The following is a 56,574-nucleotide window of genomic DNA, read 5'->3' as shown; positions in this document are numbered from 1 at the left end:
CCCTCGACGTCGAGGCCGTCAGCCGTGACCCGAAGGTCGTCGCCGACTACCGGGCCGACCCGCTGAACCACAACGGCAAGATCGTCGCCCGGACCGGGGCGGAGATCCTCGCCGCCGCGACCGCGATGCCCGCCCGGCTGCGCGGCCTGACCCTCCCGCTCCTGCTCGTCCACGGCGGCGACGACCGTCTCATGCCGGTCGCCGCCACCGACCTGGTCCGCACCCACGCGGCCTCGCCGGACATCACCGTCCGCGTCTGGGACGGCCTCTACCACGAGCCGCACAACGAGCCGGAGAAGGCCGAGGTCCTGAGCGAGATCGTCGCCTGGCTCGACGCCCACCGCGTGACGGACGCGCCGTCACGGCAGGGGTGACGCGTTCGTGGTGACGTGGTCGGTGCCGGTCCAGCCGTTGCGGCCGTAGGCGTAGATCCGGTCGCTGCCCGGCAGGGTGATCACGCGGTAGTCGGCGTCGGGGAGCGACACGGGGTTCCAGCTGAGGCCGCTCGGGTCGAGACGCACGACGCGGCCCTTGTGCTCGGCCGTGTGGCCGCCGCCGTTCGGTATGAGGCGGGTGTGGCGCTCCACGGCCCACACCCGGTCGGCCCCGTCGACGATGACCTGCTTGAGCGGGTAGGGCGTGGTGTTGTAGTACGTCCATGCGCCGTCCCTCCAGCGCAGCAGGGGTTCGGCGCCGTTCCGCACGGTGGCGACCCACAGTCCGCCGGACTCGGAGACCGCCGAGGCCGCCGAGACGTCTCCGAACGGCTCAGGGTAGGGAGTCGTCTGCCAGGACGCGCCGTCCCAGGTGTGCAGGCCGCCGGTGTCGGCGTACCAGGCGCTGTCCGGGCCGGTGATCCGGGCGGCGGCGGGCCACTGGCCGGGTACCTTCGACCAGTTTGTACCGTCCCACCGCCATAGGCCGGAGTCGGTCCTGGCCAGCGCGCTGTCCGGTCCGAAGGTGTGCAGCTCGCGGGTCAGGCCGTCGAGCGTGCCGGTGTGCGTCCAGGCGTCGCCGTCCCTGCGGAAGACGCGGTCGCGCTCGGCGAACCATGTGCCGCCCGCGTTCGCCGACAGGATGCCCAGCGACCCGTTCGGCGTCGGCGCGGGAACGCGCGTCCACTTCACGCCGTCCCAGCGGGCCAGGTACCTGACGCTTATGTCGGGGTTGATCCCGGTCAGGTAGTAGCCGTAGACCCACGCCTCGTTCGGGCCGACGGCGTCGACGTCGGTGAGCTGGGTCAGCAGGACGGAGTTCAGGCCGGGCAGCGCGAAGTTCTGCCATGTCGCGCCGCCCGTCCAGCGGGACACCGACGGCCACAGCGCCAGCCTTCCCTGGACGATGTGCCACACCTCGTGCGACCCGGCCGCCTCGAAGTCGCCGAACGTGGACTGCGGCAGGAAGTACACGTGCCGCCACGAGTCCTCCGGGCCCGCGTGCGCCGCCGTCGGTACCGTCACGATCGCCGCCACCGCCGCGGCGAGGCTCATGCTGCGCATTCTCATGCGCCCCACACTCCCGGCGGCGGACGCCCCGATCATCGGCCCGTCCCACGAACCTCGGCCGCTCGGCTCGTGCTTTCGTCCCGACAGTCCGCCCGGCTCTGTACAGCCGCTAGGACGGGCGCGCGCTGACCAGCCAGCAGGCGGCGGTGTACCTGACCTCGGCGCCGTGGATGAATGGGTCGAAAGCCGGACGGACCGCCGCCACGACACGGGCGCGCGTCGCCTCGTCCCTTTCGCGCAGGAGGATGCCTACCGGGCCGAACGTGGTGAAGTATCCGATCAGTTCGCTCTCGGGCAGCGCGCACACCGCGTCGAGGGGGCTGACGTCGATGCCGGTCCAGCCTGAGTCCGTCAGGAGGCGGCGGACGCGGTCGGGGTCGGCGAGGCCGAACTGGCCGGGTTCGTCAGGGCGTCGGACGGGCAGGCCGGGCAGCAGCGGCGCGGCGGCGCGCTCGGCGGTCGTCATGAACGGGTTCTCCTCGACGCCGCGCCAGACGACGAAGCTGAGCCGCGCGTCGTCGGTCGCGGCGCGGCGCAGGTTCGCGAACGCGCGCACCGCGTCGTCGAAGAACATGACGCCGAAGCGGGAGACGACCGTGTCGAACGCGGCGGGCTCGAACGTGTGCTCCTGGGCGTCGGCGAGGACGAACTCGGCGGTCGAGCCCTCCCGCCGGGCGCGCTCGCGGGCCGCGTCGATCATCTGCGCCGACACGTCGACGCCCACACAGCGGCCCGTGGCCTTCCGCGCGAGCGCGACCGTCGTGCCCCCGGTGCCGCACCCGACGTCCAGCACGTTCCGTCCGCCCGCCGCCGCCGCGACGAGGACGTCCTCAAGGGGCCGGAACATGGCGTCCAGCAACCCCTGCGCCTCGACCCACGCGTTCCCCGGCGCGCCGCTCCACCTGGCCTTCTGATCGTTCACTTCCGTCTCCTGTTTGCTCTCGTCCACCGAAGATGCCACTGTGCTACTTCAAGCCGACTTGAAGTCAAGGACCATGACCGATCTTGACATCGGGGAGGTCGCCCGCCGCGCGGGCGTACCCCCTTCCACCCTGCGCTACTACGAGGACCGGGGGCTGATCACCCCCACCGGCCGACGCGGCCTGCGCCGTCAGTACGACCCCGCCGTCCTCGACCGTCTCGCGCTCGTCTCCCTGGCCCGCACCGCGGGGTTCTCCCTCACCGAGATCGCCACGATGCTCCCGCCCGACGCCGCCCCGCGCGTCGACCGGGCCCTGCTCACCGCCAAGGCCGACGAGCTCGACGCGACGATCCGCCGCCTCGCCGCGCTGCGCGACTCCCTGCACCACGCCGCGGCCTGCCCGGCCCCGACCCACATGCAGTGCGCCACCTTCCGCCGTCTTCTGCGCTCGACCCACCGAACCGAACCTTAGGAGCACCCATGCGCGTCATCGTTTTCGGAGCGTCCGGCATGGTCGGCCACGGCGCGCTGCGCGCGTGCCTCGCCGACGACGCCGTCACCGAGGTCCTGGCCGTCGTGCGCACGCCGCTGGCCCTTGACGATCCCAAGGTGCGGCAGATCGTGCACACGGACTTCACGGACTACAGCGACATCCAGCACGAGTTCGCCGGGCTCGACGCCTGCCTGTACTGCCTCGGGGTCTCCGCGGCCGGGCTCAAAGAGGCCGAGTACACCCGCGTCACCTACGACTACGCGCTCGCCGCGGCCCGCGCGCTGCACGCCGCGAGCCCCGACCTGACGTTCGTGTACGTGTCCGGCCAGGGCACCGACGAGACGGGCACAAGCCGTCAGATGTGGGCGAGGGTCAAGGGCCGCACCGAGAACGACCTCCTCGCGATGCCGATGCGCGCGCACATGTTCCGTCCCGGATACATCCAGCCGGTGGGCGGGGCGGTCTCCAAGACGCCGCTTTACCGCGTCATCTATCGGGGCACCGGGTTCCTGTTCCCCCTGCTGCGCCGGGCCCTTCCCCGTCACGTGACCACGAGCGACGCCGTCGGCCGGGCGATGCTCACCGCCGTCCAGCGCGCCGACGACGTCCCCGCGATCCTCCGCAACCCGGACATCAACCGCCTCGCGGTGACCCCGACCCCGTGACGTCCCCGCCCGCGGCGGTTCGAGGTTGGGCGTCCGATTCGCGAAGATCCGCACTCTCCGTGGCTTTCTCGGCCCGGTGTGTCATCGGATTCTCCCCACGGGCCGGGCGGGGTTTGGGGAAGATGGCGGTATGGGATTTCCGCTGATGGGTGGATATAACAAGATCAATCTTGTCGCCGACCTCGATCCCGCGATGGCGGTGCGGGATCAGGAGCTCGGCGAGCGGATGCGGGTCCATCCGAAGATGTTCCCCGCGGGGCCGCCGGATTTCGGGTGGGCCGTGCAGGTCGGGCGGGAGTGGCGGATCGGGGGCGCGGGCGGGACATGTCCGGACGCGGCGCGGCGCGGGCTCGCCGCGCATCTGCGCAGGACCGCCGACCAGCTCCCCGGCAGCCAGGAGAAGAGGGTGCGCGAGATGTTCGCGGTCGCGGGCAAGCTCGACCCCGAGGAGGGCGAGCAGCTCGCCAAGGACGAGTGGGAGATCGGCGACAAGCGCTTCCGGATCATCCGCGTCGAGAAGTACACCCTGATCGGCAACGGGGTGCTCGAGCCGCCCCGGCACACCGACACCGACCCGCCCGAGGCGGCACTGCCGCTCAAGGGCCACCCGATCGACCCGCTCGTGCCCGCCGGGTATTGGGAGGCGCAGCTGCGGATGAACCTCTGCTCCTACGAGCCGATCCCCGGCACCGTCCCCGAGCAGATCCAGGTCGAGGCGAGGCACGCCGTCCGCACCCATCCGTCGGTCATCACGCTGCCGCCCGAGTTCACCGTCGTGGAGATCGAGGACGGCCGTTCGAACCCCATCACCGGCGGCAACGGCCCGGAGCAGGCGCGTCGCTCCCTGGCCAACTACTTCGGCGACCTCCTGCCGCGCGTGCGCGAGTTCAAGGGCGACCCCGCGAGCCCTGCCGAACTGGCCAGGTGGAGACGCGTCGCCGCATGGATCGAGCAGAACCCCGGCCCCCAGTGGGACGTCATGGGCCGCCGGTTCCGCACGGTCCGCGTCTCCCGCTTCCTGCGCCTCGGCCGCGACGGCCCGGAAAGCCCACGGCCCTCCGACGCGGTCTACTTCACCTGAGCCTCCCCCGTCAGGCCGGGGCCTGGGCGGCGCTGGTCCGGGTGATGAGGAAGCCGAAGGCGGTGGCGAGCAGGTACATGAGGATCGAGTAGACGGCCGACGGGACCGCGACCTCGGTGCTGTCCAGGATGCTCAACGCGATCGTCAGCGCGACAGTCGTGTTGTGGACGCCGATCTCCATGGAACTGGCGATCGCCTGCGCCTCGTTCAGCCGCATGACGCGCGCGCCCACATACCCGATGGTCAGGCTCAGCAGACAGAACAGCCCGGTGACGGCGCCGACGTCACGCACGTACTCGCCGAGGTTCTCGCGCTCCCCGAGCAGCGCGCCCACCGCGACCGACGCGAGCACCACGATCGAGAACACGCGCACCGGCCGGTCCGCCCGGTCGGCGAACCCCGCGAACCGCGACCGAACTGCCATACCCACCACCACCGGCACAAGCACGATCGCGATGACCTGGACGACCTTGCCGAACTGAAGCCCCAGCTCGCCCTCGGCCCCGAAGTGCCCGATCGCGAAGTTGGTGATGAGCGGGATCGTCGCCGCCGCGAGCACCGAGTTGACCGCGGTGAGCGTGATGTTCAACGCCACGTCCCCCCGGAACAGATGGCTGAACAGGCTCGCGGTCGTCCCGCCCGGCGACGCCGCCAGCAGCATCACCCCCACCGCCAGCAACGGATCGAGGTCGAACGCCTTCACCAGCCCGAACGCGATCACCGGCAGCACGAGAACCTGCAGCACAAGCGCCACCACCACCGCCCGCGGCGCCCGCACCACCCCCCGAAAGTCCCCCACCGTCAACGAAAGCCCGAGCCCGAACATCACAATCGCCAACGCGATCGGCAACCCCACAGTAACCAACCCAGAACTCTCCACAACACCCCTCACCTCTCCAACAAACACCAACGACCCAAGAACCCTACGCCGCCCCCCTCACCCAAAAAACCCACCAAAAACCCTCCGAACATTCCCCCCAAGAACCCCCCGGATCTCCGCCTCGCCCATCCCCCGCGCGACAAGCTCCTCAGTGAGCAACGGCAGCCCCGCCGGCCCGGCAAGCCCCGGAAGCGTCGCCATCACATCAAAGCCAACCCCACCCGCACGATCCTCACAGCAAGGCGGCGCCAGATCCGTGTAGACCTCATGCACAAAATCCGGCCCAAGCCCAACATGCCCAACTCCCGCCACCCCCACCACATGCTCAACATGCAGCACCAGTGCGATCCTGCCGTCGGCGAGGGCCGCGTTGATCTGGCGGTCGTTGAGGCAGAGGCGGACGGCGTCGGCGTTCCCCTCGGCGATTGTGTGTGCGCACTCGATCATCCGGAGCGTCTCGCGGAGCGCGCCCTCGGGCCTGAACGCGTCGTCGATGAAGACCGGGAGCACCTGGATGTCGACGCCGCCCGCGCGCAACTGCGGCAGCCACTGTTTCCTGAAGAAGGACGCCCAGCGCGCGGGTGGGCGGGCTACTACGGCCATGAGGAGGTCGTTGTGGGCGTCGGCTACTACTGCGCGGGCGTGGAGGTCGCGGGGCATGGGCGGCACTGTAGTTGGTGGGGGTTAGGGGGTGGTGGTGGGTTTGTGGGTTAGGGGGAAGAGACTGGGCGGGCTGCGTAGCAGGGGGTGTGGTGGTCGGGGAATGGGTGGCGGGGGTGGTGGTTGGGGATCCCCGGGCTGTGGAGAGCTCGGGGATCCCTGGTGTGGTGGTGTCAGGGTGAGGCGAACTGGCAGATTGTGGAGACGGTGACGGTGATCGGGGTCGTCTGGGAGAAGTTGAGGACGCCCCACTGCCAGGTGGCGCCGACGGCTGTGCTGGCCAGGTAGTAGGGCGCGCCGCCGCCGGTGTAGGTCACCGTGCCGTTGATCGGGTAGTAGTCGGCGGGGCAGCCGCCGCCCGCCACCGCGGCGATGCCGCCGGGCGCGATGTCCGTCGCCATTCCGGCGATGTACTGGGGCGGCAGCGTCGGGCCTGCGGGACCCGTCTCGCCCTGTTCGCCCTGTTCGCCCTGTTCGCCCTGTTCTCCTTGCTCGCCCTGTTCGCCGGGTACGCCCTGCACACCCTGGGGTCCTGGGGGACCCGCAGGGCCGGCCGGGCCCGCGGGGCCGCGCGGGCCGCGGGGACCGCGCGGGCCCACGCAGTTCCGCCGCAGGTCGTCATCGTCGTCGTCGGCCCAGTAGTAACGGTGGCACGGGGTGCCCTCCTGGGCCCGCGCCTCGGTGGCCGCGGCCATCGGCGCGGCAAGCGCGAGCACGCCCAACGACGCGCCCGCCAACCTGAGAGTGATCATGGTCTGAACATGGCCAAGATCATGTCCGCTCAATCACGTATCGCCATCGCTGCGACGTTCCCTGTCAATCTTTGACGCTCCACCACATCCCCGCAGCCTTCCCCCCGTCCCCCCGAACCGGGATCAACCAACACGCAGCGGTAGATACTCAAAGGTCACCGCGCCGAAGGTCGTGTCGATGCGCGGCGGCCCGACGAGTTCCACGCGCGGCCACGCGCGCGTCAGCACCTCGAGCGCCGCGCCGAGCTGCATCCTGGCCAGCGCCGCGCCGACGCACATGTGCGCGCCGCTGCCGAAGTTGAGGTTGTGCGCGACGGGTGCGCCGCGCGTGGGGTCGAACCGCAACGGATCGGGAAAGGCGGCGGGATCCCGTAGCGCGCTCGGCACCGACACATGGACGTCGGTGCCCGCGGGCAGCCGCAGGCCGCGCCACTCGACGTCGACCAGCGCGGTGCGCGGAATGTGCACGATGCGCGGCCACATCCGTCCCGTCTCCTCGACGTACGCGGGGATGCCGCCCGGGTCGTCCCGGAGCGCGCGCCAGCTCTCCGGGTGCAGCGCCGCCGCGTACAGCAGCGCCGACAGCGAGGTCGACGTGCTGTCCGCGCTCGCCTTCAGCGCCTCGACCACGACCGCGCGCAGCTCGTCCGACGTCAGCCGGTCGCCGGACTCCTCGGCCGCGAGCAGCGCGGAGATCATGTCGTCGCCGCCCGGATTCGCGCGGCGCGCGGCGATGAACTGATCGACGTACTCGGCGAGCGCCCGCTCGGCCGCCTCGATCTGCGGCGCGCGCGCCGGGTCCCGCGCGAAGATCTGCATGATCGTCGCCGACCAGCGGCCGATCTGGTCGGCGTCCTCCTCCGGCGCGCCGATCATGCGGGCGAAGACGAGCGGCGGTATCCGCGCCGCGAAGCCCCCGACGGCGTCGACGGTCCCGGCCTCGGCGAGCTCGTCCGCGAGCCGCTCGATCAGTGCGACAACGTAAGCGCGCAGATAAGTCACCACCTTGCGCGAGAAGTACGGGGCGACGAGTCTGCGCAGCCTGTCGTGCACGTGGGTCGGCGATCCCAGCAGCGCCGACACCCACAGGCTTCTGATCTGCGGGTCGGTGATGCCCGCGCCGTCGAGGACCGTCGTCACGTCGATCTCGAAGCGGCGGTCGCGCAGGATCTCCACCGCCGCGTCGAACCCGAGCACATGGACGCCGAACGGGCTCTGCGCGATCCACCCTTTCTCCCGTTCCTCAGCGAGCGCGGCCCAGGGTTCGGGCGCGGTGAAGATCCTGCCGAGATCAAGCGCGAAGGGAATCGTCATACAAATACCGTAAAACGCCTCCATTTCCCCAGAATTAACTCCCGGCAGACCAGAGAAATCAGGCGTCCGGAATGCCGGTTCCGCCAAGCTGTGGCACTGTCTGTTCCTTATGGGCGAGTGAGCGGGTGGCCGTCCGGAACTGGGCGAGTTTGTCGATGATGGTCTGCCCGACGGGCCTGTGCCCCCAGACGCTGATGCCCTGATGCGTGGACGGCTCCCAGGTCGACTCGTCAACGACGATCGGGTTCCACCCGACCTCCCACTCGAAGCCCGACGGCGTCCGCGCGTAGTACGACAGCTCCCTGTCGTTGGTGTGCTGCCCGACCGACAGCGCCATCGAGAAGCCGAGTTCGTGGACGCGCTGGTAGCTGCGCGCGACGTCGTCGAGCTCGGCGACCTGGATGTTGAGGTGCTGCACGCGGGTGCGGATCGGGTCGACCGGCGCGCCCCGCACGGCGGCGACGGCGATCGAGTGATGCCGCTCGTTGACCCGCAGGAACCTGATCTTGAGCTTCGCGCCGCTGACGGTCTCGTCGATGTAGTCGGTGAGCCGCGCGTCGAAGACATGCGTGAAGTACCCGCGCGTCTCGGCGGGCCGCGTCGTGGTGAGCGCGACGTGCCCCATGCCCGACTCCCCCGTGACGAAGCCGCCCGCGAGCATCGTCATCGGCTCGGCGGCGGTCCTCGGGGCCGTCGCGATCTCCTGGGTGATGCCCTTGGGCCCGGGGAAGCGCAGCAGCCGTTCGACGCCCCGGGCCGCCGCCTCCTGCTCGGTCCCCCGCCGGTACGGGACGCCGCTCGCGCGCACCCGTGCCTCGACCTGCTCGAACGCGGCGTGGTCGGCGAGGTGCCAGCCCATGGCGACGACGTCCTCGGCCGGTCCGCGCACGAGCAGGAACCGGCATTCCTTGTCGTCAAGGCGGAACCGCATCCGGTCGGCGTCGAGCGCGTCGTGGTGCATGCCGATCGCGTCGGCGCCGAAGCGCCGCCAGTCGGCGAACCGCTCGGTCTCGATGACGAGGTAGCCGAGGTGGACCGCGCCGAAGACCGACGGCGTGTCGGGGGTCATCGCGTGCCTCCCAGGAACTCGGCGCACAGCCGGTTGAACAGTTCGGGCCGCTCGAACTGGACCCAGTGACCGGTGTTGGCGACGACGTACAGGTCGCAGTCCGGCATCCGCTCGGCGAGCGCCTGACCGCCGCTGGGCCGGTTCACCTTGTCCTGCGCGCCCCACAGCACGAGGGTCGGGACGGCGAGACGGGCAAGGCGCGCGTCGCGGGTGAAGTCCATCCGCCGCAGCACGCGCAGCGCGTTCGGCCCCGACGGACGGTGCAGCGGCGGCGCGGCGACCACGTCGGGGTCGATGCTCGCCGCATAACGCTCATCGATGACGGAGTCGGGAATCTGCGCGGCGTTGAAGACCAGGTATTCGCGGATGAACTTCTCAAGCTTCACCCGCGACGGCCCCTCCCCGCCGTAGTACGACAGCAGCGACTGAAGCCCCGGGGTGGGCAGCGCGCGCGTGGTGCCGACGCCGCCCGGCCCCATGAGCACCATCCGATCCACCCGGCCGGGCGTGTCGAGGGCGAGGCGCAGCGCGCACGCGCCGCCGTAGGAGTTGCCGACGAGGTGGGCGTGCTCGATCCCGAGCGCGTCGAGGAGGCCGCGGATGCCGTCGGCGAGGAAGCCGAAGGGGTCGTCGGCGTCGACGCCCTTGGTGCTGCGTCCATACCCGGGCAGATCCGGCACGATCACCCGGAAGCGTTCGGCGAGGGCGGCGATGTTGCGGCGGTAGTTGGAGACGCCGGACGCTCCCGGCCCGCCGCCGTGCAGGAGCAGGACGGGCGGGCCGTCCCCGGTCTCGGCGACGAAGATCTTCTTGTCCCCGGCGTCGACCAGGGACTCTCGCATTTCGGGCAGTTCTTGTGCGGTCATCTCATTTCCTCTCACTGTCCGGCGGGCCTGAACCCGGCCGGGGGTGCGGGAAGCGGCGCGCCCTTCGCGGCCGCCGCGTAGACGTATCCGTCGGGGCGCAGGACCGCCGACGCCGTCCCGCGCCGGTCGAGCCAGGCGAGCAGGACGCCGGTCTCGTCCACGACGGCGTTCTCCGCCGCCGCCGACCCGCTCGGCAGCACGGTGACCGACCGGACGCCGAGCCGGGTCCACGCGTCCTGCGGCGTCGCGGTCCTGGCGTGCAGGACGAGCCAGCCGGAGCCGAGCGCGTCATCGAGCCGCTTCTTCGCGCCTGACCCGTCGAGCACGACGGGCTGCGGGAGCATCCACCCGGTCGCGCCGGTCCTGCGGCCCGCCAGGAAACCCGCCGGGTAGTGCGCGGCGGGGATCCACAGCGCGCCCTGCGTCAGCCGGGTGAGCGCGGGGAAGCGCGAGATGGCGCGTCCGAGCGGATCACGCACCCGCGTGACGGCGGTGCGGCGCTCGGTGATCGTCCTGCCGACCAGCACCGCGCGCCGGGTGACGCCCTTGACGTGCGGTTTGCGCTCGGTCTCGTAGGAGTCGAGCACGCTCTCCGGCAGTTCGCCGCGCAGGACCGCGCTGAGCTTCCAGCACAGGTTCGCCGCGTCCCGCACGCCAGCCGCCATGCCCTGGCCGATCCACGGCGGCATCGCGTGCGCGGCGTCCCCGGCGAGGAACACCCGGCCGACCCGGAACCGCGCGGCGAACCGGACATGGTGGCTGTAGACGGTCGCCCGGAGGATCTTCACGTTCTTCTCGGTGATCCCGTAACGGGACAGCAGCCGCGCGATCGCCGCGTCGCTGACGAGCTCCGTCTCGTCCTCGCCGGGCAGGATCGGGAACTCCCAGCGGTGGTGGCCGAGCGGCGTCGGGCAGTCGACCGCCGGACGCGCCGGGTCGCAGTGGAACCTGAGCCTGTCGTGGCCCGGCCACGGCTCGATCATCTCGGTGTCGATGACGACCCAGCGGTCCTCGAAGGTGCGGCCCTCGTAGCCGATGTTCAGCTGCGCCCGGGTCAGGCTCGACCCGCCGTCGGCGGCGATGACGTACCTGGCCCGCAGCCGCTCGACGGTGTCGTCGCCAGTCTTCACGGTCGTGAGCTCGACGCCGTCGGCGTCCTGGACGACCCGCAGGCACTCGCGTTCCAGCAGCAGCTCGACGTTCGGGTACCGCGCGACGCCGTCGCGCAGGACCTGTTCGAGCGCGGGCTGGTAGATGAACATCTGCGACGGGTGGCCGTGCCCCCTGGACACCGGGTGGGCGCTCAGGAACGGCTCGCCCTTGGCGTCGACGAACTCGATCGGCAGGTCGCCGAGCATGTCGCGCTTGAGCAGTTCGGCGAGGCCGATCCGCTGCCAGACCCGCAGCACCTCCTCGTCGGTGGAGATCGCCCGCGCGCGGCCGAAGATCTCCGTGTCCCGCTCGATCACCGCGACCCGCAGGCCGAGCGCGCCGAGCAGGTTCGCCGCGGTGACCCCCGTCGGCCCGTATCCGATCACCGCGACGTCGTAGGCGGCTTCCGCACTCACCACGGCACTCCTCTCTTGAGCTTGCCCCGTCAAAATACTGGATCGATTGGTCCAGTAAGGACTGCTAAGTACGGAAGTATGCGCGAGAGCGCGGCGCGGGACAACCGGCGCCCGGCTCGAACCGGGCATACGGCCTGGGACAATCGGTCCGAGGAGGGCCGATGGGACCGAAGACCGACCGGCGGCAGCAGCACGGCGAGGAGTCGCGTCAGCGCATCCTCGACGCGGCCGTGGAGATCGCCGCCGAGCGCGGCTACGAGGGCACCAGCATGTCGCTGGTGCGGCAGCGCTCAGGCATGCCCAACAGCAGCATCTACTGGCACTTCCGCGACAAGGACCACCTTTTCGCCGCCGTCATCGACCGCAGCTACCACCTGTGGCGCGACAGGCTCCTCGACCTCATCTCGGCGCGCGACAGGAGCGTCCCGCGCCTGCGGCAGTTCCAGGACATCGCCACCGCCGTCGCCGACAGCCTGCTGGAGCGGCCCGAGTTCCTCAGCCTCGGGCTGATGCTCACCCTCGAGCGGCGTCCCGTCGAGGCCAAGGCGCGTGAGCGGTTCGTCGAGATCCGCACCGAGGTGCACGACTTCGCCCGCGACGAGTTCGCCGACATCCTCCACGGCCTGCCAGAAGACCGCCGCGCCGACCTCGCCCTCCGGCTCGCCGAGTTCACCATCGCCACCGCCGACGGCGTCTTCCTCGCCTACCAGCTCAACCCCGACGCCTACGACCTGCACGGGGCCTTCGCCACGCTCGGCACCGCGGCCGACGCCCTGCTCGAGCGCTGGCTCAGCGAGTCCTGAACCCGGCCTCCGACGTGGCCCCTTGTGTTTCCGCGACGTTTCTCGCATACTCCCCGTATCAATCGGTCCGGAGTGTACCGACCGATCCATTAACGATCTCCGGGGAGTTGACGGCCGTGCGCACTGCCGAGACCGCTCGTCGGCGGGCTGAAGGAGGGTCACGATGACCGTCTCCCGTATCGACGTGCACCAGCACATGGTCCCGCCCGCGTACGCCGCCTGGCTGCGCGGCCACGGCGTCCACGCGCCCGGCGGCAGGGCGCTGCCCGACTGGAGCCCCGAGCTGGCACTCGACTTCATGGACCGGAACGGCGTCGCGACCGGCATCCTGTCCCTCACCACTCCCGGCGTCCACCTCGGGGACCACGCCGAGGCGCGCCTCGTCGCGCGCGAGGCCAACGACTACGGGGCCGAGCTCGTCGCCGACCATCCGGACCGCTTCGGGTACTGGGCGGCGCTCCCGCTCCCGGACGTCGTCGGCGCGGTCGCCGAAGCGTCCCGCGCGTTGGACACCGCCGAGGGCGTCATGCTGCTGGCCAACAGCCGCGGCCTGTACCTCGGCGACCCGGTGCTCGACCCGCTGATGGCGGCGTTGAACGAGCGGTCCGCGACGGTGTTCGTGCATCCGGCCGAGCTGCCGGGACCGTCGGTCGAGGGCATCCCGGCGTTCGCGGCCGACTTCCTGCTCGACACGACCCGGGCGGCGTTCAACCTCGTCAAGCACGACGTTCCGCGCCGCTTTCCGAACCTCAAGTTCATCCTGTCGCATGCGGGCGGGTTCGTCCCCTATGCTTCGCACCGCCTGGCGGTGACGGTGTTCGCCGAGACCGGACGCGACCCCATGGCCGTCCTCGACGACCTCGCCGGCTTCTACTTCGACACCGCCCTGTCCTCGAGCCCGGCCGCGCTGCCCACCCTGCGCGCGTTCGCCAAGCCGGGCCACATCCTCTACGGCAGCGACTGGCCGTTCGCCCCGGAACTCGCCGTCTCCTACTTCGCCGAGCCGATCGCCGACGACGACGCCGTCAACGGGACCAACGCGCTCCCCCTGCTGCGCCGCTCACTCCCCCAGTAGTCCCCACCACCCCCCACCCCAAGGACGAGCCCGTGACCCCCTCGCTCGACCGGCGTCGGCTCCTCGCCACCGCCGCCGCCACCGCAGGACTCCTCCCCCTGGCCGCCTCCAAGGCCGCGGCCGCCCCGACGGGGCCGTACCGGATCGACATGCACGCGCACTACCTGCCGCCCGACTACCGCAAGGCCCTCCTCAAGGCCGGATACCTGACCATCGGCGGCTACCCCACGCCGACCTGGTCGCCCGAGGCCGCGCTCGCGTTCATGGACAGGTACCGGATCCAGACGCAGGTCCTGTCGGTCTCCGACCCTGCCGTCACGTTCGTCAAGGGCGCGACGGCCCGCAACCTAGCGCGCTACTGCAACGACTACGCCGCCGCGCTCGTCAAGAAGCACCCGAAGCGGTTCGGCGCGCTCGCCGTCCTGCCGATGCCCGACGTCCTCGCCTCGCTCGCGGAGATCAGGCACGCGCTCGACGTCCTGAAGCTCGACGGCGTCGGCCTCATCTCCTCCTACAACGGCGTCTACCTGGGCGATCCCCGGTTCGAGCCGGTCATGGCCGAGCTGAACCGGCGCGGCGCTTATGTCTTCGTCCATCCGGCCGCGCCGCCGCCCGCGAACAAGCCCGAACTGCTCATCCCGGACTTCCTTTACGAGTTCACCTTCGACACCACGCGCGCCGCGACCGCGATGATCTACAGCGGGACGATCAAGCGGTATCCGAAGATCAGGTTCCAGCTCGCGCACGCGGGCGGCACGGTTCCGTTCCTCGCGAACCGGCTTGCGCTGCTGGAGAACGTCGGGCTGCCCGACGTCGTCAAGCCGGTCCTGCCCGACGTCTCGGGGAACATCCGCTCGTTCTACTACGACACGGCCCTCAGCTCGGCCCCGTCGGCGATGAAGAGCGTCCTTGAGGTCACCTCGCGCGACCACATCGTGTTCGGCAGCGACTGGCCGTTCAGCGCGCTGACCCTCCAGGGCTCGGGCGACCCTCAGCCGAAGCTTTCGGAGACGTTCACCGATCCGCAGCGGCTCAAGATCGAACGGGCCAACGCGCTCAGGCAGCTGCCCAGGCTCGCCGCGCTCCTCACCCCCTGACGCGCCGGGCCCCGCCGCGTCACGCCTGACGTCGCGGCGGGGTCTCCGACTCGCGCCGGGTGAGCACGAGGGGGGCGTCGTCGGTGATGGCCACGGTGTGCTCGGTGTGCGCGGTGCGCGAGCCGTCGGCGGAGCGGATGGTCCAGCCGTCGGGGTCGTAGACGATCCGGTCGGTCGTGCGGGCCAGCCAGGGCTCGAGCGCGAGGGTCAGACCCGGCCTGAGCTTCAGGCCGCGGCCCGCCTTCCCCCTGTTGGAGACGTGCGGGTCGCCGTGCATGGTGCGGCCGATGCCGTGGCCGCCGAACTCGTCATTGACGGGGTAGCCGTAGTCGCTGGCCACCGCCCAGATGGCCGCGGAGATGTCGCCGAGCCGGTTGCCGGGCCGGGCGACCTCGATCGCGGCCTCGAGCGCCTCCTCGGTCGCGCGGATGATCCGCAGATCCTCCTCGGCCGGGGTGCCGACGATGACCGTCCGCGCCGAATCGGCCGCCCAGCCGTCGATGGTCACCGCGATGTCCGCGCTGAGGACGTCGCCGTCGCGCAGGGTGTAGTCGTGCGGCAGGCCGTGCAGCACCGCGTCGTTGACCGACAGGCAGATGACGTTGCGGAACGGCCCGCGCCCGAATGACGGCGAGTAGTCCCAGTAGCAGGACTCCGCCCCGCGCCGCTTGATCATCCCCCGCACGTGGTGCTCGATGTCCATCAGATTGACGCCCACGTCAGCGAGCGCGCCGACCTCGGTGAGCACCTCGGCCACGAACCGCCCCGCCACATGCATGCGCTCGATCTCAGCGGGCGTCTTCAGCTCGATCACGAATACTCCACGTAAGAAGTCGTTGGTATAACTATACCGACCCTATCCCCGGGCCCCCTATCCTTGGGCCATGGTCCGCCAACCCCTGACCCAAGAGCAGATCGAAGCCGGCCGCCGCCTCGGCGCCCTCCTGCGCGCCGCCCGCGCCCACCGCGACCTCACCGAGATCGCCCGCACCGCCGGCATCTCCCCAGAAACCCTCCGCAAAATCGAAACCGGCCGCCTCCCCTCCCCCAGCTTCGGCACCATCGTCCGCCTCTCCCAAGCCCTCAACCTCCCCCTCCACCACCTAGCCACCCCCTACCAGAACACCCCCGCCAAATCCGTCGGCTAGGCGGGGTGGGTCTTACAGGGTGGGGTGGGTGGGGGGTAGGGACTTGGGGGGGAGGTGGGGGGTGGCTCGGGAGGGGGATTCGGGGGTGGGAGGGGGGTCCCTAACGTCGGGGGGGATGGATCGACGGAGGGGGAGAGAAGTTGACCGAGACTCTTGTGGCGGCGCGTAGTGGGAGTGACTTCACGCCGTTGGCCAGGCAAGTTCGGGCCAGTGGGCTGATGGAGAGGCGGACGGGGTACTACGCGCGGTCGATCGTGTTCACGACCGTGGCGACCGTGGCGGTGTGGGCGGCGGCAGGGGTCGTCGGGGGGTGGTGGGCGCTGCCGCTCGCGGTGCCGGCGGCGCTGCTGTCGGCGCGGATGGGGTTCCTCGGGCATGACGCCGGTCACAAGCAGATCGCCGCGACGGGCCGGGCCAACCGGCGGCTCGGGCTGTTCCTCGGCAACTTCATGCTGGGGCTCAGCCACGGGTGGTGGAACCACAAGCACAACGCGCACCACGCGCACCCGAACCACATCGGCAAGGACCCCGACATCGGCGCGGGCGCGCTCGTCTTCACCAAGGACGACGCCGTCGGCCGGACCACCGGCGTCATCGGGTGGCTGACCCGCAACCAGGCTGTGCTGTTCTTCCCGCTGACGCTGCTCGAAGGCATCGCCCTCCAGGTGAACAGCGTCGTGACGCTGCGGGAGCGGCCCGCCGCCGAGCGCCGCACCGAGGCGCTGCTGCTCGCGGCGCACCACGTCATTTACTTCGGCGCGGCCTTCCTGCTGCTTCCCGTGCCCGTCGCGCTCGCCTTCATCGCGCTGCACCAGGGGCTGTTCGGCCTGCACCTGGGGGCCGCGTTCGCGCCCAACCACAAGGGCATGCCGATGCCCGGCCCCGGCGACGACTGGGACCACCTGCGCAAGCAGGTCCTCACCTCACGCAACGTGCGCGGCGGCGTCGTCACCGACTGGATGCTCGGCGGGCTGAACTACCAGATCGAGCACCACCTGTTCCCGGCGCTGCCCCGTCCGGCGCTGCGCAAGGCGCAGCCGCTGGTCCGGGCGCACTGCGAGTCCCTCGGCATCCCCTACACCGAGACCTCGCTGATCACGTCCTACACGATGGCCCTGCGCCACCTGGACTCCGTCGCCTGACGGCACCCGACGGCGACGAATAAGGGACGACAGGGAGCGCCGACCATCACTACCCTCTTGGCCATGAGCGTGCACCATGCGCTGGGCCGCCCCCTGGACGCCGTCGTCACGGTGCTGCGCGCCCCGTCCGAGCCTGACCGCTACACCTGCTGGCCCGACCGGGCGCGGCTCAGGCTCGTCATCCTGGTGTCGGTCCTGCCCGTCGCGATCGGGCTGACCGGCGGCTCGATCGCGATCTACGTCGGCCTGCACGGCGTGTCGGCCGACATCGCCTGGCCGCTCGGCGTACTACAGTGCCTGCCCGTGCTCGTCGCGCCGCGCTGGCCGGTCCCCGCGTGGCGGGTCGTCATGATCGGGCTGCTGTTCGGCGCGCTGGTGGGCGGCGGCGACGCGTTCATGCCCTGGCCCGTGACGTCGCTGCTCGCCCTCGTCGGCGTGCTGTTCGCGGTCGGGGCGAGCTCCGACCAGCCCAAGCCGCTCGGCGCTGGCCTGGTCACCGTTTCGGTGATCGTGCTCCTGCCGCTCGGGCTCGGCAGGCTCGAGTCGTGGTTCGGGCTGATCCTCGCCGGGCTCGTCATCCTGGCGCTGGTGTTCGGCGACGCCGTCGGCGGCAGGTACCTCGCGGAGATGCGGCTCGCGCTCCAGGCCGAACGGCACAGGCACGACCAGGCGCTGAACGCCGTCCTCGAGGAGCGGTCGCGGATCGCGCGTGAGCTGCACGACGTCGTCGCGCACCACATGTCGGTGATCGCGCTCCAGGCCGAGGCCGCGCCGTACAAGATCCACGACCTGCCCGAGCCCGCCCGCGAGACGTTCGCGCTGCTGCGCGACGAGGCGCGCAGCGCGCTCACCGAGACACGGCGCGTGGTCGGCCTGCTGCGCGCGGGCTCCGAGGCCGCCGAACGCGCCCCGCAGCCAGGCGCGGACCGCATCCCCGAACTCCTCGACGCGCACGAGGGCCTGCGCGTGACGCTGTCGGTCACCGGGACCCACCGGGCGCTGCCCGACGCCGTCGATCTGTCGGCGTACCGGATCGTCCAGGAGGCGCTGAGCAACGCCGCGCGGTACGCGCCAGGGTCGTCGGTCGAGGTCGAGGTTCACTACGGCGAGCACGAACTGCTGCTGAAGGTGCGCGACGACGGCGCGAAGGACAAGCCGCAGCCCGGCAACGGCGGCCACGGCCTGCTGGGGATGCGCGAGCGTGTCGCGATGCTCGGCGGCTCGCTGGAGACCGGGCCCAGGCCGGAGGGAGGTTGGGCGGTGTCGGCCGGACTTCCCTATGATGGCCGACATGATCCGGGTGGTGATCGCTGACGACCAGGTGATGATCAGGGACGGACTCGCCACACTTCTGGACTCCGACCCCGACATCGAGATCGTCGGCCAGGCTGGCGACGGCCAGGAGGCCGTCGAACTCGCGGGCGAGCTGACGCCCGACGTGATCGTCATGGACATCCGGATGCCCCGCATGGACGGGCTCGCCGCCACCGCCCAGATCGCCTCCGAGACCGGCCCGCGCGTCCTCATCCTCACCACGTTCGACCTCGACGAGTACGTCTACGAGGCGCTGGGCGCGGGCGCGTCGGGCTTCCTGCTGAAGGACGCCCCCGCGCACGACCTCATCCACGCGGTGAAGGTCGTCGCGTCCGGCGACGCGCTGCTCGCCCCGTCGGTGACCCGCCGGCTGATCCGCGACTTCGCCAAGCGCCGCCGCCACGAGCGCCCGCGCACCGGCGCGGCCGACGGCCTCACCCCGCGCGAACTCGACGTCCTGCGCCTCATCGCCCGCGGCCTGTCCAACGCCGAGATCGCCGGCGAACTCTTCCTCGCCGAACAGACCGTGAAGACCCACGTCGGCCACGTCCTCACCAAGCTCGCCCTCCGCGACCGCACCCAGGCCGTCGTCTTCGCCTACGAAAACGGCATCACAGCCTGACCCCACCCCCTACGACGGGCGGGACGGCGTACACGGCCTCCAGGGGAAGGCGCGGCTCAAGGCGCAGGAGGGTGAAGGCGGAGAGGGTGACGGTGGCGGCGAGGGTGAGCCAGAGGGCGGGGACCGACCACGCGAGCAGGCTGGTCAGGACGAACGGGGACAGCGCCGTCGGCAGCGCCCAGGACAGCTGGTAGACCGCGAGATGACGGCCCCGGGTCGCCTCGGGCGCGGCCGAGGCGACGAGGGCGGAGGCCGTCGCCCCGTGCAGCAGCTCCCCCACGGTGAACACCAGCGTGGCCGCGAAGACGCCGACGACCAGGACAGCGCCGGAGGCGAACACGTCGAGAAGGCAGAACGCCACAAAAGCGGCGGCGAAGGTCAGCGCGCCCGCGGCGGCCGCGCGCGTGCGCCGGTGCCGGACGACGGCCCGGGTCGCCGGAATCTGGAGCAGCGCGATGCCCGCGGTGTTGACGGCGAACAGCACCCCGACGTAGGAGTCGGCGAGGCCGAGGTGGCGTGTGGCGTAGACCGGGAGCGCCACGGAAAGGACCATGTACCCGAACGCGATCGGCAGGTTGAGCAGCGTCAACGTGCGGAAGGGCCGGTCGCGCAGGACGAGCCGGTAGCCGCGCGCGACGCGTCCGGCGTGGGCGGCGCGGCCGGGCACGGGGATCGTCCGGAAGATCAGCGCGGCGGTGAGGTGGGCGGCGGCGGTCGTCGCGACGATCCCCTGGTAGGCGGCGTCGGAGCCGAGCGCGAGCGCCGCGCCCGCGATCAGGCCGCCCGCGCCGAGCCCCGCGTTGCGGATGCCGCGCTGCGCCGCGAGCAGCCCGTCACGTGCCGCGCCCCGCGCGATCTCGGCGACGAACGCCTGGACGGACGGCGGGTACGCCCCGTCGCCGAGCGCCACGAGCGCCGTCGCGAGCAGCATCGACGCGGCCGAGTCCACGAACGGGTAGGCGGCGAACCCGGCCGCGCGGACCGTGTAGCAGCCGACGACGACGGCCCGCGCCCCGAACCTGTCGACGAGGACGCCGGCGAACGGGTTGGCGGCGAGGCTGAGCAGCGCCGCCCCGGTGAGGAGCGCGCCGACGGCGGTCAGCGGCAGCCCGACCACATGGTGGAAGTACAGCAGCGACAGCGGCAGGTACATGCCGCTGCCGGTGGCGTCCACGACCATCCCGGCGAGGTACTTGAGGCGGGCCGACGGGTTCACGCCGCCGCCCCGCCGATCCGCACCGCCGCCTCGAAGCGCGCGCCGAGGGTGCGGAGCCGCCGCTCGCAGACCGCGCGGTCGGGCCCCGTGCCGACGGCGGCGAGCAGGAAGTCCGACGACCCCGCCGCGGGCGGCACCGTCTCGCCGGGCCGCCCGTAGAGCCAGAACCGCTCGACCCAGTCCTCCCCCGGGGCCTCGGGCACCGCGCTGATGCGCCCCGGCCGCTTCATCATCAGCACCTGCCCCGCCATCCGCGACGGCACGGGCAGCGGCCCCGTCCCGTCGAGCAAAGGCAGCGGGAGCCCGAGCTGGGCCCGCACGGCATAGGCGGCGTGGTCGATCCCGAAGATCGCCTGGAAGACCTCACGGATCTTCGCCCCTGCGGGACGGCAGGCGATCTCGCAGAGCACGAGCCGGTCGTCCGGCGTGTGGAAGATCTCGGCGTGGAAGGCGTGGTCGGTGAGCCGGGAGCCCGCGGGCCGCAGGGCGGCGAGGGCGCGTTCGGTGAAGTCGAGGAGCCTCGGCGTGAGCGGGTCGGCCGGGTCGAGCGTGAGGTCGACGCGCGCGCCGGGGTCGCTGCCGAAGGAGGCGAGGTCGTACTGGTACTGCGACGGCCACGCCAGCACCGTCGCGCCGCCCGCGACGAGCCCGTCGACATGGCACATCCGGCCGGGGACGAACGCCTCGATGAGGAGGTCGTCGCGCGGTCCCGCGCCGAACGCGGCGGCGAGCGCCGCGTCGAGGGCGGGGCCGTCGCGCACGATCCGCAGGCCGATCGAGCTGAACCCCGCCCGGTCCTTGAGGACCACCGGGAAGCCGTGGACCTCGGCGAACTCCCGCGCCGCGACGGCGTCGCGCGGGATCGCGTGCGGCGCGACGGCCAGGCCCGCCGCCGACGCCCACCGCTTCATCAGCGCCTTGTCGCGGAACGGCACGACGTCGGCGGGCAGCGCGCCGGGCAGCCCGTACTGGGCGCGGAGCCGCGCCGCGCGGAGCTGGTCGGCCTCGTGCAGGGTGACGACGTGCCGGACGGCGTGCTCCTCGATGAGGCGGCGCGCGGTCCGCTCGAGCAGCGCGGTGTCGTCAAGGGTGTCGATGACCTCAAGCCGGGTGCAGCCGAGCGGCCCGTCGGGGACGCGTTCGCCCGCGCCCTCGATCCTGTCGCGCCCGGCGACCACGAGGAGGTCGCCGGGGTGGTCGGCGAGCCACTCGGCATACGGGAACGGCTCAAGGGGGAAGCGGTGCAGGATGAGGGTGCTCACACCGGCGCTCCCGCCCTGCCGACGGGCGCGGCCTGCGCCCGCACGGTGTCGCCGGACGGCGTCGTCACCCGGACGTCGAGGACCTCGGCGACGATCCGTTCCCCGGCGCGGATCGCCGCGTCGGTGTCGTGCCCGGTGACGGCGACGAGGCCGAGCCTGTCCCAGTTGTCGCGCAGCGGACGCGTCGGCGCGCCGGGCGTCGCGGTGAGCCGCAGGTCGAGCACTTCGGGCAGCGCCCGCGTCGCGGCGGCCCCGGAGATCGACGCGACCGTCCCGTGCCCGGCGACGATGGCGCGCACCGCCGCGCCCGCGCGCGGCTCAGGCCGGTCGGGCAGCTCGGGCACGAGCCCGAACGGCCATCCGAACGCGTAGGTCGTCAGGTCGATCCCGTACGCGCCCCTGACGAGTTCGGCGATCGCGTCCCCGGCGATCCTGTCGTGGCTCTCGATGACGACGGGACCGCGCGCGGACAGCCGCAGCTCGGTGTGGGTGACGCCGTCGGCGAACCCGACGTGGTCGAGGAACCGGGCGACGGCGGCGCGGATCGCGGCGTCGTCGGCGGGGCCGATCCTGGCGGGGAGCGCGTGCCCGATCTCCGCGAAGCACCCGTCGGCGACGAACTTCTCGGTGACCGCGACGACGACGTGCCGGCCGGCGAAGCTGAACGTCTCGACGGAGAATTCGGGGCCGTCGACGTACTCCTCGATGAGGAAGTCGGTGAGGGTGTACATGTCGGACACGCGGTCGGTGCGGGTGCCGCGCAGCGCCGCGACCTCGGCCCACACCCGGTCGGCGTCGGCCGGGGAGTCGACCCGGTGGACGGCGATGCTGGCCGTCGCGTCGACGGGCTTCACGATGAACGGGTGGCCGTGCCGCTCGCCGAACGCGGCGAGGTCGGCGCGGCTGTTCAGGGGCGCGGCGGCGACCGCGTCGGGGTCGCGGGCGAGCAGGTGGCGGCGCATCGCGAGCTTGTCCCGCAGCAGCCGGGTGACCGCGTGCGGGGTGCCGCCGAGCCCGTACCGGTCGTTGACGCGCGCGGCGTTCTCCAGGCCCGGCTCGGTCAGCGAGTGCGCGACGGTGAAGCCGGGCGCGGCGTGCAGCGCGGCGACGACCGGGGCGGTCTCCTCCCACGAGGTGTAGTCGACGATCCGCACGACGTCGGCGAGGGCCTCCTGGACGTCGGTCAGCTTCCCCGGGTACTGCAGCAGCAGCACGGTGAGGCCGAGGTCCTTGGCCTTCACCACCGCGTCGTCGTTCGCGCCGACCAGCAGCAGCGTGTTCACGTCACGTCTCCTTCCGGCCAGACGCTGAGGTACCGTTCGCCGGTGTCGGGCAGGATCGTCACGATCGTCAGCCCCTCGCTCGACGGCCGCCGCGCCACGACCGAGGCGGCGTGCGCCGCGCAGCCCGAGGAGATCCCGGCGAGGACGCCGAGCCGCCGCGCAAGCCACCGGGTCCCGGCCTCGGCGTCGGCGTCGGACACGGTGAGGATCTCGTCTATCAGCGCGGTGTCGGTGGTGTCGGCGACGAAGCCGCCGTTCAGGCCGGGGATGCCGTGCGGCCCCGACCAGCCGTGCGACAGCACGGGCGAGCGCTCGGGCTCGACCGCGATCCCGCGCAGCAGCGGGTTGCGCTCCTTGAGATGGCCCGCCGTGCCGCTGAAGGTGCCGCCGGTGCCGATCCCGCACACCAGCACGTCGACCCGGCCGCCGGTGTCGGCCCAGATCTCCGGGCCCGTGCTCTCGCGGTGCGCGCGCGGATTGTCGGGATTCTGGTGCTGCCGCGAGAACCACGCGCCCGGCGTCTCGGCGAGCAGCTCCTCGGCCTTGTCGAGGGTGCCCTGGAGGCGCAGTTCGCCGGGGGTCAGGACGACCTCCGCGCCGAGCGCGCGCAGCAGCCCGATCCGCTCGCCGGTGGCGGTGTCGGGCAGCACGATGACGCAGCGGTAGCCGCGCGCGGCGCACAGCGCGGCGAGGCCGATGCCGGTGTTGCCGCTGCTCGCCTCGATGACCGTGCCGCCCGGCACGAGCCGTCCCGACTCCTCCGCGCCGTTGAGCATCCAGAGCGCGGCGCGGTCCTTGATCGAGGACAGCGGGTTCGCCGATTCGAGTTTCGCGAGGACCGCGCAGCCGGGGGCCGCCCCGGCGACGGGCAGCCGCAGCAGGGGCGTGCCGCCGACGAGGTCGTCGATGCCTGACGCGATCCGGGGTGTGCTGATGACGGGGTTCACCGGGGTTCTCCGCTCAGTAGTCGGGGGTCTTGCGCAGCAGGTGGTCGCGGCGCAGGATCTCCGGGACGTACACCCGGCTGTGCCACTCCTCGGACGGGATCTCCTCGGTCGCGATCGACACGACCTCGGCCGAGCAGCCGAACGCCGCCCGGATCGCCTCGGTGACGGCCGCGACGAGGTCGGCCTCCTGCGCGTCAGTCAGCGACGCGGGAAAGTGCTTGATGGTGACGTGGGGCATGGTCCTCTCCCTGGGACGAGGCCCGCCTGATCGCCCGCGCCAGAGCGGCGACGCCGGGCGGGCGGAGCAGGCCGTAGTGGTCGGCGGACATCGGGACGGTCCTGAGGTCGAGCCCGTCGGCGTCGGACAGGAACGGGTCGCCGTCGCCCGCCGCCGGGAACACCGTGACGGGTGCGCGGAGCCGCCGTTCCCGCAGCTCGGTGGGTGTGTAGGCGAACCCGCAGGTGCGCCGGACGACCGCGCTGATCCGGCGGACCAGGTCGAGGTCGAGATCGGGGTGGTGGCGGCCGACGAACGCGGCGAAGTCGTCGGCGGCGAGGCACTCGGCGAGGCCGACGCCGTCGGAGCGGCGCAGGAACACCTGGTAGAGCAGGGCCCGGACGGCGAGCTCACCGGTGGGTTCCGGGGCGTCGGCGGGGCCGAGCCGGGGACTTCCCGGCGCGATCAGCATCAGCTCGGCGACCCGCTCCCCCGCGCTCTCCAGCTGCCAGGCCGTCTCGAACGCGAGCCGTGCGCCGAAGGAGTACCCCCACAGGGTGTAGGGGCCCTCCGGTTGGACGGTCCGGAGCGCGGCGACGTCGGCTGCGGCCATCGCCGCGAGCGTCGGGTACGGCTCCTCGCCCTCGTTGACGCCGTGGGCCTGGACCCCGTAGAACGTCGTGCCGGACAGTTCCGCGAGCCCGCGCAGGCTCATCGGGTAGCCGCCCAGGCCCGGCCAGCAGAACACCGGCCCGGTGCGCGGGCGGCCCGACGAAGTCGGGCCCTTGAAAGCCCGCGCTCCGGGCCCAGACGAGTACGGCCCGGACGCGGCGCGCTCCCCGCGCCAGAGGCGGAGCATCCGTGACGCGGCGGGCGGGGCGGGTTCGGCGGCCGCGACGACCCTGGCGAGGTCGGCGACCGTCGACGCCTCGATGAGCGTCTGGAGCGGCAGCGCCGTGCCGAACTCCCGGTTGATCCGGTTGACGAGGTTCACCGCCACGAGGGAGTCGCCTCCCGCGCCGAAGAAGTCGTCATGGACCGAGACCACCTCACGCCGCACGGCCGCCCGCCACAGCGCGGCGATCCTGCGTTCGGTGTCGGTCCTGGGCGGCACGGGCGGCCCGGTGGCGGGAGCGGGGAGCGCCACGTCGTGGAGCGCGCGGTGGTCGATCTTGCCGTTGGGGGTGCGGGGCAGCCGGTCGAGCGGGACGACCCGGCTCGGCGTCATGTAGACGGGCAGGAACGCGGTGAGGTCGTCGCGGATCAGCTCGGCGGGGCCGCGCATGTGGACGGAGTCCTCTTTCATGTCGCGTGCCGCGCGCTGGGCGGCGCTGACCTTCCCACCGACGGCGAAGTAGACGGGCCCGTCCTCGCCGGGCAGCAGGGCGCGCAGCCGGACGGCGGCGGGCAGGTCGTGGCCGTCGCGCGAGCTGTACCCGGCCTGCATCAGGCCGAGGCCGCCGTCGGCCTGCATCCGGTGCAGCGCCCGGCCCAGCTCCAGATACCCGAACGGGCCTGGCGGGCCGAACAGCGCGACCCCGAACGACGCGCGCCGGTACGTCCGCTGGTTGATCGCGATGACGTCCTTGACCCGGACGATCTCCTCGCCGACGCTCCTGAGTTCCGCGCCGTCCCACCGGTAGAGGCCACCGGGAAGGTCGGCGATCCTCCCGGGATGGGCCTGCACGAAGACGCGGACGGCGGCGGGGCCGTCCAGCGGGGGTGCGGGCCGCCAGGGCGAAGGGCGGTCGGTGGGGAGGAGGGCGTAGGTCGCGATGGGGAGGTCGTCGGGGAGTTCCAGCGGCAGGCCGGGCGAAGGCGGTTCCGGTGGGCCCAGGCGCAGGCCGTGGCCCGGCAGGACCTCGTCAAGCAGGCCCGCGAGGTGGCCCGCCTCGAATTCCAGCACCTCGTCGACGTTGGTCCGGTAGACGGGGGTGATGGCCCGCCGCCTGCCGACAAGGTGCAGCCGGACGCCGGGCGCGACATGACCCGCGCTCAGGGACACGAGCCGGTGCTCGGCGGGGTCGTAGTAGTGGATACCGGACGGCAGCCCCGCCACGTCCGCGGTCTCCACGAGGACCTGCACGCCGTAGAGCGCGCCGGGCGACGCGTACCCGTACTTCGGCAGCAGCCTGTCGTCGCTGTGGAACCTGCCGAGCCACCGCAGGATCTCCGCGAGCTCCCCGAGCCCCGGCGGCCCGGCCGGGAGAGCCGGGAGGGGGCGGGGGTCGGCGGGAGTGAGGAGGCGGCGCAGGTCCGCGCGGGTCACCGGGCCGCCCTCGAAGAAGCGGTAGGTCTTGCGGGCGAAGACCCTCGCCTCCTGGGCCGGGGTGGGGGTGCGGCCCGGCAGGGCGAGGGCGGGCCTGCCCGCGAGGTCGGTGCGGCGGCCGGGGGCGGCGAGCTGGGCGCGCAGCTGGGTGCGGCCGTCCTTCGACCTGTGGTGCGCCCCGCCCGCGCCCTGGTCCATCAGGGCCGCCTCGCGCTCATCGAGCTCCACGAACGCGACGAGGTCGCCGTCCGGCCTGACCACGGCCGCGGCGTGCCTGACCCAGGCGTGCGTCTCGATCGCGAGCCTGATCTCATCGAGCTCGACCCGGTAGCCGCGCAGCTTCACCTGGCCGTCGGCGCGGCCCGCGAACACCGCGTCGCCGCCGGGCGACAGCGACACCCGGTCGCCGGTCCGGTACAGCCTGGCCCCTGCGGGCCCGTAGGGGTCGGGGACGAAGCGCGCGGCGGTCAGGTCGGGCCGGCCGAGGTAGCCGCGCGCGAGCTGGACGCCGCCGACGTACAGTTCGCCGACCTCTCCCGGCGCGACATGCCGCAGCCGCTCGTCGAGCACGCGGTAGACGACGCCGTCGGCGGGGCCGCCGATCGGGACGCCGCCGACCCCCTCGGGCAGGTCGCCGACGACGTGCGCGGAGGCGTTGATGGTGCACTCCGTCGGCCCGTACAGGTTCGTGAGCACCGCGCCGGGCAGCGCGGCGCGGCAGTCGCGCGCGAGGGTCAGCGACAGCGCCTCGCCGCCGCTGAACACCTGCCGCAGGCTGACGGCCTCGCCGAGCCGCCCGGTGTCGACGAGCGCGCGCAGCAGGGTCGGCACGCACTGGAGCGTGGTCGCCCCTGCGGCGGCGACGGCGTCGATCAGCCCGTCGGGGTCGGCGTAGAGGCCGGGCGCGGCGACCACGACCGTCGCGCCGCACGCCGAGGCGAGGATCTCCCACTGGGCGGCGTCGAAGCTCAGCGGCGTCTTGTGCAGCACCCGCGTCCCCGGCCCGATCCCGTGCGCGTCATGCAGCCACCCGAGCTGCGCCGCGAGCGCCCCGTGCTCGACCATGACCCCCTTGGGCCGCCCCGTGCTCCCCGACGTGTAGATGACATAAGCGAGATCCCCCGCCCCCGGCCCTCCCCCCGAGCACGACCCGGGTGGGGTGGGCACGGGCCGGGGGTCGAGGAGGATGGTCTGGGTGTTCGGCGGGGTCAGGGCGGGGAGGCGGGCGGCGAGGGACGGGCTGGTGACCACGGCGCGGACGGCGGCGTCGGCGGCCATGAAGCGCAGGCGGTCTTCTGGGTATTCGGGGGCGAGGGGGACATAGGCCGCGCCCACGAACAGAACGCCCCAGACCGCGACGGCGACCGACGCGTCAGGCTCCAGGTACAGGCCGACGCGGTCGTCGGGGCCGAGGCCGAGCCCGCGCAGCCGCGCGGCGAGCGCGTCGGCCCGGCCGACGAGTTCGGCGAAGGTGAGCCGCCCTGATCCGTCCTCGACGGCCGTGTCGTGCGGCCGGGCCGCCGCCCGCGCCCGCAGCAGCGCGGGCGGCGTCCCGAGATCGGTGTTCACGCCGGGTCCCCCGTCACGCGGCCGGGGACACGTGCGGCACGTCCTCGGCGCGGGCCGGCTCGGGGACGTGGCCGCCCTTGCGGAGCACGCGCAGCAGCATCCCCGGCGCCATGATCGACTGCGGCGGGTCGACGAGACCCGCGACCCGCATGAACGCGCGGGTGACCGCGCCGTCGCGGGTCGCCGCGGCCTGGACGCGCCCGATGTAGGCGTTGATCATGCGGACCTTGGCCGTGCGGTCCCCCTCGACCTCGGGGAAGGCGAGGTCGCCGCCCGCCGAGGCGTCCCAGGCGACGTCGATGACCTTGGCGATGTCGCCGAAGAACGCGCGCGGGTCGGGCGCGGAGCCCGCCAGAAGGTGCTCGCGCAGCTTCAGCGACTCGAGCGCCGCGATCGTCATGCCCTGCCCGTAGACGGGGTTGAAGCTGCACGCCGCGTCGCCCATCACCAGGAGCCGCTCGGGGAACCGCGTCAGCCGCTCGTAGCGGCGGCGGACGCTCGCGGGGTATCGGAAGGAGACGGGGTCGTCGAGCGGCTCGGCGTCGCGGATGACGTCGTGGACGTCGGGGACGGGCAGGTCCCTGACGAAGTCGAGGAATCCCTCGGGGTCCACGGGGGCTGCGTCACCGAGCACGCCGGTGAGGGACAGCACACACTTGCCTCCTTCGATCCGGGAGAAGAACGCGCCGCGCGGATGCGACGGCGACGACACCGGGTTGATCGACAGGTCCCCGTTCAGGACGCCCTCGTCGGGCAGCCGGTACAGGCGTGTGGTGTAGGTGAGGTCGATGCGCACCTTGTCCTCGGCGGGCCGGTCGTAGCCGAGGCCGTCGAGCCAGGCGGGGGTGCGCGAGCCGCGCCCGGTGCAGTCCACGACGAGGTCGGCGGCGAGCACCTCGGTCTTGTCCGCGCGCTCGACCGTGACGCCGGTGATCCGTGCGCCGTCGTCGGAGGCGACGAGGCCGAGGATGTCGGTCTCCTCGGCGAGGGTGACGTTCGGGATCTCCAGGAGCCGCTCGCGCACGAGGTGTTCGAGCAGCGGCCGGGTCGCCGACACGCAGATCAGGCCGGTGGCCCCCGGCTTGAGCCGCCGCCCGTTGAAGAACCAGCGCAGCTCGCCGAGGTCCCCGGTCGGGACGCCGGCCGCGACCGCGCCCGCGGTGAAGCCGGGGAAGTGCTCCTCGAGGATCTGCTGGCCGCGCGCGAGCAGGCCGTGCACGTGCCTGCCCTGCGGGACGCCGCGCCGCGCGGCGCTCACCCCGCGCAGGCGGTCCCGGTCCACGACGACGACCTCGCGGTAGAAGTCCGCGAGGACCCGCGCCGCCACAAGGCCCGCCATGCTGCCGCCGAGCACCACGGCCCGGCCGCCGACTGTCCGTTCCATCGTGGCTCCCCCTAGGCCGCTTCGCGCGGGCTGTTCTGGTAGGCGGCCAGCAGCCACCCGCCGTCCGCCTGGCGGACCACGGTCCACGAGGCGCGGACGGCCCGTTCTGCGGGCACCTCGGTCTCGCCGGGGGCGAGGACGCCGCCGTTGGTGAGCAGGACCGCGACGTCGGCGGACAGGAAAGTCAGCCCGAACGGCGTGCCGGTGACCTGGGTGCCCTGGTAGACCGTGGCGAACGCCTGGCCCATGAACGCGGCGATGGCCTCGCGGCCCTTCTGGAACACGCCGGGCAGGATCATCGTGCCGTCGGGGGTGAACACGTCGGCGAAGGCCGCGCCGTCGTGGGCCGCCCACGCGGCGACGATCCTGCCGGGGACTGCGGCGATCGCGGACTGGTCGGCGGCGGAGACGGGTGAGGTCATCGTCATTTCTGCGCTCCAGGTTCGAAATCAGGCTGCTCAGCCGACCATCGCACCGGGAACGGCGGGGGCGCTTACTGGAAAGTGCGCAGCACTGTCGCGGGGTCGGCATTCCTGAAGATGTGCGGTGGCCCCGCGTGGCGGAACGCTTGAGGCCCCGGCGGACGCGTCCGCACCGGCACTTCCCCTGAGGAGGAAGGGTGACCGTCACCCACACACCCCCCGGAACCGGGCTCGACCCCGTCGCCGCGGCGGCGGGCCTCGTCCCGCTGTTGAAGGAGCACGCCGCGGCGACCGCCGACGCGCGGCGGCTGCCGGAACCCGTCGTCACCGCGCTCACCGAGGCCGGGCTGTTCGCGCTGCGCAAGCCCGCGCGCTACGGCGGCGCTGAGGCGAGCGCCCGTACCGTTGTCGACACCGTCGCCGAGCTCGCGCGCGGCGACGGGTCGGCGGCCTGGGTCGTCGGCGTCAACGCGATCACCATGTGGATGGCGGGCCTGCTGCCCGACCCCGTGCAGGACGAGGTGTTCGCCTCTCCGGACGTCAGGCTGTGCGGCACGCTCAGCCCGAGCGGCATGTGCGCGCCCGCCGACGGCGGCTATGTCCTCGACGGCCGCTGGGGCTTCATCTCCGGCGCGCTCCACGCCGACTGGCAGATCATCGTCGCGCTCGCGCCGACCCCGGACGGGGCCTCGTTCTGGCCGGTCCTCACCGTCGTGCCGCTCAGCGAGCTGACCGTCGTGGACGACTGGGACGCCTTCGGCCTGCGCGGCACGGGCAGCGTCTCGACCGTCGCCGAGGGCGTCTTCGTGCCCGCCGCGCGGGTGCTGCCGCTGCCTCTCGTCCTCGCCGAGCAGTATGCCTCGGAGGCCAACGCCGCGTCGCCCGTGTGGCAGGCGCCGCTGCTGCCGACCGCGTCCGCGCTGTCGGTCGGCGTCGCCTCGGGCCTCGCCCGCGCGGCCCGCGAGGCGTTCCTCGACCGGCTGCCCGGCCGCAAGATCACCTACACCTCCTACGAGAGCCAGGCCGAGGCCCCCGTCACGCATCTGCGGCTGGCCGAGGCGACCCATCTCGCCGACGAGTCGCTGTTCCACGCGCACCGCGTCGCCGCCCTTGTCGACGGCAAGGCCGGTGCGCCGTGGACCGCCGAGGAGCGGGCCGCCGCGCGCGCCTCGCTCGGCCGGGCCTGCGAGCTCGCCAAGCGCTCCGCCGACGCGTTCGCCGAGGCGGGCGGCGGCTCCTCGGTCTACCGCGACGTGCCGCTCCAGCGGATCGCCGCCGACGCCGCCGCGATCGGCCTGCACGCCCTCATGCACCCGGCGACCAACGCCGAACTGTACGGCCGGGTGCTGTGCGGGCTCGAGCCGAACACCCTCTACTTCTGACCCGGCCCGCACCGGCCGTCCCCGCGGTCCGGCGGGGACGGCCCTTCGGCGTTCCTCCTCCCCCCAAGAGAACCAAGGAGAAAGCAACCATGAAATTCGTCTGCGGACGGCGCGGCAAGTGGGTGACACTCGTCGTCTGGCTCGTCCTGTTCATGGGCGTCGCGGGCCCCCTCGCGGGGAAGCTCTCCGGGGTCCAGAAGAACGACGCCGCGCAGTGGCTGCCCGGATCGGCCGAGTCGACCCGGGTCGTGGAACTCCAGAAGAGCTTCGAGACCGCCGAGACCGCCCCCGCCGTCATCGTCTACGAGCGCGCCTCGGGGCTGACCGACGCCGACCTCGCCAAGGCCGCCGCCGACGCCGTCGCGCTGGCGTCCGCCGAGGGCGTCGCGGGGCCCGTCAGCGAGCCGATCGCCGCCGCCGACGGGGCCGCGCTGCAGCTCGTCGTGCCCGTCGCGATGGGGGCCGACGGCTACAACAAGATCGCCGACCGGATCGCGGGCCTGCGCGAGATCACCGGACCGGGCGCTGACGGCCTCGACGTCAAGGTCGCCGGACCCGCCGGGTTCGACGGCGACGCAGCCGCCGCGTTCTCCGGGGTGGACGGCGCGCTGCTGGGCGCGACAGTCCTCGTCGTCATCGTCCTCCTGCTGTTCGCCTACCGCAGCCCGGTCCTGTGGATTCTGCCGATCTTCTGCGCGGTCACCGCGCTGACGGCGTCGCAGGGGCTGATCTACCTGCTCGCCGAGGGCGTCGGGCTGACCGTCACCGGGCAGAGCGCGGGCATCCTCACCGTCCTGGTCATCGGCGCGGGCACGGATTACGCGCTGTTGCTCATCGCCCGCTACCGCGAGGAGCTGTCCCGCACCGAGGACCGGCACGCCGCGATGGCCGCCGCGCTGCACCGGGCGGGACCCGCCGTCGCCGCGAGCGCCGCGACGGTCGGCGCGGGCCTGCTCTGCCTCATGGCCGCCGACATGAACTCCACGCGCGGGCTCGGCCCCGTCCTCGCGATCGGCGTGGGCGTCGCGCTGGTCACCATGCTGACGCTGCTGCCCGCGCTGCTCGTCGTGCTCGGCCGCTGGATCTTCTGGCCGCGCAGGCCGCGGCCCGGCGTCGCCGTCGCCGAGACCGGCAGGGGCTGGGCGCGGCTCGGCACGGGCATCGCCAGACGGCCCCGCGCCATCTGGGTGACCGCCTCGCTGGCGCTCGCCGCGCTCGCCACCGGCTCGTTCCTGCTGAACCCCGCGGGCCTCACCGCGGCCGACACCTTCACCGGCAAGCCCGACTCGATCGCGGGCCAGGAGGCGCTCGCCAGGCACTTCCCCGCCGGGCAGAACGGACAGCCGGTCGTCGTCATCGCCAAGGCCGAGGCGGCCACCGCCGTCACCGCGGCGGTCGGCTCAGTGCCGGGGGTCGCCGCGACCGGGGAACCCGTGGTCAAGGACGGGCTCGCGCGCGTCGAGGCGACCCTGGCGGACGCGCCCGACAGCGACGCCGCCGCCGACACCGTCGTCGCGGTCCGGGAGGCAGTGCACGCGATCGCGGACGCCAAGGTCGGCGGCCCGACCGCGCTGCGGATGGACATGTACGAGGCGACCTCGCGCGACAACCTCGTGATCATCCCGATCGTGCTCGTGGTGATCCTCGCGATCCTCGGGCTGCTGCTGCGCGCCGTCGTCGCGCCGCTCGTCCTCGTCGCGACAGTCGCGCTGTCGTTCGCCGCGGCGCTCGGCGCGAGCGCGCTGATCTTCGACGCGCTCGGGTTCGCCTCGACGGACGCCGCGTTCCCGCTCTACATCTTCGTGTTCCTCGTGGCGCTCGGCGTCGACTACAACATCTTCCTCATGACCAGGGTCCGGGAGGAATCCGCGCGGCACGGGACCCGCGAGGGCATGCTGCGCGGGCTGCGCGCCACCGGCGGCGTCATCACCTCCGCGGGGCTCGTGCTCGCCGGGACGTTCGCGGTGTTCGCCGCGATGCCGCTCGTCCAGTTCGTGGAGATCGGCGTCGCGGTCGCGCTCGGCGTGCTGCTCGACACGTTCGTCGTCCGGTCCGTGCTGGTCACCGCGCTCACCCTCGACCTCGGCCGGCGCGTCTGGACGCCGGGCGGGCTGTCCCGTCCCGCCGCCGAGCCTGCCGCCGGAGCCGACCGCGAGGCAGTTCCCGTCCCGTAGAAGGAGACCTTCATGCCCAAGACCATGCCCAAGACCATGCGCAGGATCGTGGCGAACGTGTTCGTGTCCCTCGACGGGGTCGCCGAGACCCCCGAGAAGTGGGCGCCCCCGCTGCTCGACGACGAGGTGAAGGGCGCGATCGCCGCCCAGCTCGGCGGCGGCGACGCCATCCTGCTCGGCCGCCGCACCTACCAGACGTTCGCCGAAGCCTTCACCGGCGACAAGCGCGACGACCCGTTCGGCAAGCAGATGACCGCTACGCCCAAGTACGTCCTGTCCTCGACCCTCACCGAGGCCGACTGGGCCAACACCACGCTCGTCGGCGACGACCCGGCCGCCGCCGTCGCGGCGCTCAAGGCGGCCGAGGGAGGCGACATCGTCGTCAACGGCAGCGTCTCGGTGCTGCGGTGGCTGCTCGAACGCGGGCTGCTCGACGAGGTGAGCGTCATGGTGTTCCCGCTCGTGCTCGGCTCCGGCGACCGGCTGTTCCCCGAGGGGACCGCCGAGATCCCGCTCGCGCTGCGCTCGTCGCGCGCGTTCGCGACGGGCGTCGTCCAGCTCGTCTACAGCCGTGCGGAGGAGGGCGCGTGACGGCCGTCGCGCCGCCCGCCCCCGGCGCTGACGAACTCCTCGCGCGCGCCGAGGAGTTCGTCCCGCTGCTGGTCGAGCGGCAGGCCGAGACGGAGGACGCCACGATGTACGCGGCCGACCTGCACGAGCGGTTCGCCGAGGCGGGTCTCTACCGGGTTCTCACCCCGCGCGTGTTCGGCGGGCTCGAACTCGGGGCCGAGGCGTTCTTCCGGGTCGTGATGACGCTCGCGCGCGGCTGCCCGTCGACGGCGTGGATGTACACGTTCGCGCACGCGCACGCGCTCGCCGCGGCGACGCTGTTCGGACGTGAGGCACAGGAGGAGCTGTTCGCCTCGCCCGACTTCCTGTGCCCGGCGACGGTCGCCCCGGCCGGGATCGCGACGCCCGTCCCCGGCGGGTGGCGGGTCAGCGGGACGTTCGGGTACTGCTCGGGGTCGCCCTACGCGACCCACTTCATGGGCCACACCCTTGTCGTCGGCCCCGACGGACCGCCGACGCCGCTGCTGTTCGTGCTGCCCCGCGCGTCATGGCGGCGGCTCGATGACTGGGGCAACTCCCTCGGCCTGCGCGGGAGCGGCTCGCACAGCGTCGTCGTGGACGACGCGTTCGTGCCCGCCCACCACGCGCTGGGACTCCACCTCAGCCAGACGGCGGTCACCGAGGACACCCCAGGCCGCCTCCTGCACGCCGGTCCCGAGTACGCGGGCGGGCCGCTCAGCTTCATGCTGCTCCAGCTCGGCGCGCTGGCCGCCGGCATGGCGAGGGGCGCGCTCGACGCCTACGCCGAGCTGATGCGCGTCCGCACCACGTCGTTCCCCCCGATCGTCAGCCGTGCCGAGGACCCGGGCTTCCAGTTCCGTTACGGCGAGGCGGCGGGCATGGTCGCCGCCGCCGAGTCCGCGGTCCTCGGGGCGGTCAGGACCTGGCACGACACCTGCGTGACCGGCCCGTCGGCGTTCACCAGGGAACACGAGCTGTCCCTCGCCCTGACGAGCCGGGAGGCCATCCGGCTGTCCTGGCGGGCCGTCGAGTCCCACTTGTTCCCGACGGCGGGATCGAGCTCGGTCCGCTCCGGCGAGCGCGTCGAACGGGTCTGGCGCGACATGTCGACCCTGCACAGCCACGCGGGACCCGGGACGTTCCTGTCGACGCTGGCCCCGCGCGAGCTCGCCAGGTCCCACTTCGGGCTCGCCTGACCCGACACCCGCACAGAACCGAACGGCCCGTACCCGGAGAACCGGGGACGGGCCGTACCTCTTGTGCCGTGGGTCAGGGGGTCGCGGGATCGTCGGCGAGGAATCGGCGGACTGACGCCGGGCGCAGGTCGGTCCAGAGGGTGGCGACGTGGTCGAGGCACACCGTGCGGTCCTCGGGGCCGAAGACCGGGGTCCAGCCCTCGGGGAGCGCCACGAGGTCGGGCCAGAGCGCGTGCTGGTCCTCGGCGTTGACCACGATGAGGTAGGCGTCGTTGGGCGAGTCGAACGGGTTCGTGAGCATGCGTCAGGCTCCTCAGGAAGCGGTCCGGGCTGCCGCGCGGGCGGCGCGGGCCGCGCGCAGGCGGTCGACCTCGACGGCGAGGCCGGCCGCCGTGGGCGCGTCGAACAGGGCGCTGATCGGGACGTTCACCCGCAGCATCGACTTGATGCGGCTGATGAGCCGCATCGCGAGCAGCGACTGGCCGCCGAGGTGGAAGAAGCTGTGGTCGACGCCGACCCTGCCGACGCCGAGCACCTCCGCGTACAGGGTGCAGAGGATCTCCTCGGTGGTCGTGGTCGGCGCGCGGTAGGCGGTCGCCGGCCGGAAGTCGGGCTCGGGCAGCGCCCGCCGGTCGAGCTTCCCGTTCGACGTCACCGGCAGCGCGTCCACCACCACGAAGGCCGACGGCACCATGTACTGCGGCAGCGACGCCGCGACGAGGTCGCGCAGCTCGGGCGTCTCCCAGTCGAACGACGCGCGCACCAGGTACGCGACGAGCCTGCGATTGCCCGGCTCGACCTCGTGCCCGACGACGGCGACGTCCGCGACGCCGGGGTGCGCGGCGAGGACCGCCTCGATCTCGCTCGGCTCGACCCGGAACCCGAGGATCTTCACCTGGTCGCCGAGCCGTCCCGCGTACTCGAGGTCGCCGTCGTCGGTCCAGCGGGCCAGGTCACCGGTCCGGTACATGCGCGAGCCCGCCGGACCGTACGGGTCGGGGACGAACCGCTCGGCGGTCTGGTCGGCGAGCCCGTGGTAGCCGCGTGCGACGCCGCGCCCTGCGACGTACACCTCGCCGGTCACCCCCGCGGGCACCCGGCCGAGCCGCTCGTCGAGCACGTAGACCCGTACGCCGTCCATGGCCTTGCCGACGGGCACGACCTTCGGCGGCTGGTACGGGGCGCGGATCGGCCCCTGGGTGCTGAACAGGGTGAGTTCCGTGGCCCCGTACATGGCCCGGATCGTGATCCCCGGGCAGGCGTCGAGGACACGTCGGACGGCGCCCGGCGCGATGACGTCGCCGCCGGTGAGCACCTCGGCGACCCCCGCCAGCAGCGCGGGCTCCTCCTCGGCGACGACACGGAACAGCCCCGCCGTCAGGTGGAAGCCGGTGATGCCGGGCAGCAGCCGCCGCAGCGTCTCGACCTCGATCCTGCCGGGCGGCGCGACGACGACGGTCCCGCCGCGCAGCAGCGGCACCCACAGCTCGTAGGTCGACACGTTGAACGCGTGCGGCGCGATCATCAGGACGCGCCGGTGGTTCCCGCCGTCCCACGCCGAGTCGCCGATCAGCGCGAGGACCTCGCCCTGCACGACGGACGCGGCCTTGGGGTGCCCGGTGGAGCCCGAGGTGTAGATGACGTACGCGAGCAGCCCGGGGTGGGCGGGCGGCGTGGGGTCGTCGGCGGGTTCGGCGAGCCATGAGGTGTCCTCGTCCACGACGAGCACGCGCGGCGCGGCGGGCAGCCCGCGCGCCGCCGACGCCGCGTCGGCGAGCAGGACCGGCGCGCCGGACTGCTCGATGACGAACCGCTGCCGGTCGGCCGGCGCGTCGCCGTGCATCGGCAGGTAGCAGCCGCCGGACTTGAGCGCGGCGAGGATCGCGACGACGAGGTCGGCCGAGCGGTCCATGAGGATCGCGACCGGGGACTCGCGCCCGACGCCGAGCGCGCGCAGCCGGTGCGCGAGCCGGTTGGCCCGCTCGTCGAGGTCCCGGTAGGTGAGGACCGCGTCGCCGCACTCGACGGCCGGCGCGTCGGGCGTGCGGGCCGCCTGGGCGGCGAACGCGTGCTGGATCGACGCGTGTGGCGCGGCCATCACTCGGCCCCGCTGAGCTGCACGACGTTCTCCAGGTCCGCGCCGGAGTACGCCTCGGCGTCGCGGAAGTACTCGATCCGCAGGCTCGTGGGGGCGCTCGGGCCGCCGTCGGCCGCGTCGGCGTGGTAGGCGTCGAGCAGGAGCTGTGCCTCGATGGTGGCGGCGGTGAACCGCTCCTCGGGATCGGCCCCGGCGAGCACGTCGGCCATCGCGCGGGTCATGACGTCCTGGTTGCCCGCGAAGTCGCCGAACAGCGCGCCACGGCAGGGCGGCGTGCCGGTCAGGCCGGTCCGCGCCGGGTAGGCGTCGATCTGCTCGACCGCCGCCTTGTGGTGCGGGTTCGCCGCGAACCAGCCCTCCTCGGCGAGCAGGTCGCAGGCCGTCCTGGTGATCGGCAGGAAGCTCGTGCCCTTGTGGCGCTCCGCCGCGTTCACCGGGTTGTGCACGAACTGCAGGAACGCCAGCGCGCCCTCCCTGACCGCCTCGGGCAGCCCGTCGGCGAGCCACAGCGACGTCCCCGCGACGGTGTTGCCGCCATAGGGCAGCGACGCGTCATAAGGCAGCCGCCCGGCGGCGACCCCGAACCCGCCGGCCTTGCCCGCCTCGGCCATGTAGTTGACGTCGTTGGACGACGACACGCGCAGCGCCACGTCCTGCTCGGCGAAGAGCCGGAAGTTGCCCTCCCAGTCGGGGATCTTCCCGGTGGAGACATGGTGGCCCGCGTCGTGCAGGCCCTTCCACCACCGGGCGAACGCCAGCATCTGCGGCGAGGCGAGTTCGACCTTCTCCGGACGGCCCGCGCGGCCGTTGTCGGCGTCGCACAGCAGCCCGCCCCGGGTGGCGAGGACCTGCTGGTAGAGCATGCCGTGGTTGGGCCAGGTCAGCGCGTGCGGGGAGACGCCGCCGAGCGCCGCGCAGGCCGCCTCGACCTCGTCCCAGGTCTCCGGCAGCTCGGCCAGTCCGGCGCGTTCGAGCAGCGCGGTGTTGGCGTACATCAGGGTCGTGGTGCCGACCGACGGCATCGAGGTGAGGTCGCCCCGGTAGGTGTACTGCTCGCGCATGGCGGGGAGGACGTCGCCGAGCACGACCGGCTCGCCGAGGATCTCCGTCCGGCCGCCGACGGCGCGCTCGACCGAGGTGTAGCGGGGGCTGCCGTCGAGCGCCAGGGTGTCGCGGGCGACGGGGGCCATGTAGAAGTAGTACTCGGCGATCGCCGGGCCACGGCCCGCCGCGATGGCCTCGGCGATCTCGGCGGGGCCGGTGAAGAAGCCGACCCCGTGCAGCCGCACTTCAAGGTCGGGGTGGCGGGCCTCGAACTCGGCGACGAGGCGGTGCCAGCGGTCCATGTAGCCGGGGAAGGTCAGGTCCGACACCCAGGCGTCGATGACTGTCTTGCGCATACGGTCTCCTTGAAAAGGTGCGGCGGCGAGGGTGCGGCGGCTAGCGCAGCGACCGGAAGAAGGCGCGGACGTCCTCGACCAGCGCGCCCGGCTGTTCGAGGGCGGCGAAGTGGCCGCCGCCGGCGAACTCCGTCCAGTGCTTGATGGTCGGGACGTCGCGGTCGGCGAACGCCCGGATCGGCGGGAAGAGATCGTGCGGGAACACCGCGACGCCGACGGGGACGCCGATCGGCGGGGGCGCGTTGCCCTCGATGAGGGCGCGGACGGCGGGCGCGCCCTCGAAGTAGAACTGGCCGGACGAGCCCGCGGTGCGGGTGAACCAGTAGATCGAGACGATGGTCAGCAGCGTGTCGCGGTCGATCACCGACGCGGGGTCGGTCCATTCGGCGAACTTCTCGGCGATCCAGGCGAGCTGGCCGACGGGCGAGTCGGTGAGCGCGTAGGCGACGGTCTGCGGCCTGGTCTGCATGAGCTTCATGTAGGCCGACCTGTCGGCGTCGAACCTGCCGAGCGCGGCCAGCCGCGCGAAGTCGTCGTCGGTGAGGTTCGCCATCTCGGCCGGGTCGCCCGACGGGAACGCCATCAGCATGTTGACGTGCACGCCGATGACGCGGTCGGGGTGGATCGTGCCGAGCGCGAGGGAGATCGGCGACCCGGCGTCGCCGCCCTGCGCGGCGAACTCGGCGTACCCGAGGCGGGTCATCAGCTCGGCCCAGGCGTTGGCGATCCTCGGGACGTCCCAGCCGGTCTCGGTGAGCGGCCCGGAGAACCCGTAGCCGGGGATCGACGGGATCACCAGGTGGAACGCGTCGGCGGGGTCGCCGCCGTGCGCGCGCGGGTCGGTGAGCGGTCCGATCACGTCGAGGAACTCCGCGACGGAGCCCGGCCAGCCGTGCGTGAGGATCAGCGGGACGGCGTCCGGCTCGGGCGAGCGCACATGCAGGAAGTGGACGGTGGCCCCGTCGATCTCGGTGAGGAACTGCGGGTGGGCGTTGAGGCGGTCCTCGGCGGCGCGCCAGTCGAAGTCGTCGGCCCAGTGCGCGGCGAGCTCCCGCAGCGGCTCGAGCGGGTGGCCGCGGGTCCAGCCGACACCGGGCAGCTCGTCGGGCCAGCGGGTCGCGGCGAGCCTGCGGTGCAGGTCGTCGAGGTCTTCCTGTGGGATCTCGATCCGGAACTGGCGCATCGCATCCTCCAGCGGACGGCGGGCGGTCTACGCGAGCAGTGTCCGTCGCGCCGCGCCGGCCTGGCTTCTTGAGAACTGCGCGGGAAGGCGCAGGCCAGAAGAAGCCCGCGGGGCCAGGCCCGACAAGGCTTGAGCGGATGCCAACCGACGAAGGGACGCCCCATGACCGTCGTCACCGGTCCGCCCGTCACCGCCCCGCCTGTCACCGAACTGCTCGACGCGCTGCTCGCCGCGCCGCCCGGCGCGTCCGGGCCCGCGTTCCACGCGCTGACCGCCGCGCTGTGGGACGACGGCGCGCTCACCGACGCCGCGCTGCCCGCGGTGCCGCTGCTGACCGCCAGGATGCGCGGGGCCGACGCGCGCGGCAGGGGCCATCTGGCGATCCTGCTCGGGCTGCTCGCCGAGGCCGAGTACCCGGAAGCCGGGCCGGTCTCGGCGGCGGTGCTCGCCGAGACCGACCTGTACTTCACGCTGCTCGCGTCCGCCCCGCGCAACGGTCCGCTGTCCCTCGCCGTCCGCTACCTGCTCGCGCACTTCCCCGTCCTGCGGGAGCGGGTGCTCCAGGCGGTCGCGCCGCTCGACCTCGCCGCGGACGACATGTCGCGTCTCGACCGCGCGCTCCAGGCACTCGACCCCGTCGGGGTGTCGCTCGGCAGGGTGTTCCCCTCCCCCGCCGTCTGGACGATGGACGAGCGGGAGAAGGCGTTCGACCGGGCCTGGATCGACGCGCTGAGCCCCGAGCAGGTCAGCGCGTTCTGGCATGACGACACCCGCACGGTCTTCGGCAGCACCGGCGCGAAGGCGTACTGGGCGGTCTTGAACGACAGCGAGGTCGCCGACCTGCCCATGCCGGAGCTGCCCGACCGCGCGACCCTGCCGCTGCCCGGCACCCCCGACCCGGCGATCTTCGCCCGGCACAGCGCCGCGCTGCGCTGCCCGGGCTGCGGCGGTCCCCTGGAGTTCACCGCCGAGAGCGCGACGTGCGCGGCAGACGGCACCCGCTACCCGATGGGCGGCGGCGTCCTCGACCTGACCGCGCCGGTCCCCGACGACGCCAAGGACTTCCAGTTCAAGCTCGCCGAGATGCCCAGCATGGGACTGTTCTACGAGTCCTACGCGCGGCCGAACTTCCTGCGCATGTCGGGCTCGGACTTCGGCGACTCCGTCACCCCCGAGGTGGAGGACGCCTACATCGCCGAGCACATCGCGCCGGTCGACGGACCCGTCCTCGACATGGCGGCGGGCGCGGGCCGGTGGACCGAGGTGCTCGCCGACGCCGTCGGCCCCGAGCGGGTCATCCCGCTCGACCTGAACCCGCCGATGCTCACCGCGCTGCGGGTGCGGCTGCCCGAACTGCCCGCGGTGCTGGCGAGCGCGGCCGACCTGCCGGTCGCCGACGCCTCGCTCGGCGCGGTGCTGTGCTGGAACGCGCTCCAGGCGTTCCCCGAGCACGCGGCGGCGGCCGTCCGGGAGGCCGCGCGGTGCCTGAAGCCGGGCGGCGTGTTCTGCTTCCTCACCTTCCGCGCCTCGCCCGACCCGGTCGCCGCGTACTTCCAGCGCTCGCACAGGTTCCCGCAGCACGACGGCGGCCTGAAGCTGTTCGAGCCCGCCGAGATCGACGGCTGGCTCGCCGACGCCGGCCTGCGCGTCAGGCACCGCTGGACACCCGGCACGTTCGTCGTCGTCACCGCAGAGAAGCCGGAGTGACCATGAGCGCCGTAGCCTCCCTCGCACTGCCGGGGACCCCCGAGTACGCGGCGGCCACCGAGGTCTTCAACCTCGCCGGGCCGCTGCACCCCGCCGCCGCCGTCACCGCGCGGACCGTCGCCGACGTCGCCGCCGCGATCGGCGCGGCCAAGGCGTCCGGGCTCGGCGTGCGGGTGCACTCCACCGGGCACGCGAGCGCCTCGGTGCCGGCCGTCGACGGGTCGCTGCTCATCCGCACCGCGCTCGACGGCGACGTCGAGATCGACACGGCACGGCGGATCGCCAGGGTCCCCGCCGGGGCCTGCTGGGGCGACGTCGTGCGGGCCGCCGCGCCGCACGGACTCACCGCGCCGCACGGGTCGTCGGCCCATGTCGGGGTCGTCGGGTACCTGCTGCGGGGCGGGCTCAGCTTCTACGGACGGGCGCTCGGCCTCGGCGTCAACAGCGTCCGGGCCGTCGAGCTCGTCACCGCCGACGGCTCCCTCGTGCGGGCCGACGCCGAAGCCGACCCCGACCTGTTCTGGGCGCTGCGCGGCGGCGGAGGCGGCCTGGGCGTCGTCACCGCGGTCGAGGTCGCGCTGTATCCGGCGACGACAGTCGTCACCGGGGCCGCCTACTGGCCGGGGGCGCACGCGCCCGCGCTGCTCAGGGCGTGGCGGGAGTGGACGCTGACCGCGCCGGACGCCGTCACGACGTCGGCGCGGATCATGAACCTGCCCGAGCATCCGCAGGTGCCGCCGCCGCTCGCGGGCCGGACCACCCTGGTGGTGGACGGCGCTGTCCTCGCCGAGGGCGACGACCGGGAGGGCGCGGAGCGGATCGCCGCCGAGCTGCTCGGGCCGCTGCGCGAGATCGCCGTCCCCGTCGTGGACTCCTGGGAGACGACGACGCCGGAAGCCGTCCTGCTCGCGCACGGCGACCCCGACGACCCGGTGCCGATCATCGGCGACCACATGCTGCTGTCGGAACTCGGCACCGAGGGCGTCGACGCCTTCCTCGGCGTCGCCGGGGAGGGGTCGGGGTCGGGGCTGATCGCGGCGGGGCTGCGGCAGCTCGGCGGGGCCTTCGCCGTCCCCGATCCCTCGGGGGGCGCGCTCAGCGCGGTGCCCGCGCGCTATTCGTACGCGGGTTCGGCGGCCCCGTTCGTGCTGACCCCCGCGCAGATCCGCGCCCAGCTCGCCAGGGTGCGGGCGGCGCTGACGCCGTGGGACACCGGCCTGACCGTGCCGTCGTTCGTGGAGGACAGGGACCAGCCGCAGCGGCACATGTCCGCGCGGGACGCCGCGCGGGCGGCGGCGGTGCGCGCGCGCGTCGACCCGGAAGGGCTTTTCGCGGGGGATGTCGCGCCCTGACACCATCCGGCAGTCCGACGGCAGTTACCTGACAATTTCCAGCGCCCGTTCCCCGCCTTTTCTGAAGCAGAATCCACGGTGACGAAGCCTTTGGGAAAGGAAAAAGGGAATGGGCGCTTTCGACGCACTCTCGGTCGACCACATAAGGATCTACACCGCCGACCTCGCCGAGGCCGCCGCGCGGTACGCCGGGTACGGGCTCGCCGAGCTGTCGCGCGCCGCCGAGCCGGGGGCCAGGTCGGTCATGCTCGGCAGGGGCGGGGTGCGCCTCCTGCTCACCGAGCCGGGGTCGGCCGACCACCCCGGCACCGCCTACCTGGACCGGCACGGCGAGGGCGTCGCGGACATCGCCCTGGCCGTCGCCGACCCGGGGGCCGCCTACCGGGAGGCCGTCGCGCGCGGGGCGACGCCGGTGCGCCCCGGGACGATCGAGGGGTTCGGCGACGTCGCGCACACCTTCACCCGGCGTGCGCCGACGCCGCAGCCCGGTGAGCCCGGCGACCTTGAGTTGGTCGACCACTTCGCGGTGTGCGTCCCGGCGGGCGGCATGCGGCCCGCGATCGAGCGGTACGGCAGGACGCTCGGGTTCGACCTCGTCTTCACCGAGCGGATCACCGTCGGCGGGCAGGCCATCGAGACCAAGGCGATCCAGAACCACGGCGTGACGTTCACGCTGATCGAGCCGGACACGTCACGCGAACCCGGACAGATCGACGCGTTCCTCGAGCGGCACGGCGGCCCCGGCGTCCAGCACGTCGCGTTCACCACGGCCGACATCGTCAACGCGGTCCTGCGCTGCCGGGAGCGCGGCGTGGAGTTCCTGGAGACGCCCGCGGAGTACTACCGGCTGCTGCACGACAGGCTCGACGTCGGCAGGCACCCGCTCACCGACCTGCGGCGGCTGTCGATCCTCGCCGACGCCGACCACGACGGGCAGCTCTTCCAGATCTTCACCCGCACCGCCCACCCGCGCGAGACGCTGTTCTTCGAGCTGATCGAACGGCTCGGCGCGCGGACCTTCGGCGGCGGCAACATCAGGGCGCTCTACGAGGCGGTCGAACTGCACAGGGCGGGCACGGTGACGGCCGCCGCGTAAATCCCGCGGTCTTCCGATGCTGATTTTTCCGGGAAAGGCATTCTCGGAGAAAGGCGACGGGCACTTGCCTCGATAGCGTCGATCAGCAGCAGTCTTTTTTGGAGAAGGAGAGGCCAGATGACCCTCCAGGCCGACTCGCCCGCGACGGGCGCGCGCATCCCGCTCTCGCACACCCAGAACTTCCTGCGGATCTTCGACCAGGGCGACGCCGCCGGGCCGTTCGGCGGCAGGTACAACATCGTCGTCGGCTGGCGGGTCGGCGGCCCCCTCGACCCTGCGGTGCTGCGCGACGCGCTCACCGACGTCGTCGCCAGGCACGACACGCTCCGCGCGACAATCGTCCGGGAAGGCGACGGGCACCAGACGTTCGCCGACCCGTCGCCCGCGGGCCTGACCGTCGTCTCCCTCGACGGCACCCCCGGCGAGGACCGCGCCCGCGTCGCCGAGGAGTTCTGCGGCGACATCGAGGCCGGGACGTACGACAGCGCCACGATCCCGCACCTGCGCGTCTTCTACGGGAGGTTCGACGCCACCGACGGCGTCATCGTCCTCGTCGTCCACCACACCGCGGGCGACGGCTGGTCGATGCAGCTCCTCATGCGCGACATCGCCGCCCTCTACGCCCTGCGCTCCGGCTTCCCCGCCGACCTTCCCGACGCCGCCTCCTACGCCGAATACGTGCGGTGGCAGATCGACGGGGAGGACGCCGAGCTGACCGAGATGTCGCAGGAGTACTGGCGTGAGAAGCTCGCCGGGGCGCGGATGCTGACCGTCCCGACCGACCACCTCCGCTCGGCGGAGCTGCCCCGCTCAAGCCCGGTGCACAGGTTCGCGCTGTCCCGCGAGACGACGGCGGCGACGATGGCGCTCGCCGAGGCGACCAGGTCGTCGGCGTTCATGGTGGCGCTGACCGCCTACAAGGTGGCGCTCGCCGGGCTGCTCGACGCCACCGACATCGCCATCCCCACGCTGACGTCGGGCCGCACCGAACCGCGGTTCGACAACACCGTCGGGCCGTTCTTCAACTTCGTGCCGCTGCGCACCGACCTGTCCGGCGTCACGACGTTCCGGGAGGCGCTCGCGCGGGTCAGGACGACGTGCCTTGATGCCTACTCCAACGAGCTGCCCTTCGCGCGGGTCGTCTCCGAGGCCCCCGAGCTGATGGGGCCGATGGCCGAGGACGACAAGGCGGCGTGCGCGTTCCAGGCATGGCAGTTCTCCGAGGCGCTTTACGGCACGAAGGTCGGCGACCTCACCTACGCTGAGATCCGCGAGCGGCTCCTTCCGCAGGCCGACGGCACCGACATCCCCGACGGGGCCCTGTTGACGCTCGACATGGACCCGGCGGGCCGGATCTTCGGCAACATCGCCTACAACGCCAATCTGTACACCGCTGAGACGGCCGAGCGCCTCGCGTCGGCCTTCGCCGCGGCGCTCACCGCCGGGGTCGCCGACCCCGACGCCCCCCTCACCTGAGAGGCTTGCATGCGCAAGGTCATCCTCCAGATGGTCACCTCGCTCGACGGCTATGTCGCGGGCCCCGACGGCGACCTGTCCTGGATCTTCCCGAACCTCGATGACGAGATCCGCACCTGGATCAACAAGTCGCTGTCGAAGGTCGACGTCCAGCTCCTCGGCCGCGTCGCCTACCTGGAGCAGGCCGGATACTGGCCGACCGCCACCGAGGAACTAGCCGGCGTCATGAACGCCTCAGAAAAACTAGTCTTCTCCCACACCCTCACCGAACTCCCGAACCCGGTGTGGCCGAACTCAAGACTCGCCACCGACCCCACGGCCGAAATCACCCGTCTCAAATCCAAACCAGGCGGCGACCTCTACATCCCCGGCGGCGCCTCCTTCGCCCAGTCCCTGGCCGCCGCCAACCTCATCGACGAATACCGCCTAATCCAACCCCCGGTCGTCCTAGGCACCGGCACCCCCCTCTTCACCTCCCCCCTCAACCTCTCCCTAATCACCTCCCACCCCTACACCACAGGCACCCTAATCAAGACCTACCACCCCACCTAACCCCCCGCGCCCTCCCGAGCCCCCTCCCACCCGGGAGGGGGTTCACAACAAACACACATCCGCCTCCCCAACAAACGCGGCCACCCGGTCACAGAAGCAGGACCTTTAGTTGGTCCCGCATGGTCTTGACCTCGGGGGTGTGCTTCCATGGTGCTGAGAGGGTGCCGATTTCGTGGAGGTAGGTGTCGAGGCGGGCCGACGACACCAACGGCGCGAGACGTCCCAACGACTCCATCAGGTCGGCGGCCAAGAGAGGCTGCGAAGCCTTCAGCGCCCCTTGGACCTGACGGGCCATCAGGTTGGCGGCGAGCCATGGTGACGATGGCGCAAGGCCGTTCACGGCCTCCTGGAAGGCATTCTGTGCGGGCTCCCAGGCAGCCTGGTCGTGCAGGGCGACGCCCACGTTCCCGATCAAATTCAGCCGTTGGAAGTGGTCGAGGCCCTCGCCGATCTCACGTGCGCGGTCAAGGTGCAGAGCCGAATTCCGCTTCTCGTTGAGCAACCCGAGGGACCGGCCGAAGTTGACATGTGCCGCTGCTTCTTCTTCCGGGGTCACATCGGGGATCGTCAGGGCCTGGCGTGCATAAAGATGACTGTTCAGCCCGTCGCCCTCGTATGCGCCGAACATGCTGAGCTCATTGAGCGCTCCGATCTGTCCCGTGTGGTCATCTGCCGCCCGTGCGAAAACAACGGCGAGCTTGCCCGCTTCCTTCGCCTGCGGAAGGCGGCGGGCGTCGTACTCCACGAGAGAGACATGCCGCGCAAGAGATGACGCGGCGCTCAGAAATCGAGTGTCCTTGACGTCGGCGGCGGTCAGTTTGACACGCCGCAGGTGCTTGGCGGCCTCTTCGACGGCCGTGAGCCCACCCGAGCCGTAGAGGTTCGCCCCAATCCTCTGACTGAGCGCCTGAACGTATTCCGGATCCCGATACGGATTACCGTTGGCACTTGGCACGAGCGCCACAGTCGCGGCACTGGCCAAAAACGCACGTCGCTTCACTTCAGCCTCGTCCGGTTTGCGTCGTATGACTAGTTCGTATCCTACGCGGCCGAGCATCTTCGCAAGGCGGCTGAACCCCACATCATTCTTCCCACTGGCCACAAGGGACGCCCACGACGGCGTGCGTCCCAGCGCTTCCCCAAGTTGCGCCTGCGTCCAACCTCGTTCCTTCATGATCGCTTGGGCTGCCTGCGCCAGGTCTGAATACTCCATGACCGGACCGTACCAAGCCTATCAAATTCCGTCGCCTTCCCTTTGAACAGAATTCACGCCCCGCTCACTAAAGGCAAGGAACGCACACACGATCAGCCGCGATCGCCGCACATCACTCCGAAGATCACCGTCTGCGCGGCTGTCAAGGAAGCCCGCTTTTCGGCGGACGGTAACGGGACCTGGAACCAGGCTGAATTAGGAGGTTTGTGCTTATGTCGGGGTCTGTGGTGAATTTGGCTCGGTGGGGGGCGGTGTCGGGGTCAGGTGGTGGTTTGTGGGTGTGGTCGGGTTGGTTCGGGTGTGGTGGCGAGGAGGGTTGTGTGGTGGCGGGCGGCGGTCAGGGAGGACCAGGAGGCGAGGGTGATGAGGTGGTGGTCGGGGAGGGCGGGGGCGGTGACGTCGGCGGGGGTGACGCGGGGGGCGTCCAGGGCGATGAGGAGGGCGAGGCGGGCTGCGGGGCGCTCGGTCGGGGGGAGTTGGGCGACCGCCTCGGCGGCCCAGGAGCGGGGCATCGGGGGGGCGTCGCGTAGCGCGATCTGGTCTTCGACCAGGGCGCGGGCCTCCGGGGACAGGACTGTCTCGGCCTCGGCTCCGACGGCCCGGACGGCGCGTGCGACGGCGTCGGCCACGCGTGGTGCGGGGGCCGCCCAGACGAGGTCGGCGGGGTGCTCCGCCTCGGGCAGCAGCGCCGGGCCGCCGGGCGACGGGGACGCCCGCACCGCGAGCCGGGCCAGGATGCCGCGCATCATGCCGTGCGCGAAGGACGGGACCTCGGACGGGAGCGGCGAGTCCGGCAGGAACACGCTGACCATGCGGTTGAGGTAGTGGAACGTGAACGCGACCCCGAGGAGCTCGGCGAGGTCCGCCCCCGGCGGCGGACCCGCCCCACGCACCCAAGCCGCCACCGCCCCCACGCCCGCCTCGCCCCCCACCGCGTCGCCCGCCACGTGGCCCCTCGAGTCGCCCGGCGTACGGCCCGTCTCGGCCCCCGCCGCGTCGCCCACCGCGTCGCCCGGCGCGTGGCCCCTCGGGTCGCCCGGCGTGCGGTCCGTCTCGGCCTCTGCGGAGGTGAAGGCGGTGTGCATGAGGGTGTGGACGGAGACGCAGTAGGGGCAGGAGTTGGTGGTGGAGATGGCTTCGGCCACCTCTTCCTTCAGGGCGCGGGGTGTGCTGCTCGGGTTCACGAGTGTCTCGCGCAGCAGGAGCCAGGCCGCGGCGAGCGGGACCGGGGCGGGCGAGTGCAGTGCGACGGGTGGGGCGAGCATGCCGAAGCGGGCGGTGGAGTCCGCGTAGACCTCGGCGACCTGCCCGGTCGCGCGGGCCGGGGGCACCGGCGTCACGTGCCGGATCTCCCGCAGGGTGCGGTTGAGCGCGAACGACAGCAGTTTTCCAGGCACGGAGACCTCCGGGGGGACTCGGCTACTTGCGGGTGAGCGCGGGCAGCAGCGGCAGCACGCCGGTGCGGCCCGAGGTCGCGCCGCCGGGAGCGGGCGCGCCGTAGGAGACCTCGACGCCGCGCGCCTTCGCCGCCGCGACGATGCCGGGCACGGCCCGCTCGGCCAGCGCCGAGATCGTCATCGCAGGGTTCACGGTGAGCGGCGACGGCACGGCCGACCCGTCGGTGACGAAGATGCCGGGGTGGCCGCGCAACTCGTGCCGGTCGTCAAGGGCGGAGGTGGCGGGGTCGTCGCCGATCCGGCATGACGCCAGCGGGTGGACGGTGTACGCGCCGACGAGGTCGTTGGTCCAGGCGGCGACCTCGGCGAGGCCGTCGCGTTCCAGGATGTCCTTGACCTCGGCGTCGGCCTCGGCCCAGGCGCGCAGCGTGTTGGCCGTCGGGTTGTAGCGCAGCCTGCCGACGCCGAGCATCTGCTGGGAAACGCGGTCGGCGTTGCCGCGCGCGGGCGGCGGCCCGAAGACGCCCTCGTTGTCGTCCTCGACCATCTGGAAGATGATCAGCCAGGAGCGCCAGCGCCGCAGCATCTCCTTCTTCTCCGGGCCGAACCACGCGGGCTCCGCCATGCCGGGGACCTGGGCGAGGATCGTGCCGAGGCCGGGCGGGAAGTACAGCTGCTCGAGGGAGTAGCGCGAGTGCTCGGGCAGCGAGCCGTCGAGCTTGTCCCAGTTCGCCACGGTCGGGCCCTTGCCGATCTGGTTGGCGAGGTAGGCCGAGCCGTCGGGACGGGTGAGGCCGAGGACGTCGCGGACCTTGTCCTCGTCGAGCACCGCGGTGTTCAGGCGCTCGCCGTTGCCGGAGAAGTACCTGCCGACGCCGTGCGGCATCCGCCCGAGGTGCGGCTCGCTGCGCTGCAGGATGACGGGCGTCGCCCCGGCCCCGGCCGCCACGACGACGATCTTGGCGTCGATCACGCCGGTCCCCGCCTCGATCCGGTAGTCCTCGTCGTCAACGTGCGTGTAGTGGACGCGGTAGCCGCCGTCGTCCAGGCGGGTCAGGTACTGCACCTCGTGCAGCGGCCGTATCTGCGCGCCGTGGGCGAGCGCGGCGGGCAGGTAGTTGGTCTGGAGGGTGCGTTTGGCGTCGAAGTGGCAGCCGGCCATCATCCAGTTGCAGTTCACGCAGCGGTCGTTGTCGACGCCGACCGGCACCGGGTTGGCGGTGCGGCCCGCGTGGTCGCAGGCCGCCGCCCACAGGCCGCCCGCGTAGCTGACGTCCGACCAGCCCTGGAGGCTGACGGGGATCGACTCGGCGACCCTGTCGTACCAGGGGTCGAGGGCCGAGCGGGTGATGGCGCGCGGCCACATCCGCCGTTCGAAGACGAACTTCGGCGCGCGCGGCAGCGCGGCGAAGTAGACCATGCTGCCGCCGCCGACGCAGTTGCCGCCCAGGACGCTCATGCCGTCGCCGACGGTGAAGTCGAAGATGCGGGTGTAGGACGAGCCGAGTTTGAAGTCGTGGTCGAAGTCCTCGGCGGTCAGCCACGGCCCGCGTTCCAGGATCACCACCTTCGCACCGCCCGCCGCGAGGTGGTATGCGGTGATCGCGCCGCCGAACCCGCTGCCGATCACCAGGACGTCGGTCGACTCAACGCTCATTCCGGGCTCCCTGATGCCGTGGTCGACGGGTGGAGGCGGGCGAGCTCGCGCCCGTAGCCGAAGTCGGGGAAGCGCCAGCGCCCGTCGGCGTCCGGCGGCGCGATCCCCATCGCGACGAGGCCGGGATGCCCGGCCGCGAGCGCCGCGGCGGTGTTCAGGTGCGCCGCGGAGTCGAACGCCATGTTGCAGAACAGCGCGAGGCTCACCCAGAACGCCTTCTCCGGGTGGTCGGGCGTGGTGAGCCGGCCGACGAGCGCGCGCCGGTCGGCGTATGCGAGCCCGACGAACGCGGGCCGCCCCTCGGCGAGCCCGTGTTCGGCCGCGTAGGCCCGCGCGTGGTCGTTGAGGGTGTCGGCGAGGCCGGGCAGCCAGCCGGTGACCCCCGTCGCGTCCCAGGAGAGCAGTTCCAGCGCGCCTGCGGCGACGGCCCCGCCCCCCTCCGCCACCCCCGCGACGGCACGGTCGTCAGGGCCGCGCCGCGCGCCGGGAAGAATCGTGTCCGCGAACGCCTCGAGCGTCTCGACCTGCTCCGATCCAAGATCCAATGCCGCCATGGGGTGCTCCCGCGGTCGGTGACGAAGACCCCTCAATCGTCGCCTTCGCCGTTCACCGCGGGCTTCTTCTCCAGTGCTCGCCGACCGCGCCCCGGCGGCCGCCGCCGCACCGGAAACCGGCAAGGACACGCCGGACTTCATAGCACTTTGGGCCGTTTTGGGAAGTTCTCCGCGACCGGATGATCACCCAACGTCATTGATTTGTCCTGGATTGCCGTACCGGTTCTCGGGCTGTCGGGCACGGAAGCCAAGGGGGCGGACATTGGCGTGTAATCCGGAGTGGAGGTCGATTTCTGCCGAGACGGAAAGGCGGAGTGATGCAGAGTGAGATCGAGATGGCCGTGCTCAGAGCCATCGAGGCCATGCAGGAAAGGCTCGGCGATGAGCTGAAGATCGACGATATGGCGCGGGCCGCCCTGTTCAGCAAATTCCATTTCTCGCGAGTTTTCCAGCGTGTTACCGGACTTTCTCCCGGACGTTTCCTTTCCGCGATGCGGCTCGAGGAGGCCAAGCGGCTGCTCAGCGAGACGCCCTATCCGGTGACCGAGATCAGCGTGCGGGTCGGCTACTCGAGCGTCGGCACGTTCTCCTCGCGCTTCAAGAGCAGCGTCGGGGTCTCGCCCACCGACTACCGGCGACGGCTCAGGTTCGCGCCCGTCCCGGCGAAGCAGCCCGCGCTCGTCGGGGCCGGAGCCCGTGCCTCGGTCTCCGGGACCGTGGAGTCGGAGCCAACCGACCGGCCGGTCTTCGCCGGGCTGTTCCCCGGCCCGATCCAGCAGGGCGGACCGGTGCGCTGCGCGGTGCTCGACCGGCCTGGCCCGTTCGTGCTGCGCGACGTCCCGCTCGGCTCCTGGTACCTGATGGCGCAGGCCGAGACCGCGACCGGCGTCCAGCACATCGGCAGCACGGGTCCGCTGACCGTCCGGCCCGGCACCACGACGCTGCGCGCGGACGTCAGGCTGCGGCCGAGGCACCGCTTCGACCCGCCGGTCCTGCTCGCCCTACAGGACCTGCGCGCCCTCGCCGAGAGGTTCGCCGCGTGACCCGACCACCACGAACGCACAAGAAAGGGCCCGGCTCAGCCGGGCCCTTTCGCTTGCGCGATTCAACGCCGGGAGACCCGCATGGAAAGGCCGCCGCGCACCCGCAGTGACAGCATCGGCTCGGGCGTCGGGCTCGCCCCGGCCGGTGCCGCGAGCCGCAGCGACCGCACGACGGTGGCGAGCACGATCGTCGCCTCGACCATGCCGAGGCTGTTGCCGACGCAGAACCTCGGCCCCGCGCCGAACGGCAGGTGCGCGAACTTCGGCCGCCCTTCCGCCGACCCGTCGAACCTGCCGGGGTCGAACCGCTCGGGGTCGGGCCAGAACGCCGGGTGCCGGTGCAGGGTGAAGGGGCAGATCACCACGTCGGCCCCGGCGGGCACCCCGTAGCCGCCGACGACGTCGGCCGCCTGCGCCTGCCTCGGCAGAATCCACACCGGCGGGTAAAGCCGCATGACCTCCTGGAGCACCTGGACGGTGTAGGCGAGCCCGTGCAGGTGCGCGAACCTGACCGGCCCGTCCCCGACGACCGACGCCACCTCGTCGCGCACCCGGTCGGCGACGTCGGGGTGCCGGTCGAGCAGGTGGAACGCCCACCCGAGCGTCGACGCCGTCGTCTCGTGCCCGGCCAGCAGCAGCGTGACGAGCTCGTCGCGCAGCCGGGTCCTGGCGACGGCCGGGTCGGCCTCCCGGTCGACCGACCTGATCAGCCGGGAGACGACGTCGTCCTCCCCCATCGCCGCACGCCGCTCGGCGACCAGGGTCGCGACGACCCGGTCGAGCTCGCGCCGCGCTTTGCGGAACCTGAGCTGGTGCGGGAGCGGCACCCACATGGGCACGGCCCCGAGCGTCACCATCTCGAACATCGCCTGGTCCTGGACGGCCTCGAAGGCGTGCGCGATCCCGGTGAACCTGCCGAGGTCGGCGTCGAGGAGGGTCCTGCCGAGGACGCCGAGGGTCAGCCCGGTCAGCTCGGCGACGACGTCGACGGGGGGTCCCCCGGCGTGCGCGGCGAGGCGCGCGGCGAGCGCCTCGGCCTCCTCGGTGATGACGTCGGCCTGGGCGCTGATCCGCTGGTGCCGGAACACCGGCCGGATCACGTTGCGCTGCTCCTTCCACAGCGCGCCCTCGCTGGTGAGCAGGCCGTCGCCGATGGCGCGGCGGGCCTGCACGAGGCCGATGCCCTTGTGGTAGTTGGCGGCGTTGTCGGCCAGGACGTGCCTGGCGTGGTCGGGATGGTTGAAGAAGTACAGGGTCTTCGGCCCGATCGTGATCTTCACCGCGTCGCCGTAGTCGCGGGCGGCCTCGGACATGAGGGCGAGCCGGTCCGTGGCGAGCTGCTTGAACAGCCTGGCCCCGGCGCGCAGCGGCGGACCCGGGGGGACCGACGGCGCGGGCCTGGCGGAGGTCGTGGTCACGGGAAGTCCTCTCCTCACGCGGCGGACCGGAAGCCGCCGTCGACGAACACGAGCGCGTCGCCGTCCTCACTGCGCGCCAGGTCGAGGACGCGGCCGAGGAAGATGGTGTGGTCGCCGCCGTCGTAGGTGCGCCACAGTTCGCACTCGAAGTGCGCGACCGCGCCGCCGAGCAGCGGCACCCCTGTGCGCGTGCCGAGCCGGTGCCCGATCCCCTCGAACTGGGCGGCCCCGAGCGGCCTGCGCCGGTCGGCGAAGTGCCGCGCCAGCGCCTCCTGCCCCGCCGCGAGGACCGAGACGCCGAACGAGGCGTCGAGGCAGTGGTGCATGATCGCGTCACGGCCGATGCACACGAGCACGAGCGGCGGATCGAGCGACACCGACGCGAACGAGTTCGCCGTCATGCCGTGCGGCGTCTTCCCGCCCGTGGTGATGACGGTGACGCCCGTCGCGAACGCGCCGAACGCGCGGCGCAGCGTCCTGGGGTCGGCCAGCGCTGACGGGATCACGACGCCCTCCCCGTCGCGGCGGCCTGCCGGTAGGGGGCGAGGGCGCGCAGCAGCGCGTCCGGCACCCGGGACGGGACTGTGCGGTTGTTCGGGCCGCGCATGCACGCGACCCGCTGCCTGCCCCTGGCGATGAGCGGCTCGGCGCCGTCGGGGTCGAGCCGCACGTAGTCGAACCCGAACTCGAGCTGGGTCTGGGCGAGGTCGATGAGCCGCATCCTGATGGACAGCTCGTCGAACGCGGTGATCTCGGCGAAGAACTCGCAGTCGACCTTGAGGGTGAACAGCTTGAGGTCGGCCCTGATGTCGGCGAGCACGTCGGGGGCCTCGGTCTTGAGGAACATCTCCCTCGCCCTGCCCTGCCAGCGCACGTAGTTGACGTAGTAGACGTTCCCGACGAGGTTCGTCTCCTCGAACCCGACGGTGTGCCGGTACTCGTAGTAGTCCGTCATGAGGGGTCCTCCTCCTCGAAGGCGACGGCGAGGACGATCGGGTCTGCGGCGTCCCGGACCGTGGTGAGCAGGGTCGCGACCCGCAGCGTCCCCGCGGCGTGGACGCGCCAGGCGTCATGCGTCCCGGGGACGGGTTCTGGGTCGGGCGCGCCCACGGGCAGGCAGGCGCGGGCCGCGGCGAGCCGCGCCGCCTCGCCGTCGCCGCCCGCGGCGACGACCGCGCAGCCGACCGCCCCGGCGACGGCGAGGGTCAGCCCGGCCGCGTGGGCGAGGGCCACGCCGTCGGCCTCGGTGGCGGGCCTGCCGAGCACGCGGGCCGCGGTGGCGCCCGGCCGTGGGCCGTCCGGGCCGTCGGGGTCGACCGCGACCCGGACCGAGACCCCGGCGAGGTCGGCCAGCATCCGCTCGGCGTAGGGGCCGAGCAGGGCGGGCGGCCACGGGCCGCGTCCGTCGCCCTTGCGGACGGCGCGCAGCCGCAGCCCCTCCCACCGTTCGACGACCTCGCCGGACGGTGTGCGGACCGCGACGTCGTAGACGTAGGTGTCGCCGTCGCGTTCCCGCTCGGCTGCGGCGAACCGCAGGTCGCCGACGGTCCCCGCGGGGGCGGGGACGATCCTCGCGACGCCGAGCGGCAGCAGCGTCGCGTGCGGGACGCACACCTGGTTGCCGTGCATGAGCGCGTCGCGCATCCCCGGGTCGCCGAGCAGCAGCCGGTCGGGCAGGTAGGCGGAGAACCAGTCGACGCCCTCCCGCGCCTCGACCGACGCGTCGACGCGCAGCGCGGCGGCCTCGGCGTACCCGGTGAGCCGGTGGAAGCGGCGGCCCTGGAACATGACGCTTCCGTACAGGTCGGCGGCCGGGTCGAGCGGGACGGGCGCGAGCCCGTCGGGGATCTGCTCGGGCGCGCCCTCGGCGGGCGGCCCTGCCGGGAAGACGAGCCGGGCGCGGAAGTGGTCGGCGGCGAACCCCGTCTCCGCGCTGCGGATCGTCGCCTCCGCGACGCCCTCCCCGGTGACGGTCACCGCGACCCGTACCGTCGTCGCGCCGCGCGGCGGGATCACCACGGGACGCAGGAACTCGGCGTCCTCGATCGCGGGGACGCCGTCCCATCCGGTGGCGGCGTGCGCGACCTGCGTCATCGCCTCCATCCCGAACACGGCGGGGAACAGGAGGTCGCCGTCGAGGTGGTGGTCGCCGAGATAAAGGTCGCTGCCCGCGTCGAGGTCGGTCTCGCAGACCAGCTCGACGCCGTGGTAGCGCACCAGCGGCCGGTCGGCGAACCGCAGCAGCGGCAGTTCGGGGCTGGCGAAGCGGAGCGTGTCGAAGTCCTGGACGCGCCCGCTGACCACGACGACGTCCGGGGTGTCCGGGTCGGTGACCAGCCGCCGCATGATCGCGACGCCCTGCTCGGGGGTGATCGCGGTGACGCCGTCACGTTCCAGCGCCGCGACGACCTCAAGCCGCTCGCCCATCCCGACGCCCGACCAGACCGACCATTCCACGCAGATCGCCCGGCAACCGGGGTGAGCGTCGCCGAACGCGCGGGTCCGCTCGGCCATCAGGTCGTTGGCCATCGCGTAGTGCGCCTCGCCCATGAGGCCCGCCCTGCCGATGATGCTCCCGAAGGTGACGAGCAGCTTCAGCCGGTCGGCGTCCACCGCGCCGAGCACGGCGGCGAGGCCGTCGAGCTTGGGGGCGAAGGCGCGGCGCAGGGCCGCGGCGTCGAGCCCGGCGATGGCGGCCGGCTCGTTGCGGCCCGCGCCGTGCAGCACCCCGGTGACGGGTCCCAGCGCGGCCTCGGCGGCGGCGACGGCCCGCGCGACCGCAGCGCCGTCGGTCACGTCGGCCCTCGCGTAGTGCACGGGGACGCCTTGGTCGGCCATCCGCGCGAGGTTGGCGGCGAGCTCGCCGTCGTCCTCGGGGGCGGAGCGGCCGAGGATCGCCAGGCCCGCGCCGGTCTCCAGCGCGACGGCGAGGGCGCACTCGGCGGTGATGCCCTTGCCGCCGCCGGTGACCAGCAGGGTGTCCCCGCGATCGAGCGGCATGACCCGTTCCTTCTGCGCGGGCGGAAGCGCGCGCAGCGTCGGCGACCTGCGCACGCCGTCCACGCCGTAGTCGGCCTCGCTGAAGCCCCGGGTGGCCGCGGTCTCGGCGACGACCCGGGCAGGGGCGTCCGGGCCGTCGGGGGTGTGCACGACGGTGACGCGCAGGTCGGGCGCTTCGAGGCGGAGCGTCCTGGCCAGCGCGGAAGCGCCCGCGCCGGGCTGCACGAGCACGTAACGGCTGCCCTGGCCCGCGCCGAGCGCCGCCTTCGCGCCGTCGAGCGCGGCGGCGAGATCGACCTCGGAAGGGTCGGCGGGCAGGCACACCAGCACGCCGTCGCCGAGCGGGGCGGCCGACAGCGCGGCGAGCACCGCCGCACGGCCCGGCGTCTCCGGCCCGAAGACCCGCCATGTGCCCTGCCGCTCGGCGGGGGCCGCCGGGGGCGGCGGGACGGGGTCCAGGTCGATCCGGAACTGCCGTGCCCAGGGCGCGGCACCGGTGATCTTCGCGGCCGTGGGGTCGGGCGCGTCGGCGGCCATCGC

General features: G+C 72.6%; 52 protein-coding genes (2 of these 52 cut by a window edge). 21 read left to right on the top strand and 31 right to left on the bottom strand.

Annotated features, from left to right (window positions below):
• Positions 1–374 carry the 3' portion of an alpha/beta hydrolase gene (locus tag R9X44_RS17865; RefSeq protein ID WP_319815318.1) on the top strand. 463 nt of this gene lie to the left of the window's left edge, so the window shows 374 of its 837 coding nt (coding positions 464–837); the start codon falls outside the window, past its left edge; its stop codon occupies positions 372–374.
• Here R9X44_RS17865 and R9X44_RS17860 read toward each other — a convergent pair.
• Both R9X44_RS17860 and R9X44_RS17855 read right to left on the bottom strand, forming a co-directional pair.
• Entirely contained in the window at positions 360–1,505 is a 1,146-nt protein-coding gene (locus tag R9X44_RS17860) for a hypothetical protein (protein WP_319815317.1), read from the bottom strand. The two genes, R9X44_RS17865 and R9X44_RS17860, sit on opposite strands and share 15 nt — an antisense overlap.
• Positions 1,506–1,614: 109 nt before the next feature.
• The gene (locus R9X44_RS17855; RefSeq protein WP_319815316.1) at positions 1,615–2,427 is read right to left on the bottom strand and encodes a class I SAM-dependent methyltransferase; all 813 of its coding nucleotides are present in this window, start codon (positions 2,425–2,427) and stop codon (positions 1,615–1,617) included.
• A gap of 73 nt (positions 2,428–2,500) precedes the next feature.
• Between R9X44_RS17855 and R9X44_RS17850 the strand changes: the two genes are divergently transcribed.
• From R9X44_RS17850 to R9X44_RS17840, 3 genes are all read left to right on the top strand, one after another.
• On the top strand, positions 2,501–2,899 hold the full coding sequence (locus R9X44_RS17850) for a helix-turn-helix domain-containing protein (protein WP_319815315.1): 399 nt from the start codon (positions 2,501–2,503) through the stop codon (positions 2,897–2,899).
• An 8-nt stretch (positions 2,900–2,907) separates the two neighbouring features.
• On the top strand, positions 2,908–3,585 hold the full coding sequence (locus R9X44_RS17845; protein ID WP_319815314.1) for an NAD(P)H-binding protein: 678 nt from the start codon (positions 2,908–2,910) through the stop codon (positions 3,583–3,585).
• Between the two features lie 145 nt (positions 3,586–3,730).
• Positions 3,731–4,666, top strand: coding sequence for a DUF5954 family protein (locus R9X44_RS17840; protein ID WP_319815313.1), 936 nt, complete (start codon positions 3,731–3,733; stop codon positions 4,664–4,666).
• A gap of 10 nt (positions 4,667–4,676) precedes the next feature.
• Here R9X44_RS17840 and R9X44_RS17835 read toward each other — a convergent pair whose 3' ends face one another.
• The 7 genes from R9X44_RS17835 to R9X44_RS17805 all read right to left on the bottom strand — a co-directional run bounded on the left by R9X44_RS17835 (position 4,677) and on the right by R9X44_RS17805 (position 11,775).
• Positions 4,677–5,522: a bile acid:sodium symporter family protein gene (locus R9X44_RS17835; RefSeq protein WP_319815312.1), complete on the bottom strand. Its 846-nt coding sequence runs from the start codon at positions 5,520–5,522 to the stop codon at positions 4,677–4,679.
• Between the two features lie 81 nt (positions 5,523–5,603).
• The gene (locus tag R9X44_RS17830) at positions 5,604–6,206 is read right to left on the bottom strand and encodes a membrane dipeptidase (RefSeq protein ID WP_319815311.1); all 603 of its coding nucleotides are present in this window, start codon (positions 6,204–6,206) and stop codon (positions 5,604–5,606) included.
• A gap of 173 nt (positions 6,207–6,379) precedes the next feature.
• Positions 6,380–6,958, bottom strand: coding sequence for a hypothetical protein (locus R9X44_RS17825; protein WP_319815310.1), 579 nt, complete (start codon positions 6,956–6,958; stop codon positions 6,380–6,382).
• A 123-nt stretch (positions 6,959–7,081) separates the two neighbouring features.
• Positions 7,082–8,272, bottom strand: a complete 1,191-nt coding sequence (locus tag R9X44_RS17820; protein WP_319815309.1) for a cytochrome P450 — start codon at positions 8,270–8,272, stop codon at positions 7,082–7,084.
• A gap of 58 nt (positions 8,273–8,330) precedes the next feature.
• On the bottom strand, positions 8,331–9,341 hold the full coding sequence (locus R9X44_RS17815) for a VOC family protein (RefSeq protein WP_319815308.1): 1,011 nt from the start codon (positions 9,339–9,341) through the stop codon (positions 8,331–8,333).
• Positions 9,338–10,207 carry an alpha/beta fold hydrolase gene (locus tag R9X44_RS17810; RefSeq protein ID WP_319815307.1) on the bottom strand — a complete coding sequence of 290 codons (870 nt, stop codon included), beginning with the start codon at positions 10,205–10,207 and terminating at the stop codon, positions 9,338–9,340. Before R9X44_RS17810 ends, R9X44_RS17815 begins: the two co-directional genes overlap by 4 nt.
• 11 nt (positions 10,208–10,218) lie before the next feature.
• Entirely contained in the window at positions 10,219–11,775 is a 1,557-nt protein-coding gene (locus R9X44_RS17805) for a bifunctional 3-(3-hydroxy-phenyl)propionate/3-hydroxycinnamic acid hydroxylase (protein ID WP_319815306.1), read from the bottom strand.
• 161 nt (positions 11,776–11,936) lie between these two features.
• On the opposite strand from R9X44_RS17805, the gene R9X44_RS17800 reads away from it, so the two are divergent.
• The 3 genes from R9X44_RS17800 (at position 11,937) to R9X44_RS17790 (ending at position 14,750) form a co-directional block, all read left to right on the top strand.
• Positions 11,937–12,578: a helix-turn-helix domain-containing protein gene (locus R9X44_RS17800; protein WP_319815305.1), complete on the top strand. Its 642-nt coding sequence runs from the start codon at positions 11,937–11,939 to the stop codon at positions 12,576–12,578.
• 163 nt (positions 12,579–12,741) lie between these two features.
• Positions 12,742–13,653: an amidohydrolase family protein gene (locus R9X44_RS17795; protein ID WP_319815304.1), complete on the top strand. Its 912-nt coding sequence runs from the start codon at positions 12,742–12,744 to the stop codon at positions 13,651–13,653.
• 32 nt (positions 13,654–13,685) lie between these two features.
• The gene (locus R9X44_RS17790) at positions 13,686–14,750 is read left to right on the top strand and encodes an amidohydrolase family protein (RefSeq protein ID WP_319815303.1); all 1,065 of its coding nucleotides are present in this window, start codon (positions 13,686–13,688) and stop codon (positions 14,748–14,750) included.
• 19 nt (positions 14,751–14,769) lie between these two features.
• On the opposite strand, the gene map is transcribed toward R9X44_RS17790, so the two are convergent.
• Positions 14,770–15,564 (bottom strand): type I methionyl aminopeptidase, encoded by a 795-nt coding sequence (map, locus tag R9X44_RS17785; RefSeq protein ID WP_319815302.1) that lies wholly within the window; start codon positions 15,562–15,564, stop codon positions 14,770–14,772.
• A 70-nt stretch (positions 15,565–15,634) separates the two neighbouring features.
• On the opposite strand from map, the gene R9X44_RS17780 reads away from it, so the two are divergent.
• The 4 genes from R9X44_RS17780 (at position 15,635) to R9X44_RS17765 (ending at position 18,976) form a co-directional block, all read left to right on the top strand.
• On the top strand, positions 15,635–15,898 hold the full coding sequence (locus R9X44_RS17780; protein WP_319815301.1) for a helix-turn-helix transcriptional regulator: 264 nt from the start codon (positions 15,635–15,637) through the stop codon (positions 15,896–15,898).
• 218 nt (positions 15,899–16,116) lie between these two features.
• Entirely contained in the window at positions 16,117–17,040 is a 924-nt protein-coding gene (locus R9X44_RS17775) for an acyl-CoA desaturase (protein WP_319815300.1), read from the top strand.
• Positions 17,041–17,103: 63 nt separating this feature from the next.
• Positions 17,104–18,354 (top strand): sensor histidine kinase, encoded by a 1,251-nt coding sequence (locus R9X44_RS17770; RefSeq protein WP_319815299.1) that lies wholly within the window; start codon positions 17,104–17,106, stop codon positions 18,352–18,354.
• Positions 18,332–18,976: a response regulator transcription factor gene (locus tag R9X44_RS17765; RefSeq protein ID WP_319815298.1), complete on the top strand. Its 645-nt coding sequence runs from the start codon at positions 18,332–18,334 to the stop codon at positions 18,974–18,976. Before R9X44_RS17770 ends, R9X44_RS17765 begins: the two co-directional genes overlap by 23 nt.
• Here R9X44_RS17765 and R9X44_RS17760 read toward each other — a convergent pair.
• Genes R9X44_RS17760 through R9X44_RS17725 form a run of 8 tightly spaced genes read right to left on the bottom strand, consistent with a single transcriptional unit; the run spans position 18,966 to position 29,551 of the window.
• Positions 18,966–20,192, bottom strand: a complete 1,227-nt coding sequence (locus R9X44_RS17760) for an MFS transporter (protein WP_319815297.1) — start codon at positions 20,190–20,192, stop codon at positions 18,966–18,968. The genes R9X44_RS17765 and R9X44_RS17760 overlap by 11 nt on opposite strands.
• Entirely contained in the window at positions 20,189–21,454 is a 1,266-nt protein-coding gene (locus R9X44_RS17755) for a hypothetical protein (RefSeq protein WP_319815296.1), read from the bottom strand. Before R9X44_RS17755 ends, R9X44_RS17760 begins: the two co-directional genes overlap by 4 nt.
• Complete coding sequence (locus R9X44_RS17750; protein ID WP_319815295.1) at positions 21,451–22,737, bottom strand: ATP-grasp domain-containing protein; 1,287 nt, start codon at positions 22,735–22,737, stop codon at positions 21,451–21,453. Before R9X44_RS17750 ends, R9X44_RS17755 begins: the two co-directional genes overlap by 4 nt.
• Positions 22,734–23,684, bottom strand: a complete 951-nt coding sequence (locus R9X44_RS17745) for a cysteine synthase family protein (protein ID WP_319815294.1) — start codon at positions 23,682–23,684, stop codon at positions 22,734–22,736. The genes R9X44_RS17750 and R9X44_RS17745 overlap by 4 nt, the downstream gene beginning before the upstream one ends.
• Positions 23,685–23,697: 13 nt before the next feature.
• Positions 23,698–23,922: a tautomerase family protein gene (locus tag R9X44_RS17740; RefSeq protein ID WP_319815293.1), complete on the bottom strand. Its 225-nt coding sequence runs from the start codon at positions 23,920–23,922 to the stop codon at positions 23,698–23,700.
• Positions 23,879–27,739, bottom strand: coding sequence for an amino acid adenylation domain-containing protein (locus tag R9X44_RS17735; protein WP_319815292.1), 3,861 nt, complete (start codon positions 27,737–27,739; stop codon positions 23,879–23,881). The genes R9X44_RS17740 and R9X44_RS17735 overlap by 44 nt, the downstream gene beginning before the upstream one ends.
• A 13-nt stretch (positions 27,740–27,752) precedes the next feature.
• Entirely contained in the window at positions 27,753–29,123 is a 1,371-nt protein-coding gene (locus R9X44_RS17730) for an FAD-dependent oxidoreductase (RefSeq protein ID WP_319815291.1), read from the bottom strand.
• Positions 29,124–29,134: 11 nt separating this feature from the next.
• The gene (locus tag R9X44_RS17725; protein WP_319815290.1) at positions 29,135–29,551 is read right to left on the bottom strand and encodes an SgcJ/EcaC family oxidoreductase; all 417 of its coding nucleotides are present in this window, start codon (positions 29,549–29,551) and stop codon (positions 29,135–29,137) included.
• Between the two features lie 191 nt (positions 29,552–29,742).
• On the opposite strand from R9X44_RS17725, the gene R9X44_RS17720 reads away from it, so the two are divergent.
• From R9X44_RS17720 to R9X44_RS17705, 4 genes are all read left to right on the top strand, one after another.
• Positions 29,743–30,927, top strand: a complete 1,185-nt coding sequence (locus tag R9X44_RS17720; RefSeq protein ID WP_319815289.1) for an acyl-CoA dehydrogenase family protein — start codon at positions 29,743–29,745, stop codon at positions 30,925–30,927.
• A gap of 89 nt (positions 30,928–31,016) precedes the next feature.
• A complete protein-coding gene (locus tag R9X44_RS17715; protein WP_319815288.1) occupies positions 31,017–33,101 on the top strand; it encodes an MMPL family transporter in 2,085 nt (694 codons plus the stop codon).
• A gap of 12 nt (positions 33,102–33,113) precedes the next feature.
• Positions 33,114–33,692: a dihydrofolate reductase family protein gene (locus R9X44_RS17710; protein WP_319815287.1), complete on the top strand. Its 579-nt coding sequence runs from the start codon at positions 33,114–33,116 to the stop codon at positions 33,690–33,692.
• A complete protein-coding gene (locus tag R9X44_RS17705) occupies positions 33,689–34,888 on the top strand; it encodes an acyl-CoA dehydrogenase family protein (RefSeq protein WP_319815286.1) in 1,200 nt (399 codons plus the stop codon). The genes R9X44_RS17710 and R9X44_RS17705 overlap by 4 nt, the downstream gene beginning before the upstream one ends.
• Positions 34,889–34,961: 73 nt before the next feature.
• On the opposite strand, the gene R9X44_RS17700 is transcribed toward R9X44_RS17705, so the two are convergent.
• From R9X44_RS17700 to R9X44_RS17685, 4 genes are read right to left on the bottom strand one after another with little or no spacing between them, the layout of a single operon-like run.
• Positions 34,962–35,189, bottom strand: coding sequence for an MbtH family protein (locus R9X44_RS17700; protein ID WP_319815285.1), 228 nt, complete (start codon positions 35,187–35,189; stop codon positions 34,962–34,964).
• Positions 35,190–35,201: 12 nt separating this feature from the next.
• A complete protein-coding gene (locus R9X44_RS17695) occupies positions 35,202–36,986 on the bottom strand; it encodes a non-ribosomal peptide synthetase (protein ID WP_319815284.1) in 1,785 nt (594 codons plus the stop codon).
• Entirely contained in the window at positions 36,986–38,386 is a 1,401-nt protein-coding gene (locus R9X44_RS17690) for an extracellular solute-binding protein (protein ID WP_319815283.1), read from the bottom strand. The genes R9X44_RS17695 and R9X44_RS17690 overlap by 1 nt, the downstream gene beginning before the upstream one ends.
• Positions 38,387–38,426: 40 nt before the next feature.
• A complete protein-coding gene (locus R9X44_RS17685; protein ID WP_319815282.1) occupies positions 38,427–39,569 on the bottom strand; it encodes an epoxide hydrolase in 1,143 nt (380 codons plus the stop codon).
• A 162-nt stretch (positions 39,570–39,731) separates the two neighbouring features.
• Here R9X44_RS17685 and R9X44_RS17680 point away from each other — a divergent pair, with 162 nt between their 5' ends.
• The 5 genes from R9X44_RS17680 (at position 39,732) to R9X44_RS17660 (ending at position 45,752) form a co-directional block, all read left to right on the top strand.
• Positions 39,732–41,276 carry a class I SAM-dependent methyltransferase gene (locus R9X44_RS17680; RefSeq protein ID WP_319815281.1) on the top strand — a complete coding sequence of 515 codons (1,545 nt, stop codon included), beginning with the start codon at positions 39,732–39,734 and terminating at the stop codon, positions 41,274–41,276.
• A gap of 2 nt (positions 41,277–41,278) precedes the next feature.
• On the top strand, positions 41,279–42,628 hold the full coding sequence (locus tag R9X44_RS17675; protein WP_319815280.1) for an FAD-binding oxidoreductase: 1,350 nt from the start codon (positions 41,279–41,281) through the stop codon (positions 42,626–42,628).
• Between the two features lie 109 nt (positions 42,629–42,737).
• Positions 42,738–43,724 carry a VOC family protein gene (locus tag R9X44_RS17670; protein WP_319815279.1) on the top strand — a complete coding sequence of 329 codons (987 nt, stop codon included), beginning with the start codon at positions 42,738–42,740 and terminating at the stop codon, positions 43,722–43,724.
• A 117-nt stretch (positions 43,725–43,841) separates the two neighbouring features.
• Positions 43,842–45,200, top strand: a complete 1,359-nt coding sequence (locus R9X44_RS17665; RefSeq protein WP_319815278.1) for a condensation domain-containing protein — start codon at positions 43,842–43,844, stop codon at positions 45,198–45,200.
• Positions 45,201–45,209: 9 nt separating this feature from the next.
• Positions 45,210–45,752, top strand: a complete 543-nt coding sequence (locus R9X44_RS17660) for a dihydrofolate reductase family protein (RefSeq protein ID WP_319815277.1) — start codon at positions 45,210–45,212, stop codon at positions 45,750–45,752.
• Between the two features lie 88 nt (positions 45,753–45,840).
• Here R9X44_RS17660 and R9X44_RS17655 read toward each other — a convergent pair whose 3' ends face one another.
• The 5 genes from R9X44_RS17655 to R9X44_RS17635 all read right to left on the bottom strand — a co-directional run bounded on the left by R9X44_RS17655 (position 45,841) and on the right by R9X44_RS17635 (position 51,007).
• Positions 45,841–46,965 (bottom strand): hypothetical protein, encoded by a 1,125-nt coding sequence (locus R9X44_RS17655; RefSeq protein ID WP_319815276.1) that lies wholly within the window; start codon positions 46,963–46,965, stop codon positions 45,841–45,843.
• Positions 46,966–47,225: 260 nt separating this feature from the next.
• A complete protein-coding gene (locus R9X44_RS17650; RefSeq protein ID WP_319815275.1) occupies positions 47,226–48,362 on the bottom strand; it encodes a carboxymuconolactone decarboxylase family protein in 1,137 nt (378 codons plus the stop codon).
• Between the two features lie 22 nt (positions 48,363–48,384).
• Positions 48,385–50,019: a GMC family oxidoreductase gene (locus R9X44_RS17645; protein ID WP_319815274.1), complete on the bottom strand. Its 1,635-nt coding sequence runs from the start codon at positions 50,017–50,019 to the stop codon at positions 48,385–48,387.
• The gene (locus R9X44_RS17640) at positions 50,016–50,573 is read right to left on the bottom strand and encodes a DUF5987 family protein (RefSeq protein ID WP_319815273.1); all 558 of its coding nucleotides are present in this window, start codon (positions 50,571–50,573) and stop codon (positions 50,016–50,018) included. Before R9X44_RS17640 ends, R9X44_RS17645 begins: the two co-directional genes overlap by 4 nt.
• A gap of 137 nt (positions 50,574–50,710) precedes the next feature.
• Positions 50,711–51,007, bottom strand: a complete 297-nt coding sequence (locus tag R9X44_RS17635) for a hypothetical protein (protein ID WP_319815356.1) — start codon at positions 51,005–51,007, stop codon at positions 50,711–50,713.
• Between R9X44_RS17635 and R9X44_RS17630 the strand changes: the two genes are divergently transcribed.
• Entirely contained in the window at positions 50,891–51,616 is a 726-nt protein-coding gene (locus tag R9X44_RS17630) for an AraC family transcriptional regulator (protein ID WP_319815272.1), read from the top strand. The genes R9X44_RS17635 and R9X44_RS17630 overlap by 117 nt on opposite strands.
• Before the next feature lie 62 nt (positions 51,617–51,678).
• Here R9X44_RS17630 and R9X44_RS17625 read toward each other — a convergent pair whose 3' ends face one another.
• The 4 genes in view from R9X44_RS17625 to R9X44_RS17610 are tightly spaced (at most 14 nt apart) and all read right to left on the bottom strand, a layout consistent with a single transcriptional unit that may run on beyond the window.
• Positions 51,679–53,034 carry a cytochrome P450 gene (locus tag R9X44_RS17625; RefSeq protein WP_319815271.1) on the bottom strand — a complete coding sequence of 452 codons (1,356 nt, stop codon included), beginning with the start codon at positions 53,032–53,034 and terminating at the stop codon, positions 51,679–51,681.
• A 14-nt stretch (positions 53,035–53,048) separates the two neighbouring features.
• The gene (locus R9X44_RS17620) at positions 53,049–53,540 is read right to left on the bottom strand and encodes a flavin reductase family protein (protein WP_319815270.1); all 492 of its coding nucleotides are present in this window, start codon (positions 53,538–53,540) and stop codon (positions 53,049–53,051) included.
• On the bottom strand, positions 53,537–53,989 hold the full coding sequence (locus R9X44_RS17615; protein ID WP_319815269.1) for an acyl-CoA thioesterase: 453 nt from the start codon (positions 53,987–53,989) through the stop codon (positions 53,537–53,539). Before R9X44_RS17615 ends, R9X44_RS17620 begins: the two co-directional genes overlap by 4 nt.
• Positions 53,986–56,574, bottom strand: the 3' end of a protein-coding gene (locus tag R9X44_RS17610) for a type I polyketide synthase (protein WP_319815268.1). Its footprint extends 3,009 nt past the window's final position; the window shows 2,589 of its 5,598 coding nt (coding positions 3,010–5,598); its start codon lies beyond the right edge, outside the window; it ends in the stop codon at positions 53,986–53,988. The genes R9X44_RS17615 and R9X44_RS17610 overlap by 4 nt, the downstream gene beginning before the upstream one ends.

The sequence above is a fragment of the Actinocorallia sp. A-T 12471 genome, from assembly GCF_033875155.1.
Taxonomy (GTDB): domain Bacteria; phylum Actinomycetota; class Actinomycetes; order Streptosporangiales; family Streptosporangiaceae; genus Actinocorallia.
Note: the sequence above shows the minus strand (reverse complement) of the source record. Positions and strands in the feature narration are given on the sequence as shown.

What these genes read in the sequence shown, in the direction of transcription:
- R9X44_RS17770 (WP_319815299.1), top strand. Translation starts at nt 17,104, where the DNA reads ATGAGCGTGCACCATGCGCTGGGCCGCCCCCTGGACGCCGTCGTCACG.
- R9X44_RS17615 (WP_319815269.1), bottom strand. Translation starts at nt 53,989, where the DNA reads ATGACGGACTACTACGAGTACCGGCACACCGTCGGGTTCGAGGAGACG.
- R9X44_RS17765 (WP_319815298.1), top strand. Translation starts at nt 18,332, where the DNA reads ATGATCCGGGTGGTGATCGCTGACGACCAGGTGATGATCAGGGACGGA.
- R9X44_RS17690 (WP_319815283.1), bottom strand. Translation starts at nt 38,386, where the DNA reads ATGCGCAAGACAGTCATCGACGCCTGGGTGTCGGACCTGACCTTCCCC.
- R9X44_RS17695 (WP_319815284.1), bottom strand. Translation starts at nt 36,986, where the DNA reads ATGGCCGCGCCACACGCGTCGATCCAGCACGCGTTCGCCGCCCAGGCG.
- R9X44_RS17675 (WP_319815280.1), top strand. Translation starts at nt 41,279, where the DNA reads ATGAGCGCCGTAGCCTCCCTCGCACTGCCGGGGACCCCCGAGTACGCG.
- R9X44_RS17635 (WP_319815356.1), bottom strand. Translation starts at nt 51,007, where the DNA reads ATGGAATTTGCTGAACAGGGCGGCCCGCGCCATATCGTCGATCTTCAG.
- R9X44_RS17665 (WP_319815278.1), top strand. Translation starts at nt 43,842, where the DNA reads ATGACCCTCCAGGCCGACTCGCCCGCGACGGGCGCGCGCATCCCGCTC.
- R9X44_RS17655 (WP_319815276.1), bottom strand. Translation starts at nt 46,965, where the DNA reads ATGGAGTATTCAGACCTGGCGCAGGCAGCCCAAGCGATCATGAAGGAA.
- R9X44_RS17715 (WP_319815288.1), top strand. Translation starts at nt 31,017, where the DNA reads ATGAAATTCGTCTGCGGACGGCGCGGCAAGTGGGTGACACTCGTCGTC.
- R9X44_RS17660 (WP_319815277.1), top strand. Translation starts at nt 45,210, where the DNA reads ATGCGCAAGGTCATCCTCCAGATGGTCACCTCGCTCGACGGCTATGTC.
- R9X44_RS17645 (WP_319815274.1), bottom strand. Translation starts at nt 50,019, where the DNA reads ATGAGCGTTGAGTCGACCGACGTCCTGGTGATCGGCAGCGGGTTCGGC.
- R9X44_RS17850 (WP_319815315.1), top strand. Translation starts at nt 2,501, where the DNA reads ATGACCGATCTTGACATCGGGGAGGTCGCCCGCCGCGCGGGCGTACCC.
- R9X44_RS17825 (WP_319815310.1), bottom strand. Translation starts at nt 6,958, where the DNA reads ATGATCACTCTCAGGTTGGCGGGCGCGTCGTTGGGCGTGCTCGCGCTT.
- R9X44_RS17685 (WP_319815282.1), bottom strand. Translation starts at nt 39,569, where the DNA reads ATGCGCCAGTTCCGGATCGAGATCCCACAGGAAGACCTCGACGACCTG.
- R9X44_RS17860 (WP_319815317.1), bottom strand. Translation starts at nt 1,505, where the DNA reads ATGAGAATGCGCAGCATGAGCCTCGCCGCGGCGGTGGCGGCGATCGTG.
- R9X44_RS17630 (WP_319815272.1), top strand. Translation starts at nt 50,891, where the DNA reads ATGCAGAGTGAGATCGAGATGGCCGTGCTCAGAGCCATCGAGGCCATG.
- R9X44_RS17740 (WP_319815293.1), bottom strand. Translation starts at nt 23,922, where the DNA reads ATGCCCCACGTCACCATCAAGCACTTTCCCGCGTCGCTGACTGACGCG.
- R9X44_RS17820 (WP_319815309.1), bottom strand. Translation starts at nt 8,272, where the DNA reads ATGACGATTCCCTTCGCGCTTGATCTCGGCAGGATCTTCACCGCGCCC.
- R9X44_RS17775 (WP_319815300.1), top strand. Translation starts at nt 16,117, where the DNA reads ATGGAGAGGCGGACGGGGTACTACGCGCGGTCGATCGTGTTCACGACC.
- R9X44_RS17780 (WP_319815301.1), top strand. Translation starts at nt 15,635, where the DNA reads ATGGTCCGCCAACCCCTGACCCAAGAGCAGATCGAAGCCGGCCGCCGC.
- R9X44_RS17700 (WP_319815285.1), bottom strand. Translation starts at nt 35,189, where the DNA reads ATGCTCACGAACCCGTTCGACTCGCCCAACGACGCCTACCTCATCGTG.
- R9X44_RS17815 (WP_319815308.1), bottom strand. Translation starts at nt 9,341, where the DNA reads ATGACCCCCGACACGCCGTCGGTCTTCGGCGCGGTCCACCTCGGCTAC.
- R9X44_RS17840 (WP_319815313.1), top strand. Translation starts at nt 3,731, where the DNA reads ATGGGTGGATATAACAAGATCAATCTTGTCGCCGACCTCGATCCCGCG.
- R9X44_RS17710 (WP_319815287.1), top strand. Translation starts at nt 33,114, where the DNA reads ATGCCCAAGACCATGCCCAAGACCATGCGCAGGATCGTGGCGAACGTG.
- R9X44_RS17830 (WP_319815311.1), bottom strand. Translation starts at nt 6,206, where the DNA reads ATGCCCCGCGACCTCCACGCCCGCGCAGTAGTAGCCGACGCCCACAAC.
- R9X44_RS17810 (WP_319815307.1), bottom strand. Translation starts at nt 10,207, where the DNA reads ATGACCGCACAAGAACTGCCCGAAATGCGAGAGTCCCTGGTCGACGCC.
- R9X44_RS17795 (WP_319815304.1), top strand. Translation starts at nt 12,742, where the DNA reads ATGACCGTCTCCCGTATCGACGTGCACCAGCACATGGTCCCGCCCGCG.
- R9X44_RS17725 (WP_319815290.1), bottom strand. Translation starts at nt 29,551, where the DNA reads ATGACGATGACCTCACCCGTCTCCGCCGCCGACCAGTCCGCGATCGCC.
- R9X44_RS17730 (WP_319815291.1), bottom strand. Translation starts at nt 29,123, where the DNA reads ATGGAACGGACAGTCGGCGGCCGGGCCGTGGTGCTCGGCGGCAGCATG.
- R9X44_RS17640 (WP_319815273.1), bottom strand. Translation starts at nt 50,573, where the DNA reads ATGGCGGCATTGGATCTTGGATCGGAGCAGGTCGAGACGCTCGAGGCG.
- R9X44_RS17680 (WP_319815281.1), top strand. Translation starts at nt 39,732, where the DNA reads ATGACCGTCGTCACCGGTCCGCCCGTCACCGCCCCGCCTGTCACCGAA.
- R9X44_RS17800 (WP_319815305.1), top strand. Translation starts at nt 11,937, where the DNA reads ATGGGACCGAAGACCGACCGGCGGCAGCAGCACGGCGAGGAGTCGCGT.
- R9X44_RS17845 (WP_319815314.1), top strand. Translation starts at nt 2,908, where the DNA reads ATGCGCGTCATCGTTTTCGGAGCGTCCGGCATGGTCGGCCACGGCGCG.
- R9X44_RS17670 (WP_319815279.1), top strand. Translation starts at nt 42,738, where the DNA reads ATGGGCGCTTTCGACGCACTCTCGGTCGACCACATAAGGATCTACACC.